Annotated in this window: 60 protein-coding genes (2 of these 60 cut by a window edge); 33 read left to right on the top strand and 27 right to left on the bottom strand. The window is 58.9% G+C overall.

Annotation, left to right across the window (positions count from 1 at the left end; translation table 11 throughout):
* The 7 genes from ACR0L1_RS03280 to ACR0L1_RS03250 all read left to right on the top strand — a co-directional run.
* A protein-coding gene (locus tag ACR0L1_RS03280) for a class I SAM-dependent methyltransferase (RefSeq protein ID WP_170768995.1) crosses the window boundary here: on the top strand, nt 1-226 show its 3' end. The gene continues 509 nt to the left of window position 1, outside the view; only the last 226 of its 735 coding nucleotides appear in the window; its start codon lies beyond the left edge, outside the window; it ends in the stop codon at nt 224-226.
* 311 nt (nt 227-537) lie between these two features.
* Complete coding sequence (locus tag ACR0L1_RS03275; RefSeq protein ID WP_170352320.1) at nt 538-1,098, top strand: F0F1 ATP synthase subunit delta; 561 nt, start codon at nt 538-540, stop codon at nt 1,096-1,098.
* Nucleotides 1,099-2,637: a F0F1 ATP synthase subunit alpha gene (gene atpA / locus ACR0L1_RS03270; RefSeq protein ID WP_170788158.1), complete on the top strand. Its 1,539-nt coding sequence runs from the start codon at nt 1,099-1,101 to the stop codon at nt 2,635-2,637.
* A 12-nt stretch (nt 2,638-2,649) separates the two neighbouring features.
* Nucleotides 2,650-3,528, top strand: a complete 879-nt coding sequence (locus ACR0L1_RS03265) for a F0F1 ATP synthase subunit gamma (RefSeq protein ID WP_170788159.1) — start codon at nt 2,650-2,652, stop codon at nt 3,526-3,528.
* A 20-nt stretch (nt 3,529-3,548) separates the two neighbouring features.
* Entirely contained in the window at nt 3,549-4,973 is a 1,425-nt protein-coding gene (atpD, locus tag ACR0L1_RS03260; RefSeq protein WP_170783779.1) for a F0F1 ATP synthase subunit beta, read from the top strand.
* A 12-nt stretch (nt 4,974-4,985) separates the two neighbouring features.
* Nucleotides 4,986-5,396 carry a F0F1 ATP synthase subunit epsilon gene (locus ACR0L1_RS03255; RefSeq protein WP_170768998.1) on the top strand — a complete coding sequence of 137 codons (411 nt, stop codon included), beginning with the start codon at nt 4,986-4,988 and terminating at the stop codon, nt 5,394-5,396.
* Between the two features lie 117 nt (nt 5,397-5,513).
* Nucleotides 5,514-5,864, top strand: coding sequence for an H-type lectin domain-containing protein (locus ACR0L1_RS03250; RefSeq protein ID WP_170788160.1), 351 nt, complete (start codon nt 5,514-5,516; stop codon nt 5,862-5,864).
* Nucleotides 5,865-5,876: 12 nt separating this feature from the next.
* Here ACR0L1_RS03250 and rpiB read toward each other — a convergent pair whose 3' ends face one another.
* Together rpiB and ACR0L1_RS03240 are read right to left on the bottom strand one after the other, a co-directional pair.
* Nucleotides 5,877-6,317: a ribose 5-phosphate isomerase B gene (gene rpiB / locus ACR0L1_RS03245; protein ID WP_170769000.1), complete on the bottom strand. Its 441-nt coding sequence runs from the start codon at nt 6,315-6,317 to the stop codon at nt 5,877-5,879.
* A gap of 60 nt (nt 6,318-6,377) precedes the next feature.
* A complete protein-coding gene (locus ACR0L1_RS03240; protein ID WP_170753405.1) occupies nt 6,378-7,397 on the bottom strand; it encodes a ribose-phosphate pyrophosphokinase in 1,020 nt (339 codons plus the stop codon).
* Between the two features lie 108 nt (nt 7,398-7,505).
* Here ACR0L1_RS03240 and ACR0L1_RS03235 point away from each other — a divergent pair, with 108 nt between their 5' ends.
* Nucleotides 7,506-8,108 (top strand): DsbA family protein, encoded by a 603-nt coding sequence (locus tag ACR0L1_RS03235; protein ID WP_480503307.1) that lies wholly within the window; start codon nt 7,506-7,508, stop codon nt 8,106-8,108.
* Between the two features lie 8 nt (nt 8,109-8,116).
* Nucleotides 8,117-8,929, top strand: a complete 813-nt coding sequence (locus ACR0L1_RS03230; protein ID WP_331252225.1) for an alpha/beta fold hydrolase — start codon at nt 8,117-8,119, stop codon at nt 8,927-8,929.
* A 40-nt stretch (nt 8,930-8,969) separates the two neighbouring features.
* On the opposite strand, the gene ACR0L1_RS03225 is transcribed toward ACR0L1_RS03230, so the two are convergent.
* The 8 genes from ACR0L1_RS03225 to ACR0L1_RS03190 form a co-directional block, all read right to left on the bottom strand.
* Nucleotides 8,970-10,004 (bottom strand): threonine aldolase family protein, encoded by a 1,035-nt coding sequence (locus ACR0L1_RS03225; protein ID WP_480857101.1) that lies wholly within the window; start codon nt 10,002-10,004, stop codon nt 8,970-8,972.
* The gene (locus tag ACR0L1_RS03220) at nt 10,004-10,477 is read right to left on the bottom strand and encodes a YcgN family cysteine cluster protein (RefSeq protein WP_170783791.1); all 474 of its coding nucleotides are present in this window, start codon (nt 10,475-10,477) and stop codon (nt 10,004-10,006) included. The genes ACR0L1_RS03225 and ACR0L1_RS03220 overlap by 1 nt, the downstream gene beginning before the upstream one ends.
* Complete coding sequence (locus ACR0L1_RS03215; RefSeq protein ID WP_480857099.1) at nt 10,474-11,406, bottom strand: bifunctional riboflavin kinase/FAD synthetase; 933 nt, start codon at nt 11,404-11,406, stop codon at nt 10,474-10,476. Before ACR0L1_RS03215 ends, ACR0L1_RS03220 begins: the two co-directional genes overlap by 4 nt.
* A 47-nt stretch (nt 11,407-11,453) precedes the next feature.
* Nucleotides 11,454-11,897: a MaoC family dehydratase gene (locus ACR0L1_RS03210; RefSeq protein ID WP_170352332.1), complete on the bottom strand. Its 444-nt coding sequence runs from the start codon at nt 11,895-11,897 to the stop codon at nt 11,454-11,456.
* 100 nt (nt 11,898-11,997) lie between these two features.
* Nucleotides 11,998-12,873 carry a TIGR01459 family HAD-type hydrolase gene (locus ACR0L1_RS03205; protein ID WP_480857098.1) on the bottom strand — a complete coding sequence of 292 codons (876 nt, stop codon included), beginning with the start codon at nt 12,871-12,873 and terminating at the stop codon, nt 11,998-12,000.
* 106 nt (nt 12,874-12,979) lie between these two features.
* The gene (locus ACR0L1_RS03200) at nt 12,980-14,056 is read right to left on the bottom strand and encodes a DUF389 domain-containing protein (protein WP_170788167.1); all 1,077 of its coding nucleotides are present in this window, start codon (nt 14,054-14,056) and stop codon (nt 12,980-12,982) included.
* A gap of 130 nt (nt 14,057-14,186) precedes the next feature.
* Complete coding sequence (locus ACR0L1_RS03195; protein WP_170788168.1) at nt 14,187-15,107, bottom strand: manganese-dependent inorganic pyrophosphatase; 921 nt, start codon at nt 15,105-15,107, stop codon at nt 14,187-14,189.
* 99 nt (nt 15,108-15,206) lie between these two features.
* Complete coding sequence (locus ACR0L1_RS03190) at nt 15,207-16,187, bottom strand: TraB/GumN family protein (protein WP_480503302.1); 981 nt, start codon at nt 16,185-16,187, stop codon at nt 15,207-15,209.
* A 139-nt stretch (nt 16,188-16,326) separates the two neighbouring features.
* On the opposite strand from ACR0L1_RS03190, the gene ACR0L1_RS03185 reads away from it, so the two are divergent.
* The 6 genes from ACR0L1_RS03185 to ACR0L1_RS03160 all read left to right on the top strand — a co-directional run bounded on the left by ACR0L1_RS03185 (nt 16,327) and on the right by ACR0L1_RS03160 (nt 22,118).
* On the top strand, nt 16,327-17,001 hold the full coding sequence (locus ACR0L1_RS03185) for a DUF2161 domain-containing phosphodiesterase (protein WP_480857096.1): 675 nt from the start codon (nt 16,327-16,329) through the stop codon (nt 16,999-17,001).
* A 152-nt stretch (nt 17,002-17,153) separates the two neighbouring features.
* Nucleotides 17,154-17,441, top strand: a complete 288-nt coding sequence (gene groES, locus ACR0L1_RS03180) for a co-chaperone GroES (RefSeq protein WP_170352338.1) — start codon at nt 17,154-17,156, stop codon at nt 17,439-17,441.
* 55 nt (nt 17,442-17,496) lie between these two features.
* Nucleotides 17,497-19,137 carry a chaperonin GroEL gene (gene groL / locus ACR0L1_RS03175; RefSeq protein WP_170440794.1) on the top strand — a complete coding sequence of 547 codons (1,641 nt, stop codon included), beginning with the start codon at nt 17,497-17,499 and terminating at the stop codon, nt 19,135-19,137.
* 178 nt (nt 19,138-19,315) lie between these two features.
* Nucleotides 19,316-20,158: a DMT family transporter gene (locus ACR0L1_RS03170; RefSeq protein ID WP_480503299.1), complete on the top strand. Its 843-nt coding sequence runs from the start codon at nt 19,316-19,318 to the stop codon at nt 20,156-20,158.
* Between the two features lie 38 nt (nt 20,159-20,196).
* Nucleotides 20,197-20,970, top strand: a complete 774-nt coding sequence (locus tag ACR0L1_RS03165; RefSeq protein ID WP_480857093.1) for an alpha/beta fold hydrolase — start codon at nt 20,197-20,199, stop codon at nt 20,968-20,970.
* A complete protein-coding gene (locus ACR0L1_RS03160) occupies nt 20,967-22,118 on the top strand; it encodes an alpha-D-ribose 1-methylphosphonate 5-triphosphate diphosphatase (protein WP_170769027.1) in 1,152 nt (383 codons plus the stop codon). The genes ACR0L1_RS03165 and ACR0L1_RS03160 overlap by 4 nt, the downstream gene beginning before the upstream one ends.
* A gap of 62 nt (nt 22,119-22,180) precedes the next feature.
* On the opposite strand, the gene ACR0L1_RS03155 is transcribed toward ACR0L1_RS03160, so the two are convergent.
* From ACR0L1_RS03155 to ACR0L1_RS03140, 4 genes are all read right to left on the bottom strand, one after another.
* Nucleotides 22,181-23,248: a 5-(carboxyamino)imidazole ribonucleotide synthase gene (locus ACR0L1_RS03155; RefSeq protein WP_480857091.1), complete on the bottom strand. Its 1,068-nt coding sequence runs from the start codon at nt 23,246-23,248 to the stop codon at nt 22,181-22,183.
* A 3-nt stretch (nt 23,249-23,251) separates the two neighbouring features.
* On the bottom strand, nt 23,252-24,007 hold the full coding sequence (locus ACR0L1_RS03150; RefSeq protein ID WP_170788173.1) for an NAD(P)-binding domain-containing protein: 756 nt from the start codon (nt 24,005-24,007) through the stop codon (nt 23,252-23,254).
* On the bottom strand, nt 24,004-24,489 hold the full coding sequence (gene purE, locus ACR0L1_RS03145; RefSeq protein ID WP_480857089.1) for a 5-(carboxyamino)imidazole ribonucleotide mutase: 486 nt from the start codon (nt 24,487-24,489) through the stop codon (nt 24,004-24,006). Before purE ends, ACR0L1_RS03150 begins: the two co-directional genes overlap by 4 nt.
* A 66-nt stretch (nt 24,490-24,555) precedes the next feature.
* The gene (locus ACR0L1_RS03140; RefSeq protein WP_170736696.1) at nt 24,556-24,780 is read right to left on the bottom strand and encodes a YdcH family protein; all 225 of its coding nucleotides are present in this window, start codon (nt 24,778-24,780) and stop codon (nt 24,556-24,558) included.
* A gap of 163 nt (nt 24,781-24,943) precedes the next feature.
* Here ACR0L1_RS03140 and ACR0L1_RS03135 point away from each other — a divergent pair, with 163 nt between their 5' ends.
* The 4 genes from ACR0L1_RS03135 (at nt 24,944) to ACR0L1_RS03120 (ending at nt 27,420) form a co-directional block, all read left to right on the top strand.
* A complete protein-coding gene (locus ACR0L1_RS03135; protein WP_170769031.1) occupies nt 24,944-25,357 on the top strand; it encodes an Hsp20 family protein in 414 nt (137 codons plus the stop codon).
* 5 nt (nt 25,358-25,362) lie between these two features.
* Nucleotides 25,363-25,587, top strand: a complete 225-nt coding sequence (locus ACR0L1_RS03130) for a DUF1150 family protein (protein ID WP_170769032.1) — start codon at nt 25,363-25,365, stop codon at nt 25,585-25,587.
* 82 nt (nt 25,588-25,669) lie between these two features.
* A complete protein-coding gene (locus ACR0L1_RS03125) occupies nt 25,670-26,554 on the top strand; it encodes a PhzF family phenazine biosynthesis protein (RefSeq protein WP_480857086.1) in 885 nt (294 codons plus the stop codon).
* Nucleotides 26,554-27,420 (top strand): glycosyltransferase family 10 fucosyltransferase, encoded by an 867-nt coding sequence (locus ACR0L1_RS03120; RefSeq protein WP_480857084.1) that lies wholly within the window; start codon nt 26,554-26,556, stop codon nt 27,418-27,420. Before ACR0L1_RS03125 ends, ACR0L1_RS03120 begins: the two co-directional genes overlap by 1 nt.
* Nucleotides 27,421-27,466: 46 nt before the next feature.
* Here the strand turns inward: ACR0L1_RS03120 and ACR0L1_RS03115 are convergent, their stop codons facing one another.
* The 4 genes from ACR0L1_RS03115 to trxB form a co-directional block, all read right to left on the bottom strand.
* Entirely contained in the window at nt 27,467-29,185 is a 1,719-nt protein-coding gene (locus tag ACR0L1_RS03115; RefSeq protein WP_170788177.1) for a bifunctional sulfate adenylyltransferase/adenylylsulfate kinase, read from the bottom strand.
* A 218-nt stretch (nt 29,186-29,403) separates the two neighbouring features.
* Nucleotides 29,404-31,074, bottom strand: coding sequence for an adenylate/guanylate cyclase domain-containing protein (locus ACR0L1_RS03110; RefSeq protein ID WP_480857083.1), 1,671 nt, complete (start codon nt 31,072-31,074; stop codon nt 29,404-29,406).
* Nucleotides 31,075-31,132: 58 nt separating this feature from the next.
* Nucleotides 31,133-31,582 (bottom strand): RES family NAD+ phosphorylase, encoded by a 450-nt coding sequence (locus ACR0L1_RS03105; protein ID WP_480857081.1) that lies wholly within the window; start codon nt 31,580-31,582, stop codon nt 31,133-31,135.
* Nucleotides 31,583-31,586: 4 nt separating this feature from the next.
* A complete protein-coding gene (gene trxB, locus ACR0L1_RS03100) occupies nt 31,587-32,528 on the bottom strand; it encodes a thioredoxin-disulfide reductase (RefSeq protein WP_170769038.1) in 942 nt (313 codons plus the stop codon).
* 214 nt (nt 32,529-32,742) lie between these two features.
* Between trxB and ACR0L1_RS03095 the strand changes: the two genes are divergently transcribed.
* Nucleotides 32,743-33,243: an Lrp/AsnC family transcriptional regulator gene (locus tag ACR0L1_RS03095; RefSeq protein WP_170783827.1), complete on the top strand. Its 501-nt coding sequence runs from the start codon at nt 32,743-32,745 to the stop codon at nt 33,241-33,243.
* A gap of 116 nt (nt 33,244-33,359) precedes the next feature.
* On the opposite strand, the gene ACR0L1_RS03090 is transcribed toward ACR0L1_RS03095, so the two are convergent.
* From ACR0L1_RS03090 to lgt, 5 genes are all read right to left on the bottom strand, one after another.
* A complete protein-coding gene (locus tag ACR0L1_RS03090; RefSeq protein WP_170783829.1) occupies nt 33,360-34,142 on the bottom strand; it encodes a Hint domain-containing protein in 783 nt (260 codons plus the stop codon).
* 333 nt (nt 34,143-34,475) lie between these two features.
* The gene (locus ACR0L1_RS03085) at nt 34,476-34,604 is read right to left on the bottom strand and encodes a hypothetical protein (RefSeq protein ID WP_269149749.1); all 129 of its coding nucleotides are present in this window, start codon (nt 34,602-34,604) and stop codon (nt 34,476-34,478) included.
* A gap of 263 nt (nt 34,605-34,867) precedes the next feature.
* Entirely contained in the window at nt 34,868-35,632 is a 765-nt protein-coding gene (pgeF, locus tag ACR0L1_RS03080; protein ID WP_480857078.1) for a peptidoglycan editing factor PgeF, read from the bottom strand.
* Nucleotides 35,629-36,696, bottom strand: coding sequence for a class I SAM-dependent methyltransferase (locus tag ACR0L1_RS03075; RefSeq protein ID WP_480857076.1), 1,068 nt, complete (start codon nt 36,694-36,696; stop codon nt 35,629-35,631). The genes pgeF and ACR0L1_RS03075 overlap by 4 nt, the downstream gene beginning before the upstream one ends.
* Entirely contained in the window at nt 36,693-37,580 is an 888-nt protein-coding gene (gene lgt, locus ACR0L1_RS03070) for a prolipoprotein diacylglyceryl transferase (protein ID WP_480857074.1), read from the bottom strand. Before lgt ends, ACR0L1_RS03075 begins: the two co-directional genes overlap by 4 nt.
* Before the next feature lie 97 nt (nt 37,581-37,677).
* On the opposite strand from lgt, the gene ACR0L1_RS03065 reads away from it, so the two are divergent.
* From ACR0L1_RS03065 to ACR0L1_RS03045, 5 genes are all read left to right on the top strand, one after another.
* Nucleotides 37,678-37,926 carry an accessory factor UbiK family protein gene (locus ACR0L1_RS03065; protein ID WP_170352360.1) on the top strand — a complete coding sequence of 83 codons (249 nt, stop codon included), beginning with the start codon at nt 37,678-37,680 and terminating at the stop codon, nt 37,924-37,926.
* Nucleotides 37,927-38,237: 311 nt separating this feature from the next.
* Nucleotides 38,238-38,738, top strand: coding sequence for a type III secretion system chaperone family protein (locus ACR0L1_RS03060; protein WP_170352361.1), 501 nt, complete (start codon nt 38,238-38,240; stop codon nt 38,736-38,738).
* 37 nt (nt 38,739-38,775) lie between these two features.
* The gene (gene proC / locus ACR0L1_RS03055) at nt 38,776-39,591 is read left to right on the top strand and encodes a pyrroline-5-carboxylate reductase (protein ID WP_170788184.1); all 816 of its coding nucleotides are present in this window, start codon (nt 38,776-38,778) and stop codon (nt 39,589-39,591) included.
* Nucleotides 39,584-39,922, top strand: a complete 339-nt coding sequence (locus ACR0L1_RS03050) for a tRNA-binding protein (RefSeq protein WP_170769045.1) — start codon at nt 39,584-39,586, stop codon at nt 39,920-39,922. The genes proC and ACR0L1_RS03050 overlap by 8 nt, the downstream gene beginning before the upstream one ends.
* Nucleotides 39,922-40,872, top strand: a complete 951-nt coding sequence (locus ACR0L1_RS03045; RefSeq protein WP_480503286.1) for a 2-hydroxyacid dehydrogenase — start codon at nt 39,922-39,924, stop codon at nt 40,870-40,872. The genes ACR0L1_RS03050 and ACR0L1_RS03045 overlap by 1 nt, the downstream gene beginning before the upstream one ends.
* Here the strand turns inward: ACR0L1_RS03045 and ACR0L1_RS03040 are convergent.
* Nucleotides 40,869-41,447 (bottom strand): thymidine kinase, encoded by a 579-nt coding sequence (locus ACR0L1_RS03040; protein ID WP_170783844.1) that lies wholly within the window; start codon nt 41,445-41,447, stop codon nt 40,869-40,871. The genes ACR0L1_RS03045 and ACR0L1_RS03040 overlap by 4 nt on opposite strands.
* Before the next feature lie 357 nt (nt 41,448-41,804).
* Here ACR0L1_RS03040 and ACR0L1_RS03035 point away from each other — a divergent pair, with 357 nt between their 5' ends.
* Nucleotides 41,805-42,266 (top strand): hypothetical protein, encoded by a 462-nt coding sequence (locus ACR0L1_RS03035; protein ID WP_170769047.1) that lies wholly within the window; start codon nt 41,805-41,807, stop codon nt 42,264-42,266.
* 71 nt (nt 42,267-42,337) lie between these two features.
* Here the strand turns inward: ACR0L1_RS03035 and ACR0L1_RS03030 are convergent, their stop codons facing one another.
* Together ACR0L1_RS03030 and ACR0L1_RS03025 are read right to left on the bottom strand one after the other, a co-directional pair.
* The gene (locus tag ACR0L1_RS03030) at nt 42,338-42,988 is read right to left on the bottom strand and encodes an immunity protein Imm33 domain-containing protein (protein WP_480857070.1); all 651 of its coding nucleotides are present in this window, start codon (nt 42,986-42,988) and stop codon (nt 42,338-42,340) included.
* A 121-nt stretch (nt 42,989-43,109) separates the two neighbouring features.
* Complete coding sequence (locus ACR0L1_RS03025) at nt 43,110-44,234, bottom strand: beta-ketoacyl-ACP synthase III (RefSeq protein WP_480857068.1); 1,125 nt, start codon at nt 44,232-44,234, stop codon at nt 43,110-43,112.
* A gap of 169 nt (nt 44,235-44,403) precedes the next feature.
* Between ACR0L1_RS03025 and ACR0L1_RS03020 the strand changes: the two genes are divergently transcribed.
* Genes ACR0L1_RS03020 through ACR0L1_RS03010 form a run of 3 tightly spaced genes read left to right on the top strand, consistent with a single transcriptional unit; the run spans nt 44,404 to nt 48,969 of the window.
* Nucleotides 44,404-44,871: a MarR family winged helix-turn-helix transcriptional regulator gene (locus ACR0L1_RS03020; protein ID WP_170783850.1), complete on the top strand. Its 468-nt coding sequence runs from the start codon at nt 44,404-44,406 to the stop codon at nt 44,869-44,871.
* Complete coding sequence (locus tag ACR0L1_RS03015) at nt 44,868-45,905, top strand: efflux RND transporter periplasmic adaptor subunit (RefSeq protein WP_170783852.1); 1,038 nt, start codon at nt 44,868-44,870, stop codon at nt 45,903-45,905. The genes ACR0L1_RS03020 and ACR0L1_RS03015 overlap by 4 nt, the downstream gene beginning before the upstream one ends.
* Nucleotides 45,906-45,918: 13 nt before the next feature.
* A complete protein-coding gene (locus ACR0L1_RS03010) occupies nt 45,919-48,969 on the top strand; it encodes an efflux RND transporter permease subunit (protein ID WP_480857066.1) in 3,051 nt (1,016 codons plus the stop codon).
* A 60-nt stretch (nt 48,970-49,029) separates the two neighbouring features.
* Here the strand turns inward: ACR0L1_RS03010 and carB are convergent, their stop codons facing one another.
* On the bottom strand, nt 49,030-52,374 hold the full coding sequence (gene carB / locus ACR0L1_RS03005) for a carbamoyl-phosphate synthase large subunit (protein ID WP_480503281.1): 3,345 nt from the start codon (nt 52,372-52,374) through the stop codon (nt 49,030-49,032).
* 176 nt (nt 52,375-52,550) lie between these two features.
* Between carB and ACR0L1_RS03000 the strand changes: the two genes are divergently transcribed.
* The 4 genes from ACR0L1_RS03000 to aspS form a co-directional block, all read left to right on the top strand.
* Nucleotides 52,551-53,678, top strand: coding sequence for an aminodeoxychorismate synthase component I (locus ACR0L1_RS03000; protein WP_480857063.1), 1,128 nt, complete (start codon nt 52,551-52,553; stop codon nt 53,676-53,678).
* Nucleotides 53,633-54,280 (top strand): aminotransferase class IV family protein, encoded by a 648-nt coding sequence (locus ACR0L1_RS02995; protein ID WP_170788192.1) that lies wholly within the window; start codon nt 53,633-53,635, stop codon nt 54,278-54,280. Before ACR0L1_RS03000 ends, ACR0L1_RS02995 begins: the two co-directional genes overlap by 46 nt.
* On the top strand, nt 54,277-54,948 hold the full coding sequence (locus ACR0L1_RS02990) for a CPBP family intramembrane glutamic endopeptidase (protein WP_480857061.1): 672 nt from the start codon (nt 54,277-54,279) through the stop codon (nt 54,946-54,948). The genes ACR0L1_RS02995 and ACR0L1_RS02990 overlap by 4 nt, the downstream gene beginning before the upstream one ends.
* Nucleotides 54,949-55,027: 79 nt before the next feature.
* A protein-coding gene (gene aspS / locus ACR0L1_RS02985) for an aspartate--tRNA ligase (RefSeq protein ID WP_480857059.1) crosses the window boundary here: on the top strand, nt 55,028-55,187 show its 5' portion. It continues 1,616 nt past the right edge of the window; the window shows 160 of its 1,776 coding nt (coding positions 1-160); its start codon is at nt 55,028-55,030; its stop codon lies beyond the right edge, outside the window.

Below are 55,187 nucleotides of genomic sequence, written 5' to 3'. Positions count from 1 at the left end.
GGAAAGCCATTGCTCAGCATTGTATTTGCCTCCCTCGTTCCGGCGGTTCTGGCTCAAGTCGGGCAATCTGATTGAAAAGACGGGCCAGCGGATACCCACCGTCATGGCTGGAGGTGTTCTGATGGTCGAAGCAACAAAGCATATTCGACCCCCAAGCGGCAGCGTCACCAAGGATCCTGTCCGTCGTCCGATCAAGGCACTAGACGGTCTGTTGAAGCCCGCCTAACTCTTGCTTGCTTTTACGCCACGTCAAAGCGGGAAAACGCGGCAAAAACGCCTCAGGAATCGCAAAAACCTACACATTCGTAACATTTTTCGCCCCTTGCAGCCGGACAAAAGGGTCGCACCCTGTGTAACTATTTGAAATCAAACACTTTGTGGATAAAGTCACCCCCGTGATAATATGTTGCTAGCTGGGTTCGGCTCTGCTACATCCCCGGTGATTTTGATCCCCGCCCTAAAAGGACGGGGTTTCCTCACGCCCCAAGGTAGCGGCCGCTACCCGAAATCGGGGCCTCAAATATCGGAAGGGTGGACGTGTCCGAACCAGCTTCGATTTCCACAGGCATCGCCGAGCGCTATGCCACCGCGATCTTCGAGATCGCGAAAGAGAATAAAGACCTCGCAGGTCTGGAGACCGGAATTAACGATCTGGCAGCAGCATTGGGCGACAGCGCCGAACTGCGTAACCTGATCGCTTCGCCTCTGGTTTCGCGCGCCGAACAGGAAGGCGCCATTACCGCAATCGCCGACAAAATGGGCCTGAACGCCATCCTGCGCAACACGCTGGGCCTGATGGCACAAAAACGCCGCCTGTTTGTCGTACCGCAGCTGGTGCAGGTTCTGCGCGACATGCTGGCCGAAGAGCGTGGCGAAGTGACTGCCGATGTTGCCTCGGCCAAAGCGCTGACCAAGACACAGATGGAAAAACTGTCCAAGACGCTGTCCGAGCGTGTGGGCAAGACCGTAACAATCAATGCGACCGTTGATGAAAGCCTCATCGGCGGTCTTGTCGTTAAAGTGGGCTCGAAGATGATCGACAGTTCGATCCGTTCGAAGCTGAACTCCCTACAGAATGCAATGAAAGAGGTCGGATAAATGGGAATCCAAGCTGCAGAGATTTCTGCAATCCTGAAGGACCAGATCAAGAATTTTGGTCAGGAAGCCGAAGTGGCCGAGATCGGCCGCGTGCTGAGCGTCGGTGACGGGATTGCCCGTGTATACGGCCTGGACAATGTGCAAGCCGGTGAGATGGTCGAATTCCCCGGTGGCATCATGGGCATGGCCCTGAACCTGGAAAGCGACAACGTCGGTGTCGTTATCTTCGGTTCCGACCGTGACATCAAAGAAGGTGACACAGTCAAGCGCACCAACTCGATCGTGGACGTTCCGATCGGTGACGAGCTGCTGGGCCGCGTTGTTGACGGTCTGGGCAACCCGCTGGACGGCAAAGGCCCGATCAATGCCTCCAAGCGTGGCGTTGCTGACGTCAAAGCCCCCGGCATCATCCCGCGTAAATCGGTGCACGAGCCGATGGCAACTGGCCTGAAATCGGTTGACGCGATGATCCCGATCGGCCGTGGCCAGCGTGAGCTGATCATTGGCGACCGTCAGACCGGTAAAACCGCCGTTGCTCTGGACACCATCCTGAACCAGAAAGTCTACAACGACGCAGCAGGCGACGACGAGTCGAAGAAACTGTACTGCATCTACGTGGCTGTTGGTCAGAAGCGTTCGACCGTTGCACAGCTGGTGAAGAAACTGGAAGAATCCGGCGCGATTGAATACTCGATCGTTGTGGCCGCAACCGCGTCCGACCCGGCGCCGATGCAGTTCCTGGCGCCTTACTCGGCGACTGCGATGGCCGAATACTTCCGCGACAACGGCCGCCACGCGCTGATTATCTATGATGACCTGTCGAAACAGGCTGTGTCCTATCGTCAGATGTCCCTGCTGCTGCGTCGTCCGCCCGGACGTGAAGCCTATCCTGGCGACGTTTTCTACCTCCACTCGCGTCTGCTGGAGCGTTCGGCGAAGCTGAACGAAGACTTTGGTGCAGGCTCGCTGACCGCTCTGCCGGTTATCGAAACGCAAGGTGGTGACGTTTCGGCGTTTATTCCGACCAACGTGATCTCGATCACCGACGGTCAGATCTTTCTGGAAACCGAACTGTTCTATCAGGGTATCCGCCCTGCTGTGAACACCGGTCTGTCGGTTTCGCGCGTGGGCTCCTCGGCTCAGACTGACGCGATGAAATCGGTTGCCGGTCCGGTGAAACTGGAGCTGGCTCAGTACCGCGAAATGGCTGCGTTTGCGCAGTTCGGTTCCGACCTTGATGCCGCAACTCAGCAGCTGCTGAACCGTGGTGCGCGCCTGACCGAGCTGATGAAACAACCGCAGTACTCGCCGCTGACAAACGCGGAAATCGTCTGCGTTATCTTTGCAGGCACCAACGGCTACCTCGACAAGATCGACGTATCTGATGTTGGCCGCTACGAGGCCGGTCTGCTGTCGCACCTGCGCGGCAAGCATGCTGACCTGCTGAAGTGGATCACCGACGAAGATCCGAAGATCAAAGGTGACGCAGCAGACAAACTCAAGGCAGCGATCGACGAATACGCCGCGACCTTCGCTTGATAGGGGGTTCCGATGCCTAGTCTGAAGGACCTTAAAAACAGGATCGAGTCGGTCAAGTCGACCCGCAAGATCACCAAGGCCATGCAGATGGTCGCGGCTGCAAAACTGCGCCGCGCCCAGGAATCTGCTGAAGCCTCACGCCCTTATGCCGAGCGGTTCAATGCCGTGATGGCGGGGCTGGCGGCTTCGGTCGGGGGCAGCGACAGCGCCCCCAAGCTGCTCCGAGGTACGGGCAGCGATGATGTCCATCTGCTGGTTGTGATGACAGCTGAACGCGGCCTGTGTGGCGGCTTCAACTCGAACATAGCCAAGCTGGCCCGCCAAAAGGCGGAAGAGCTGCGCGGCAAAGGCAAGACGGTCAAGGTTCTGACCGTTGGCAAGAAAGGCCGCGACGCGCTCAAGCGCGATTTGGGCGATCTGTTCGTTGGACATGTCGATCTTAGCGAGGTCAAGCGCATTGGCTACACCAACGCGCAAGACATCGCCAAGGACGTACTGTCACGCTTTGATGGGGCTGAGTTCGATGTTGCCACGATCTTCTACTCGAAGTTCGTCAACGTTGTGACCCAGATCCCGACGGCACAGCAAATCATCCCCGCCTCGTTCGAGGACGACGCGGCAGGTGACGACAGCGGTGCCATTTTCGACTATGAGCCCAGCGAAGAGGCTATCCTGGCCGACCTGCTGCCCAAGGGGGTTGCAACCGCGATCTTCTCGGCTCTGCTCGAAAACGGAGCGTCTGAACAGGGGGCACGGATGTCCGCGATGGACAACGCGACGCGCAACGCGGGTGAGATGATCGACAAGCTGACGATCCAGTTCAACCGCTCGCGTCAGGCCGTGATCACCAACGAGCTGATTGAAATTATTTCCGGCGCCGAAGCGCTGTAGAGACATACCGGAGACGAAACATGGCGAATGCAAAAGGCAAAGTCACACAGATCATCGGGGCCGTCGTCGACGTGCAGTTCGATGACGCACTGCCTGAAATTCTGAACGCGCTGGAAACCACCAACAACGGCAAACGCCTGGTGTTGGAAGTTGCTCAGCACCTGGGTGAAAACACCGTCCGTACCATCGCGATGGATGCGACCGAAGGTCTGGTCCGTGGCGAAGTTGTGACCGACACCGGCGCACCGATCTCGGTTCCGGTTGGCAACGCCACCCTTGGCCGCATCCTGAACGTGGTCGGCGAGCCGATCGACGAAAAAGGCGACGTTGTTGCGTCGGAAACCCGCGCAATCCACCAGCCCGCACCTGAGTTCGCGGAACAGTCGACCGAGTCGGAAATCCTTGTGACCGGCATCAAGGTTGTTGACCTGCTGGCTCCTTACGCCAAAGGCGGTAAAATTGGCCTCTTCGGTGGCGCGGGCGTTGGTAAAACCGTTCTGATCATGGAACTGATCAACAACATCGCAAAAGTGCACTCGGGCTTCTCGGTATTCGCGGGTGTTGGTGAACGGACCCGTGAAGGGAACGACCTGTACCACGAAATGATCGAATCCAACGTCATCAAGCCCGACAATCTGTCGGAATCGCAGGTGGCCCTGGTCTACGGTCAGATGAACGAACCTCCGGGTGCGCGTGCGCGTGTTGCTTTGACCGGTCTGACCCTGGCCGAGCAGTTCCGCGACCAGTCCGGTACCGACGTTCTTTTCTTCGTCGACAACATCTTCCGCTTCACGCAAGCGGGCTCCGAGGTTTCGGCTCTGCTGGGTCGTATTCCTTCGGCGGTGGGCTACCAGCCGACGCTGGCCACCGACATGGGCGCCCTGCAGGAACGCATCACCTCGACCAAGTCGGGCTCGATCACCTCGGTGCAGGCCATCTACGTTCCCGCGGACGACTTGACCGACCCCGCGCCGGCAACATCGTTTGCTCACTTGGACGCAACCACCGTTCTTAACCGTGCGATCTCGGAAAAGGGTATCTACCCGGCTGTTGACCCGCTCGACTCGTCCTCGCGTCTTCTGGACCCGGCCATCGTTGGTGAAGAGCACTACGCGGTTGCAACCGACGTTCAGCAGATCCTCCAGCGCTATAAGTCGCTTCAGGACATCATCGCCATCCTCGGTATGGACGAACTGTCGGAAGAAGACAAACTGACCGTTGCCCGTGCCCGTAAGATCGAACGCTTCCTGTCGCAGCCGTTCGACGTGGCCGAGGTTTTCACCGGTTCGCCGGGCGTTCAGGTTCCTCTGGATGTCACCATCTCGTCGTTCAAAGCCGTTGTGGCTGGCGAATATGATCACCTGCCCGAAGCGGCCTTCCTGATGGTTGGTGGCATCGACGAAGTGATCGCCAAAGCGGAAAAGATGGCCGCAGAAGCCGCCTAAGGAGTATCCCTGATGGCAAACACGATGCAATTCGACCTCGTCAGCCCAGAGCGGAGCCTTGCTTCGCTTGAGGCCACCGCGGTCCAGCTACCCGGCGCGGACGGGGACATGACGGCAATGCCCGATCATGCCCCCACCATCACCACGCTACGCCCCGGTCTGCTGAAGGTTGAGGCACCTGCCGGAGCCAGCGAATACCTGGTCACTGGCGGGTTTGCCCAGATCAACGGCGACGGCCTGTCGGTTCTGGCTGAAAAAGCCATACCGGTTGCCGAAGTGACCCGGTCGCATCTGGATGACCTGATCGCTGAAGCCCGCGCCTCGCACGAGGCCGCAAAGGCCGGGGACGATCAGTCCATCGTTGACGATGCAGCCAAACTGCTTGCCGACATGGAAGCGCTTGGGACGCATATGAGCCTGTAACGGCTTGTTGCAAATGGATCATTCGAAACGGCCTCGCAATGCGGGGCCGTTTTTTTGTCGTGATTTGCTTGAAGTCTCAGATTAAGTTTTCAGTGTAAATGGTTATAGACGATAAAGATGAAGACATTTCGCACCCACCCGATTGGTATCGACCAAGGCGAGACTGTACTGTTTTCCGAATTTTCCAATGGCGGGGACATGTGGACAGGCAACGGAACCCGAGAACGGCGCGCGGCTGTTACGTTCAGCCAGCCGTTCAGGACCACGCCAGCGGTTCAGGTTGGCATATCCCTATGGGATGTGGACACAACCACCGCCCTGCGCGCCGAGGTCAAGGCCGAGGATATCTCAGCCGAAGGCTTCAGCGCCGTTTTCCGCACTTGGTCAGACACCCGCATCGCGCGGATCAGGATGTCCTGGACAGCGATCGGAGAGGTGGCGCATGAGGATGACTGGGACATCTCCTAGCCATCCGACGTTTCAGGATTCGATCATGTCCACCCGTGTTGCGTGACGGCCGCCTTCGAAATCGGCTCCAAGGAAAGCATCCACGATATCCAGCGCCTGACCTTCACCTACGACGCGTGCACCGATGGACAGCATGTTGGCGTCGTTATGCTGGCGGATCATCCGGGCTGAGAACGCGTCGGAACACACACCGCAGCGAATGCCGGGGACCTTGTTCGCCGCCATCATGATGCCCTGTCCCGTGCCGCAAAGGATGATACCCAGTGCGCAATCACCCGAGGCAACGGCGTCAGCGGCGGCTTTGCCGTGGATCGGATAATGCGTGCTCTCAGGTGTTTGAGGGCCGATATCCATGACCTCCCATCCTTGGTCCGCGATATGTTTGGCAACCGCTTGGCGCAGCTCGATGGCGGCGTGGTCGCTGGAAAGAACGATGCGTTTGGGGGCTGTCACGGAAAGCTCCTGCCTTAGAGGGGTCACGAAAAAGGGCGGCTGCAAGGCCGCCCGTTCAGATCAGTCCATGTGGTACATGGATTCGTAGATCGGGGTCAGGGTCTTGTCCTCGAACAGCGACGAGACCGAGGTGCCGTTCCAAATGTTCAGGATCGCCTGCGTAAAGATGGGCGCTGTCGGAACAATGCGGATATTTTTGGCTTTGGCGACTTCTTTGGTGGGTTGGATTGTGTCGGTCAGAACCAGTGATTTCATCACCGAGTTTGTCACACGCTCAACCGCCGGGCCGCTCATGACACCGTGGGTGATATAGGAATGCACCTCTTTCGCGCCGTTATCCAGCAGCACTTGAGCCGCCTTGCAAAGGGTTCCGGCAGTATCGCACATGTCGTCCACGATCAGGCAGATCTTGTCTTTGACGTCGCCAATGACGGTCATCTCAGCCACTTCGCCGGCCTTCTCGCGCCGCTTATCCACGATCGACAGCGGCGCTTCGATCCGCTTGGCCAATTCACGCGCGCGGGCCACACCGCCCACATCGGGTGAGACCACCATGATCTCATCCATCTGGTCCTTGAACTGGTTTTTCACATCCAGCGCGAAGATCGGTGAGGCATAAAGGTTGTCCACCGGGATATCAAAGAACCCCTGAATCTGGGCAGCGTGCAGGTCCATCGTCAGAACCCGCTCGATCCCGGCGCCGGTCAGCATGTTGGCAACCAGCTTGGCGGAAATCGGCGTGCGCGCCTTGGTGCGACGGTCCTGACGGGCATAGCCGAAATAAGGGATCACGGCAGTGATCCGCTGCGCGGATGAGCGGCGCAGCGCGTCGGCGATGATCAGCAGTTCCATCAGGTTATCGTTTGCCGGGTTCGAAGTCGGCTGGACGATGAACATATCCTCGCCGCGTACATTCTCGAACACTTCGACGAAAATCTCGCCGTCGTTAAAACGTTCGACCCGCGCGTCAACCAACCCCTGGTCAACGCCGCGATACAGGCTCATGCGGCGTGCAATGGTCTGGGCAAGCGGAAGATTGGCGTTCCCAGCGATCAGCTTGGGTTCGTTGAGTGTCGGCATCGGCTGAGGTCCCCGGGCAGCAAAGGCTAATGTGACAGATTCGTGATGTTGACACCGCTTAGCATGGCCTTACCGTCTCGCAAAGATAACGCAGCGGAGAAAGTGAACATGGCCACCATAGACTACTATTTTGCGACAATTTCGCCCTTCACCTATCTGGCCGGAACCCGGTTGGAAGAGGTGGCCGCGAAACATGGCGCGACAATTAACTACAAACCACTGGATATCATGGCCCTGTTTGGCCGGACCGGAGGCACCCCACCCAAGGACCGGCATATTTCGCGCACCGAATACCGAGCACAGGAATTGCAGCGTCAGGCCAAAAATCTGGGGATGGAATTCAACATTCAACCCGCACATTGGCCGACGAACATGGCGCCATCGTCCTATGCCGTGATCGCGGCGGCCAAGGATGGCTCAGGCGATGTGGGCAAGCTGGTCCATTCCTTCCTGCGCGCCTGCTGGGCCGAGGAAAAGGACATCGCGCAGGATGACGTGATCCGCGATTGCCTGTCGGCAGCCGGGTTCGACCCGAACCTCGCGGATAGCGGGTTGCTGGACGGTGCCGAAACCTATGCCGCCAATCTGGAACAGGCCGTGGACAGCGGTGCCTTTGGCGCGCCGTTCTATATTACCGAGGATGGACAACGGTTCTGGGGTCAGGATCGGCTCGAAGATCTGGACCGCCACCTGTCCGAGATGAAAGGGTGAAGGACGGGGTGGCCTCTTCCTCCATCTATGTCCGCAATCTAGGGAAAGGCGAGCGCAGTGTGCTCGCCTTGCATTGCACGATTGCGCATTCAGGGGCGTGGGCTGGTCTTGCGTCTTGTATCGGCACACAGGCTACATTCGTTGCACCCGATATGCTGTCACATGGCATGAGCCCTGATTGGGACGGGCAGTCAGATTTCTTCGACCTGACTACGGCGCTGTCTGCTGCTCAACTAACCCAGCCGATGGATCTGATCGGGCATTCCTTTGGCGCAATGATTGCCCTACGGCTTGCTGTAGAACACCCAAATCTGGTGCGCAGTGTTGTCTTGATCGAGCCCGTGTTTTTCGCCGTTGCCGCCCAGGACGCACCTGATTTGTTGGCTCAGCATGACATGGCAGCCCAGCCATATGTGGAGGCGTTGAAAGCCGGAGACATGCCGTTGGCAGCCCGTCTGTTCAACCGTATGTGGAGCACAGATGACAGCCCGCGTTGGCCGGACATGCCCGAGAAAACGCGCGCGGCGATGATCCGGGGGATCCGGGTTGTTCCAGATGTGGAGCAGTCTCTGTTCCAGGACACAAAAGGCCTCCTGAAACCAGAAGCGCTGCTCGGGGCCAAAGCACCTGTATTGCTCATGGCGGGCGGCAACTCTCATCCGGTCATGCCTGCGATTGCCCGGGGATTGCAAAGACGCCTGCCCAATGCGTCCAAGGTTACTGTAGAAAGCGCAGGCCACATGCTGCCGATCTCGCACCCCAGAGAAACCGCTGCGCAGATCACATCATTTTGGCAAAGCCTACAGTCTTCTTCTGTTTGAAAATACCTCGGGGGTTTGGGGGCAGAGCCCCCAACCAGCTTCAGATCAAACCCAAAAACCGGTCGATCTCTTCGGACGGCAGTGACCAGTCACACACCAGCCGACAGGCCAGCGGCTCTGCATCATCCGCACCTTCCAATTCGGCCCCCCACAGATGATAGACCGCTCCGGCCTCGTGCAGCTGTTTGTGCTGGGCGCGCGAGAATTCTGCGAAGATCATGTTCGCCTGCGGTTCATGCAAGAATGAGGCCCCCTTGGCCCGCAGCCCATCCGCCAGACGTGCGCAGTTGTCATTGGCCTGCCGCGCCATCCTCAACCACAGATCATCCTGCAGATACGCGGCCATCTGAGCCGACAAATAACGGTGTTTCGAAAACAGATGCGCGCCGCGCTTGCGGCGCAGCTCGAATTCCCAGGCTTTGGCCTCATCGAAAAAGACCACCGCCTCGGCCCCCATCAGCCCGTTCTTTGTGCCGCCAAAGCTGACCGCATCAACCCCCGACTTCCACGTCATCTCGGCGGGGGAACAGTTCAGCGCGACCAGCGCATTGGTGAACCGCGCACCGTCCAGATGCACCGGCAGGCCGTATTCCTTGGCAACACCGCACAGCGCCTGCAACTCTTCCAGCGAATAAACCGAACCTCGCTCGGTCACCTGCGTGATCGAGACTGGCCCGCGTTGCGGCCCATGCACACCGCGAGTTTCTTCGGCCAGAATGGTTCTGCGCAATGCGTCTGCCGTCATCTTGTCACCACCGGGCACCAGCGTCAGCTTGGCGCCGCTGTAGAATTCCGGGGCGTTGCACTCGTCCTCATGAATATGCGCAACGGGGGAACAAAACACGGTGTCCCACGGGTTCGCCAGCGTCGACAGAGCCAAAGAATTCGCTGCCGTCCCGGTCGCAACCAGATAGACAGCTGCCCCCGGCGCTTCAAAGATACCACGGATACGGTCGCGCACCTCGTTCATCAGCGTGTCGGCCCCGTAGGCCATCTGATAGCCCTCATTCGCGGCGCTCAACGCGGCCATCACTTGCGGGTGAACCGGCCCGGAATTGTCAGAAGCGAAATACATCAGTTGGGCTCCTCGATGATATAGTCTTCCCACTCTTCCATGGGGGTTTCGAACTCGGACACCGTGCGCCCCTGAACCGAGACCCCGGCGGCGTGTACGCTGTCGGGCGTACCAGATATCAAAGGGTGCCAGTCGTAAAGGGGTTTGCCCTCCCACAGCAGCCGATAGGCGCAGGTCTGGGGCAGCCAATAGGCGTGTTCATCGATATTATCGGGCGTCATCACGATGCATTCCGGCACGAATTGGTGGCGGATGTCGTATTGGGTGCAACGGCAGGTCTCATCGTCAAGCAGCCGGCAGGCGACGCAGGTCAGGGCAACCTCGCCAGTGTCTTCGTCTTCCAGCTTGTTCAGACAGCACTTACCGCAGCCGTCGCACAGCGCCTCCCACTCGCGCTGGTTCATCTTGGTCAACGGTTTGCGTTCCCAGAAGCGGGCGGACAGGCCGTTGCGGTCAATCGGGTCGGTGGTCATAGCGCCGCCAGTAGCGCACGGGCCTTTTCGCAATCGGCATCCATCTGGGTGATCAGCCCGTCCAACCCGTCAAACGTCATCTCGGGGCGCAGGTAATCGACCAGACCAACCGAGAGCGTCGCGCCATAAAGATCACCCGAGAAATCGAACAGGAACGTCTCGATATTGGGGACTTCGCCGTTAAACATGGGGCGCGTGCCCACCGAGGCCGCGCCGTGATAGCTGCCTTGATGCGGGCCATCCAGCACATCAACCAGCACCGCATAGACGCCGAATTTCGGCGGGTGCAGTCCCTCGATCGACATATTCGCGGTGGGATAGCCCAACTCGCGCCCGCGCTGTTCGCCGCCAATCACCTCGCCCTCGATCCGGTGCCAGTGGCCCAGCATCGCGGCGGCATCCCGGGGGCGACCTTCCGACAGCGCAGTACGGATCGCGGTCGAAGACACGACGTTTTCCGACCGCTCCATCAAGGGGGCGATGGTGGCACCGAAACCCATCTGGGCCCCAAACCGCACCAGATCATCGGCGGTGCCGCTGCGGCCTTTGCCAAAACAGAAGTCGGCCCCGACCACCACATGCGACAGCCCCAGCCCGTCACAGATCACATTGCGTGCGAATTCTTCGGGCGTCAGCCCGGCCAGCGCCGCGTTAAAGGGTAATTCATAGAGCTTCTGAACTCCCAGCTTCTGCAAACGGTGCGCACGGGCATTGCCGCGCATCAGGCGAAAAGGGGGGCTGTCGGGTGCAAAATACTCCCGCGGATGTGGCTCGAACGACATCACACCCAGTGGCGCGTCTGGCGCGGCGTTGCGGGCCAGTTCGATCACAGAGCGGTGGCCGATATGCACGCCGTCAAAATTACCGATGGCGACACTGGCACCACGGTCCTGCGGCTCAACAAACTGGAAATCCCGGATAATGCGCATAGCGCCTGCCTAGCGGGACTGCGAGGCAGGTTCAAGGGTCTGAGACGTCAGTCGAACTTGCGCGATGGCGCCAGCACCATAGCCTCGCCCATCAACACCTTTTTGCCGTCTACCGCACAGTGGCAATCCAGCTTGACCCGGCGCTTGGCAAAGTCGATGTCGATCACCTTTACCTCGGCATAGACCATGTCACCGGGGCGGACCGGGGCCAGGAATTTCAGCGACTGCCCCATATAAACTGTGCCGTGGCCCGGCAGTTGTTCCCCTATCACAGCCGAGATCAGCCCCGCCGTCAGCATCCCGTGGGCAATGCGCCCCTCAAAGATCGTGTCGCGGGCATAATCGTCATCAAGATGCACCGGGTTGCGGTCGGTTGAGACCTGCGCGAACATTTCGATATCTTCGTCCGTCACCACTTTGCGCAGGTGGCGGGTCATGCCCATTTCGATGTCTTCAATACAGATCGTGCCGCGCGGAAGATTGTCCAACATGTCACCCTCACTCGATTTCAATGGGCAACAAAAAAACCAAAGTCACCCAAGTTGGGTAACTTTATTACTTCGCAGCTGCAGAAAATCAAGTCTTTTCTGACTAGCGCAAGCGGCCGATTGTGAAGGTGGGGTTGATGTTTTCCCTTGCGATATAATCAGTTAGGGATTCGTGATGCGGATGGTGCGACGTTTTAGTTTCCGCCGCCGCCAAGCCGCCCGAGATGAACAGAGAATCAATCCCCTCACCCATACCGCCCAGAATGTCGGTATGCGGTCCGTCGCCGATCACCAGAATATCGCCGTCAGGGATATCATGACCCAACTCCTGCAGTCGCCGACGTGCCAGATCATAGATCGGCGGATGCGGCTTGCCGAAGTAAAGGCTCTCGCCCCCCATCTCGGTGTAAAGCTTGGCCAGAGCGCCCGCGCACCATTCCCGAACCTCGCCCCGGTCGACCACGATATCTGGATTGGCGCAGAGAAGTTTCATGCCCTTCTGCTTAGCGTAAAGTAAATCCGCGCGGTTGACGTCAGGGTCGGCCATCGGATCGAATGGTCCACAGCAGACAATCCCTTCGGCCTGATCCAGTGGCACACGCTCGATCTGAATTGGGTGGTGCAAAATCTTCAGCGGCTCGAAAAAGCCAGCATCGCGCGCCCATTCTCCCATGAAGTAAACTTTTTCGCCTACAGCGCCTCGAAACATAGCTGAGCGCGCCGAGTCTCCGCTTGTGGCGATCGTATCATAGGCGTCGTTGGGAACGTTGAATTGTTTCAGTTGCTCGGCCACCCCCGCGCGGGGCTTGGGCGAGTTGGTGACCAGAACAACAATGCCCCCTTTGGCGCGATAACCTTGAAGCGCTGCCACGGCTTCGGGATAGGCGGTTATGCCGTTATGCACACAGCCCCAGAGGTCGACAAACAGCGCTTTGTAGCGATCGGAGATTTCATCAAGTTTGTGAATAATCTGAGTCATTGAGCTGCCCCCGGGGCTCTGGAGTCGAAGTTGTGCCAGCTATGTCAAAGCTTCGGTCTTTTGACCATCCCAGCTGCAACTTTTCTGATTGAATAGCCGTATACGTTCAGTTGTCTTCACTGATTTCCTCGACATCCGGTGCCAGTTGAACGTTTTCAGTACCTAGAATGATCTGGGCGCCGATCCTGTTCTGAAAGCGAACGACAACCAGATAACCCGGCCCCAACTCGTTGCGCAGTACGTCGACCAGGGGTTTCTCGCGCAGGCTTTCCGGCAGGAGGCCTGCGATTGAAGACACCTTGAACGCGGCTTCAATTGGCAGGTCAACGATCAGCCAGATATCGGCTTGCTTGCGTTGAGCGTTGACGTCGACGCGAACAATCTCGACCGAGACTGGATCAGCCCAATCGCGAATTGTCTGTGCCAATTGCGCTTCGGTCCGGGTTTCCAGATAGCGGTTATATGTCGACTTGCCCAATTGAATGACAACGAAGGTCAAGAACGCCAAGGTCACAACGACGCTGGCAGTAAAGTTCAGCTTGCGACGCCCCTTGCTGAAAACCACCGAACGAGCAGCGTACACGATGTAAACCGCGCAAGCCGATAGGATGATCGCCCCAAGGTTTGTTGCGAACAGCAAGCCGGCCTCATAAGCTTCAGCCGCTTCTTCAAAATACATCAATACCCCCGAGGCGGATAACGGGGGCACCAAAGACACGCCGATCGCAGCACCTGGCAGCAGGCTAACTTCCGATCGATTTATCTGCACATACGCTCCGGCGACGCCAGCCGCCAAGGCAACGATCAGATCTTCAGTCCCGGGATCGGTACGCGCCAGAACCTGATCAGGGATTAGAATTCCGCGGGGAACATCGGCGATATAGACAAGAAACCAGGCCAGAAAGACGCAGATAACTGCCGCCCCGCTTACAATCAAGGCAAGCTTGAACGCACGTCCCAGCCACCCCATGACCATCGAGGCAGCTATGCCCAGTATCGGTGTCATCAACGGTGCGACCAACATTGCGGCAATCACCACTGCGCCTGAATCGCGAAGCATCCCCATGGTCGCGATCACAACCGACAGTGTCAAAAGCATCGCAAATCTGCGCCAATACGCCGCTCGGTCATGCCCTTCGAACCGAAGGATGTCCCTGGTGGTGCTGAATTTTCGTTTACTCATTCCTGCGACCAAGACCCAAGCAAGACTATCCGCACCAGACTATCAACGGATACGCTCTATGCAAAATCTTGTGTCTTAACGAAAAAAGGCGCCCCGATACAGGCGCCTTTTGTTTGTGGTGCAACGAAGATCACACTTTGAGGTTGGGGATGATCTGCTTTTTCCGGCTCATGATTCCGGGCAGAACCACGGCGTCACCGTCGACTGACGCACCAAAGCTCTTCTCGGCCACGCCTTTCACAAGGTCATTGGGCACAAGCAGGGTGGCTTCTTCGTTGAGGATGTCGACGACAAACAGCAATACCTGATCAACGCCGTCTTCCTTGGCAACATCCACCATCGACGCTGCCAGGCTGTCTTTGCGGTCCAGAACGACGCCCGGAGCGGTGGTTTCCAGAACTGAAACGCGGAATTTGGTGCCGTCGACTTCGTATTCCTTGCTGTCCATGCGGATTAGTTCGGCGTCCGAGAACGAGGATACGTCCGACTTAGCGGCAAACATGTCAGCCGCATAGGCCGAAACGTCCAGACCCAGTTCAGCCGCCAGTTTTTCAGCCACTGCACGGTCATGGGCGGTGGTGGTGGGCGAGCGGAATTCCAGCGTGTCCGACAGGATGCAGGTCAACGCCGCGCCTTTGACGGCGTCAGGCATTTTGGCAGCGTCGTCGCCCATCAGGTCAACCATGATCGTCGCGGTGCAGGCCAGTGGGCGCACGGTGATGTCGATTGGGCCTTTGGTTTCCAGTCCGCCGACCAGCTTGTGGTGGTCGATGATGGCGCGGATGTCTGCGCTGTTGACGTTGGCGGGCAGTTCGGCGGGGTTGTTGGTGTCAACGATTACAACTGGTACGTCCGCGTCCACGTCGGCGATAATACGCGGCTTGGGCAGGTCCCAGCGCTGCAGCATAAAGGCGGCCTCGGTGTTGGGTTCACCCAGCAGTACGGGTTCAGCCTGTTCACCTTTGACTTCGTTCAGATACCACGACCACAGGATCGGGGAGCCGGTGGAATCGGTGTCGGGGGATTTATGTCCAAATACGAGGGTTGTCATGTCAGCGTCCTGAGGATGGTAAATTTGCGCGCCTTATAGGGTGGTCAGGCGCGCTTGTCACCCGGTCTCGGTTACACTGCGACGATAGGTAAAACCGGCTTAGAACGGCCCGCGCTCCAGAGTGTAGCCAGCCTGTTCCAACAGGTTCAGAAGGCCATGTTCTCCACCAAGGTGTCCAGCGCCGACCGCGATCACGGCAGTCTGGTCCTGAATGTCCAGAATATGCGCCATCCAGTTATTGTTGCGCCCGATCAGAAGCTGTTCTTCGAACCCGTCCCATTCCTCGTCGAAAATCTCTTCCGTCAGGCCCGAGGTCTCAAGCCCCTGCAACCGCGCGAATTGTAGGATTTCGCCGTGTTTCTCTTCGAGATAGGCGTTCAGCATCGTGGCCAGCTGGTCTTCGCTGCTTTCGAAGGCGTCTGCCATTCGGACGAGGGATTGCACCTGCTGCTCCATCGGGAATTCGTTGAACATCGCCATCAATTCCGCCGTTGTCTCAAGCGAGAACTGAGGGATGTCGTATTCGGCCGCCAAATCGGTCAGACGGGCATCCATTCCGTAACTGGCGTTCGGTTCGTGCACCATGCAGGGCGGCACGCCCAAAGTCATGCTGAGAAACCAGGGGCGCATTTTGGCCCCCATCCAGCTTGGGATGCCGCGATCGGCTAGACCTTGTGACAGGGTCTCCCACTGCTCGGCGGGGATCATGTCAATCAGCGTCGGGCCCGAGGTGATCAGAACCGGGCTCAGATCTTTAGCCAAACCTTGCTGAAAGGCGTCCATCTCGGCCTTGGTCACTTCGAAAAAAAACGAATCCGCCTGGCTGAGCGTTGGCTCTAGCCGCTCGACCACCGCGTCCATGCGGGCGTCATTGGTGTGAACGGTGCCAATCAGATGCAGGGTTGCACCGTCCTTGGTGGCGATCCAGTGATTGCCTTCGGGGTAGGGGAAATCAACGAGCGCCTGTTGAATCTGATCCTGCATTTCAGCCGATAATTCCGGGCGCAGGTCGCGCCCCTCGCAGGCCGCATAAGCGCTCAGCGGTAGAAATAGACAAATGAAGACGAACAGAAAACGCATTGGAGCCACCCTTCAAACCTCGGACTTTTTTATATGTGCTGCGACCTTGCATTGCGCAAGGCATGGGATCAAGCGGTGCAAAGCGCCGCCGGTCCGATCTGTGTCTGGCATTCCACAGCAAATCCCCTAGCATGGCCGTATGGAGCGTGAGCAGGATCTTTACCCCCCCATCAAAGCGTTGTTGGAGCGTCAAGGTTACACCGTCAAGGGTGAGGTAGGTGCTGCCGATATAGTCGCCGTGCGCGCTGGGGAAGATCCGGTGATTGTCGAGTTGAAGTTGCGGTTCTCGCTGGCCTTGTTTCATCAGGCGATCGCGCGGCTGAAGGTGACGGATCAGGTTTATATCGGGGTGCTCAAACCCAAAGGTCGCAGCGCTCGGCGGGCTCTGAAGGACAATCTGGCCTTGTGCCGACGTCTGGGGCTGGGTTTGATTACCGTACGCGCTGATGGCGCGGTTGAAGTGCAATGCGATCCGGGACTCTATGCTCCCCGTATGAGCAAGACGCGAAAGGGGCGGCTGCTGCGCGAGTTTGACCGCTTGGAGGGCGACCCCAATGCGGGCGGGGCCACGCGTCATGGGATTGTTACTGCCTATCGACAGGATGCGCTGAAATGTGCGGCGCATTTGGCCGAGTGTGGGGCGACAAAGGGATCTGACGTAGCCAAGGCGACGGGCGTGACCGAGGCGACAAGGCTGATGCGTACCAATCACTACGGGTGGTTCGACAAAGTTGAAAAGGGCGTTTATGCCTTGTCAGACGCAGGGCGGGACGGTCTGAAACACTGGGCCTACAGTTGGGATCACCCCGAATAGGGGCGGAGGTCCAAAAAATCCTTCACAGCTTGTTGACTCGGGGAATTGCACCCCCTAGCTATGCGTCGTTATCACTCGACAAGCATGAGTGCTAACGCCCCGCCATCCGGCGAGGGGAGGATTAACAACTTTGAGCCCAAGGAGCTGCAAAGATGGCATTGAAACCGCTTCATGACCGCGTGCTGGTTCGCCGTACCGAAAGCGAAGAAAAAACCGCAGGCGGCCTGATCATTCCTGACAGCGCAAAAGAAAAGCCCAGCGAAGGCGAAGTCGTCGCAACCGGCGAAGGCGCACGCAAGGACAGCGGCGAGCTGATCGCAATGGCTGTGAAAGCTGGCGACAAGATCCTGTTCGGCAAATGGTCGGGCACCGAGGTTCAGGTCGACGGCGAAGAGCTGCTGATGATGAAAGAAAGCGACATCATGGGGATCATCGAGTAAGCCGCGCGCTTCACTCTGATCTTCATTTACAACTTATTTCTCAAGGAGAAACGACATGGCTGCAAAGGACGTCAAGTTCGACACCGATGCCCGTAACCGCATGCTGGCAGGCGTAAACATCCTGGCCGATGCTGTTAAAGTGACCCTGGGCCCCAAAGGCCGTAACGTGGTTCTGGACAAATCCTTCGGCGCACCGCGCATCACCAAAGACGGTGTTTCGGTTGCCAAGGAAATCGAACTGGAAGACAAGTTCGAAAATATGGGCGCGCAGATGGTGAAAGAAGTCGCCAGCCGCACCAATGACGAAGCCGGTGACGGCACCACCACTGCAACTGTTCTGGCTCAAGCAATCGTTCGCGAAGGTCTGAAGCAGGTTGCTGCTGGCCTGAACCCGATGGACTTGAAGCGCGGCATCGACCTGGCAACTGCCAAGGTTGTCGAAGGCATCAAGTCGGCCTCGCGTGAAGTCAAAGACTCGGCAGAAGTTGCTCAGGTTGGCACCATCTCGGCCAACGGCGAAGCCGAAATCGGCCAGCAGATCGCAGACGCGATGCAGAAAGTTGGCAACGAAGGCGTTATCACCGTCGAAGAAAACAAAGGTCTGGAAACCGAGACCGATGTTGTCGAAGGTATGCAGTTCGACCGCGGCTACCTGTCGCCTTACTTCGTCACCAACGCAGACAAGATGATCGCAGAGCTCGACGACTGCATGATCCTACTGCACGAAAAGAAACTGTCCTCGCTGCAGCCGATGGTTCCGCTGCTGGAGCAGGTTATCCAATCGCAGAAGCCGCTGCTGATCATTGCCGAAGACGTTGAAGGCGAAGCGCTGGCAACTCTGGTTGTCAACAAACTGCGCGGCGGCCTGAAAATTGCTGCTGTCAAAGCACCGGGTTTCGGCGATCGCCGCAAAGCCATGCTGCAGGACATCGCGATCCTGACCGGCGGTCAGGTCATCAGCGAAGATCTGGGCATGAAGCTCGAGTCCGTCACCATGGACATGCTGGGCACCGCCAAGAAGATCGAAATCACCAAAGACGAAACCACCATCGTCGACGGTGCAGGCGAGAAAGCCGAGATCGAAGCACGTGTTGCTCAGATCCGCACTCAGATCGAAGAAACCTCGTCGGACTACGACCGTGAGAAGCTGCAAGAGCGCGTTGCCAAACTGGCAGGCGGTGTTGCTGTTATCCGCGTCGGCGGCATGACCGAAGTTGAAGTGAAAGAGCGTAAGGACCGTGTGGACGATGCTCTGAACGCGACCCGCGCTGCTGTGCAGGAAGGCGTTGTCGTGGGCGGCGGTGTTGCTCTGGTTCAGGCCGGTAAAGCACTGGAAGCTCTGGAAGGTGCAAACGCTGACCAGAACGCAGGAATCAACATCGTTCGTAAGGCAATCGAAGCGCCGCTACGCCAGATCGCTGAAAACGCAGGCGTTGACGGTGCAGTTGTTGCTGGCAAAGTCCGCGAAAGCGGCGACGCAGCGTTCGGCTTCAACGCGCAGACCGAAGAATATGGCGACATGTTCTCGTTCGGCGTGATTGACCCGGCCAAAGTTGTCCGTACTGCACTGGAAGATGCAGCATCGGTTGCTGGCCTGCTGGTCACTACCGAAGCAATGGTTGCCGACAAGCCCCAGAAAGACGCACCCGCTGCTGGCGGCATGCCCGACATGGGCGGCATGGGCGGCATGATGTAAGCTGCTTAAGCTAAGCACTTAGGAACGGGGTCGCCTTCGGGCGGCCCCGTTTCGTTTGGAATGCCCGCTGCGCGGACATGCCTCCGGCGGAGGTATTTTTGAACAGAAGAAGGGCGGACACGGTTTGTCGCCGGGAATGTGAGTGTGCAAATGCGTCCGAACACGCTATGCGGTGGAAATGCGACTGTTTTTGCTGACTGCCCTGACTATGTGTGCCTTTGCGGCGAATTCGATCCTCAACCGTTTGGCCATTGAGAGCGGCGCGAGCGACCCTGCCGGGTTTGCCATCGTGCGTGTGTTGGCCGGGGCAGTGGTGTTGGCTGGGCTTGTTTTTTTGCGGGGCGGGGCGCTGCCTTTGCGCAATGTCCGACGCATTGCAGGGGCGGGGTCTTTGTCGCTGTATATGATTGGGTTTTCGCTGGCCTATCTGACTTTAGATGCCGGGCTGGGCGCTTTGATCCTGTTCGGTGTCGTTCAGATCACCATGTTCGCGGTGACATCCGTCACGGGGTCGGCGCCTAGCGCACGGCAGATCGCAGGAGCTGGTATCGCTTTGGCTGGTCTGGCATGGGTTCTGTGGCCGAGCGGAGAGATTCAGGTGAACCCGGTGGGAGCGGCATTGATGATTGCGGCAGGGGTCGGATGGGCAATCTATTCGCTGGTTGGCCGGTCCGAACCAGATGCGCTGGCCGGAACAGCCGCCAATTTCGTCGTTGCTCTGCCTATCACAGGGCTAGCGTTGTTGCTGGTTGGAGGAGAGTGGAACATGACAGCCACCGGGTATGTACTGGCCGCTTTGTCTGGCGGTGTGACATCTGGGATGGGCTATGCCCTGTGGTATAGGGTTCTGCCGCAGCTGGCCCCGACGACCGCCGCCGTTGTGCAGTTGAGCGTGCCGATCATTGCCATTGTGGGGGGCGTTGCCTTGTTGGGTGAAACCGCCAGCCTACGTCTGATCCTTGGTGCCGCGCTGGTTCTGGGTGGCATTGCGTTGGCTGTTCTGCGCCTGTCGCGGCGCTAGGGGTTTCATCGCGCCCGCTTTGCCCTTATCTGGCCGCTATGAGATATGTGTTGGCCATTATTCTGTTTTTGTTGCCCGCCGCGGCCCATGCGAAATGTGTGGTGTTGCTGCACGGGCTTGCCCGGACCGAGGCGTCCTTTACGGTGATGGAGCAACTCTTTCAGGCGCATGGCTACACTGTTGTGCGGCCCGGATATCCCTCGACCGATCTGCCGATTGCCGAATTGGCGGCTCAGACCCTGCCAGATGCCTTTGCGGCTTGTGGTGACGATACCGTCAACGTGGTGGCGCATTCCATGGGGGGTATCCTGTTGCGTTTCTGGTTGCAGGACAACATACCCGAAAACCTGGGCCGCGTGGTCATGCTTGGCCCGCCCAATCAGGGTAGCCAACTGGTGGATGAGTTAAGCGCCTACGAGGTCTTTGGTATCCTGAACGGCCCTGCCGGGCTGGCGTTGGGCACAGGTCCCGAGGGTATCCCGCGCAAGTTGCCGCCGGTGGACTTCGAACTTGGGGTGATCGCCGGTGAAAATTCGCTGAACCCGCTGTTTTCATCGCTGATCGAGGGCAAAGATGACGGTAAGGTCTCGGTCGAGACGACCAAGGTCGAGGGCATGAAGGACCATATCGTTCTGCCCGTGACCCATACTTTTATGATGAACAATCCTCGCGTGATGGCGCAAGCACTGCATTTCATCGAATTCGGCCAGTTTGACCCTCAGATTACATGGCTGGATGGCGTGCAAGCCATCATAGATGAGATCTGCCTCGGTTGGGATTGCTCAGAACCAGAATCGGAACCCTCGGAATGAGCGATCTGGCCCTGACGTTCACCGGCGCCGAGGTTCTGTTGCCAGGGGACGGTCTGGCCTTAGCTAATTTGTCGCTTGCAAAAGGAGTCATTCAACCCGATCGCGCTGGCCGCGCCGTTGACCTAAACGGATTTCTCGTTTTACCCGGCATTATCGACCTGCACGGGGATGGGTTCGAACGTCACATCGCGCCGCGCCGTGGGGCGATGAAACAGATGGATGAGGGTATTCTGGCGGTCGAGGCCGAACTGGCGGCCAATGGCATTACCACCGCCGTGCTGGCGCAGTTTTACAGTTGGGAGGGCGGCGTGCGCGGTCCCGAATTTGCAGGGCAGGTCTTTGATGCAATTGCGTCCGTCAGAGACAGCGTTGTGACCGATCTGTTGCCCCAGCTACGGTTCGAGACGCATATGCTGGACGACTATGTTGATTTGCCGGAGCGAATTGCGGCGTGGCAGGTGCCCTATGTCGTGTTCAACGACCATCTGCCGCATGATCGCCTTGCCGAAGGGCGCAAACCACCGCGTCTGACCGGGCAGGCGTTGAAGGCTGGGCGTAACCCTGAAATGCATTTCGAAATGCTGCTGTCCATGCACGCGCGGGGATCAGAGGTTCCAATGGCATTGGATAGCTTGTGCACGGTGTTGGAAAAGCAAAACGTGCGCATGGGCAGCCATGACGATGCCACTGCCCAAACCCGCGCAGATTGGCGCGCGCGTGGGGCGAAGATATCGGAATTCCCCGAAACGCTCGAAGCTGCCGAAACCGCTCGCGCCGCAGGGGACCATATCATTCTCGGCTCGCCCAATGTGGTGCGCGGGGGCTCGCATAAAGGCAATGTCAGCGCGTTGGACCTGATCACGATGGGGCTCTGTGATGCGTTGGCCTCTGACTATCATTACCCAAGCCCCCGCCGCGCCGCACTGATGCTGGCTAAGTCAGGTTTGTTGGATTTTGCCGAGGCTTGGGCGCTTGTGTCCTCGGGCCCTGCGCGCGTTCTGGGTCTGAATGACCGAGGTACGCTCGCCCCCGGAAAACGCGCGGATCTGACCATTTTGGACAAACAAACCCACCGCGTTGCCGCGACCATGGCAGAGGGGCGCTTCAGCTATATGGCCGGGGATATCGCGGCCCGGTTCCTTGTTTGATCCGCAAACTTCATCTGGCTAAAAATATCCCCGCCGGAGGCATCGCGCACCAGCGCGATTTCCTAGCGCAAAATGCGGTTGAAATGCCCCATCTTGCGGCCTGCCTTGACCTCGGCCTTACCGTAAAGATGCAAGGCTACATCGCGCTCTCTCGCCAAATCAGGCACCCGATCCATGTCATCGCCGATCAGGTTCTCCATCACCACATCACTATGGCGCTGACCGTCGCCCAAGGGCCACCCGGCGACCGCGCGGATATGCTGTTCGAACTGATCCACAGCACAACCGTTCTGCGTCCAGTGGCCCGAGTTATGCACCCGCGGCGCAATCTCATTCACGATCAATCCGCGCGCGGTCACGAACAGCTCGACCCCCATGACGCCCACATAGTCCAGCGCGTTCAGGATATTGGCTGCCAACAGCACCGCATCGGTGCGCTGCGCCGGAGGCAGTCGGGCCGGGACAGTCGTAGTATGCAAGATACCATCGCGGTGGACATTCTCGCCGGGATCGAAACAGGCGACCTGACCATCCAGCCCGCGTGCGGCGATGATCGAGACTTCGTGGCTAAACTCTACAAACCCTTCAAGGATCGCTGGTGCACCCTCCATATCGGCCAGAGCAGCCTCGGCATCTTCGGGCGCGCGCAACCGGGCTTGCCCCTTGCCATCATAACCAAAGCGGCGGGTTTTCAGGATCGCGGGCGTGCCGATTTCCTCAATCGCGGATTTCAGGCTGCCCAGATCGGTGATATCGGCAAAAGGCGCGGTTTGTAGGCCCAGCCCTTGCAGAAAGTTCTTCTCGGTCAGCCGATCCTGACTGACTCGCAACGCCTCGCGGCCCGGGCGAATGGGGCGGTGTGCCTCCAGCAGGTCCAGAGCCTCGGTCGGGATGTTCTCGAACTCATAGGTGATAATATCGACCGACTCGGCAAAGGCGCGCAGGGCGTCGGCATCGTCATAGGCGGCTGTGGTCACGCGGTCTGCGACCTGACCAGCGGGCGGGTTCGCGCCAGGCTCGAATATATGCGTCACAAAGCCCAGTCGCGCTGCGGCAACGGACAGCATCCGGCCCAGTTGTCCACCGCCAAGGATGCCAATCGTGGCTCCGGGTGCAAGCATGTCCGTCATTCTTCAGGTCTCCAGCCGTTTGCCGATTGCAGTCAGGGCGTCGCGCAGGGCCGCATGGGCCTTGCCCGCTTGCAGGGTTCGCGTCATTTGCAAGCTCAGTGTTCCGTCGGTTGCCAGCGCATCGCGTTCGGCGGCAAGCCGACCAGCCTGACCCTTTTCCATGCTGGCCAGGAAACCAGCCATCAATTGGGTCGTGTAGAATTCCGCACCATCCGCATCGCCGGTCTGTTCGGTTAGCCAATCCACGCCGGTGGTCAGCAGATCTAGAACACCCGGAACCATCGCGCAGATAGCAAAATGAGCATTAAGCGAGGCCTCATTGGCTACCTTCACAACCGGGTTTTCGGGGCCCATCAGACCCGCCAACAGATCATCGTTCCCATAAGCCGCCAAGGGGCAACCGCCCTGTTCCAAAAAGCCCAGAGGGATCGTCTGCACGAAATCCCCCGCAGGGGCGCAGAGCGACCTGAGATCCGCCTCGGACACTGCCGCCATCACCGAAACGATCCGATGGTCGGCCCGAAAGGACAGGGGGGCCAGCACATCCGTTGCAACATGCGGACGCAGACACAGGAACACGATCTCGGACTGGTCGATCACCGATTGCGGATCGCCGACCGTTGCGTTGATGTCGACCTTCAGTGCTGCCGACACGGTGGCGTTACGCTCGGTCACATAAATCTCATGCCCTTTACGGGCCAGCAGCCGGGCAATTGGCGCTGCGATGTGGCCGGTGCCGATGAACCCGACACGGCTCATCCTTGTGGCTCTTCCGGGATCGAGGCCGACAGCGCTGCGCGCCACGCATCCAGCCGCTGCGCCAGAGCGTCATCCTGCAAAGCCAGAATGCCAGCTGCCATCAGGCCTGCATTGGCCCCACCGGCGGCGCCAATCGCCATGGTCGCCACAGGAAACCCCTTGGGCATCTGAACGATGGAATAGAGGGAATCGACACCCGACAAGGCGCGCGTCTGTACCGGCACGCCAATCACTGGCACGCGGGTTTTTGAGGCCATCATACCCGGTAAGTGCGCCGCCCCTCCGGCTCCTGCGATGATCACATGCAGGCCACGCGACACTGCGGTCTTGCCATAGTCCCATAGACGGTCAGGGGTACGGTGGGCGGACACGATACGCTTTTCATAGGCAATGCCCAACTCGCCCAGAATATCGGCGGCCTCTTTCATCGTGGGCCAGTCCGATTGGCTGCCCATGATGATCCCCACTTTCACATCGCTCATCCGCTTTACGCCCCTGCCTGATGAAAGAGCGCGCACTATAGCCAAATCCGTATTCGTGGCAATGCGTCAGGCGATGATGTCAGGGGTCAGACGGTCTTCGATCAGACGAATAATGTCCTTGAGCCGCAGTTTCTGCTTTTTCAAGCGCTTGACGGTCAGTTGATCGGCCGTTCCGGTGGATTGCAGCGCCTCGATCGCTTCGTCCAGATCGCGGTGCTGGCGGCGAAAAACCTCCAGCTCGACCCGCAAAACGTCATCGGTTTTCATCGAAAGATCGGTGGGCGCGTTCATGAGCGACTCAGTGACTATTGTGGTGCTTGTCGCACAAGATAGTGTGTCAGGGTTTATCCTGCCAGACCTTGTGGACATCCAGGTACATTCCCATATTCTATTGTACGCGGTTGCCGGAACGGGGCCGCACAACACGTCGCTTTGGCAATAAAGGACGAAATACGTGTCTAAACTTACCTTGGGCTCATACCCGCATCTTTTGGGGTTCGAGCAACTGGAACGCCTTCTGGAACGGTCTGCAAAGGCCGGAAATGAGGGGTATCCGCCCTACAATATCGAACAAACCTCGGATTATTCCTACCGCATCACGCTGGCCGTAGCCGGATTTGCCGAGCAAGATCTGTCGATCACCATCGAGGATCGCCAACTGGTGATCCGGGGCCGTCAACGCGACGACAGCGAGGGGCGCATCTTCCTGCATCGCGGCATCGCGGCACGTCAGTTCCAGCGAATGTTCGTGCTGGCCGACGGAGTCGAGGTGGGCGAGGCGATCATGGAAAACGGTCTGCTGCATGTGGATCTGACCCGCGCCGTGCCGGAAACCGTGGTGCAAACGATCAACATAAGAAAGGGGTAAGAGCAATGAATACACCGGTACAAATAGACGCTAATGGCGACCGTATCGTCTATGTGAAGAAGGTCGAGATTACCGACCTGCCGCGCGAGGTGCGTGAACAGGCGGGTGATCTGGATACGCTCTATGCGGTACATGATTCCGATGGCCAACGCCTGGCTCTGGTCGCCGACCGCAAGCTGGCGTTCAACCTCGCGCGCGAGCATGACTTTTCGCCGGTGGCCGTGCACTGACACGGCCCCTGAGGCGTTTTCCCCGTGACATCCGCCGCTCGCCGGGCCAGATATGCCGTGCAATGGCATGGGATGCGCGGGAATGAGCTGGTTCGATTTTGACTGGGTGGATGCTTTTACCGACCGGGCGTTTGGCGGCAATGGATGTGCTGTGGTGCATAACGCAGCCCATCTGTCGGACGCAACCTGCATGGCCTATGTGCAAGAGACGTCTTTGGTCGAATGCACCTTTACCGGCCCCTCTGACGTGGCCGACATTCGGGTTCGGTATTTCCTGGCCAGCCGTGAAATTCCCTTTGCCGGACATCCCACCATTGCCACCGTCGCGGCCATGCGGTCGCGTGGTCTGTTTCAGGGCGATGCCCTGACGCTTGAGACCGGTGCCGGGATCGTCGATATCCGCCTGAATGGTGATGAGATCGAGATGACGCAGATCGCGCCCCAATTCGGCGCGCAGGTCCCAGTTGAACTGGTGGCAGAAACGATCGGCCTGCCGACCGATGTCATCATTTCCCCGCCGCAATTCGTGTCTACCGGTCTGCCGTTCTGCATCACGGTTCTGCGCGATCACGCGGCGTTGCGCGCCGCAAAACTGGTGGAAGGTCCATTGCGAGAGGTTGCGGCCAAAGCAGGCTTTTCCGGATCGGACATGGCCGAGCCATTTCTTGTGACGCTGCAAGGCGCGACCGGGGCGGGTGACACGTTCTCGCGCCTGCTGCTGGCCCCACCCAGCCCACCCGAGGATCCGTTCACAGGTTCTGCCACCGGTGCGATGGCGGCTTATCTGTGGAAATACCGGCTGATGGACAAGGACAGCTTCATCGCCGAACAGGGCCATGACATGGGCCGTCCGGGTCAGGCCACCGTCACGCGCGTTGGCCCACCAGAGGCAATGACCGGTATCAAGGTCGCCGGACGCGGCCATGTGCTGATGCGTGGGCAGGTCGACCTGCCCGAGGGGGTCTGATGTCCGAGCCCGCGATTGCCATTCTGCCCTATGGGCACCGGTTGGGGCCGAAACTGGCCGCGGTTCCCCTCAGCGATCTGATCTGGCCCGAGGGTTGCCCGGATCGCCTGATCGGTAAAACCGTCAGAGATCTTGAATCTACCGATCACCTGATCATGTATCCCAATTCCACCGTGCATCTGCGGTTGCGCCGGGGTACCCGCGCGCAGATTTCGCTGATGATGGGGGAACCCTCGGCCATCCACGCAAAACACGACCGGATGCTGCGCTGGACATGGCGGCGGTTCTTTCGCGTGCTGACCTTCCATGACGTCCTGCTGCAAGGCATCCCGAACGCGGTTTTTCTGCCCTATGGCGTCACCATGGTGCCGGAGTGGCAGGCGTTGTCCGTCGAAAAGACCAAATCCTGTTCGCTGATCGCCTCGGCCAAGCGCGATCTGGAAGGTCACCAGCTGCGCCATGCGGTGATCGACTGGGTGCGCGAAACGGGCGCGGATGTCGATATCATGGGCCGTGGTTATATGCCGTTTGAGCAGAAATCCGACGGGTTGGCACCTTATCGCTATTCCGTGGTGATCGAGAATGTGCGGGAGCGGAATTATTTCTCGGAAAAACTGACCGATGCAATCCTCTGCGCCACCGTTCCGATCTATTGGGGCTGCCCGAATATCGAGGATTTCTTCGACACATCGGGCATGATCCTGTGCGAATCCGAGGCCGATATTCACCGTGCCATTCAAGTCGCCTCGCCCGAGGACTACGCTGCGCGCCTGCCACATCTTCAGGCGATCCAGCCCAAAGCGGCCGAGGTCGGAGACTTCGAATCCCGCGCCGTTGCGGCCATCCGTGCCGCGCTTCGAGCATGAAAAAAGGCCCCCGCGGTGCGAGGGCCTGTGACTGTTTGGATGCAGCTTAGGACGCGGCGATCAGGCCCATGCTCTCCAGTTTTAGCAGCACCTGATGGGCGCAGTTGTCGACATCGACATTCTCGGTCTCGACGCTCAGTTCAGGGTTCTGCGGCACATCATAAGGGTCCGAGATACCGGTGAATTCCTTGATCTTGCCTTCGCGCGCGAGCTTGTACAGGCCCTTGCGGTCGCGGCGCTCGCATTCCTCGATACTGGTGGCGACGTGGACTTCGCAGAAGGCACCGAATTGCTCGACCTCTTCGCGCACGGCGCGGCGGGTGGTGGCATAGGGCGCAATGGGCGCACAGATGGCGATGCCACCGTTCTTGGTGATCTCGGACGCAACGTACCCGATACGACGGATGTTCAGGTCGCGGTGTTCCTTCGAGAAGCCCAGTTCCGACGACAGGTTTTTACGCACGATGTCACCGTCCAGAAGGGTCACAGGACGGCCGCCCATCTCCATCAGCTTGACCATAAGCGCGTTGGCGATGGTGGATTTGCCCGAGCCCGAGAAGCCGGTGAAGAACACGGTAAAACCTTGCTGGCTGCGCGGCGGTTTGGTTTTGCGCAGCTCGGCCACAACCTCGGGGAAGCTGAACCATTCGGGGATTTCCAAACCTTCCGCCAGACGGCGGCGCAGCTCGGTACCCGAGATGTTCAGGATGGTGACGTCATCCTTGTCCAGAATCTCGTCATTCGGTTCGTATTGGGCGCGTTCCTGCACATAGACCATGTGTTTGAAATCAACCATCTCAACGCCGATTTCATCCTGATGCTGGCGGAACAGGTCTTGCGCGTCATAGGGGCCATAGAAATCTTCTCCGGCCGAGTTCTTGCCGGGGCCCGCATGGTCGCGACCCACGATGAAGTGGGTACAGCCGTGGTTGGCACGGATCAGGCCATGCCAGACGGCTTCGCGCGGGCCAGCCATACGCATTGCGAGGTTCAGCAGCGACATTGAGGTGGTCGAGGCTGGATACTTGTCCAGAACCGCCTCATAGCAGCGCACGCGGGTAAAGTGGTCGACGTCGCCGGGCTTGGTCATGCCGACAACCGGGTGGATCAGCAGGTTGGCCTGCGCTTCCTTGGCGGCGCGGAAGGTCAGTTCTTGGTGGGCGCGGTGCAGCGGGTTGCGGGTTTGGAATGCAACGATGCGACGCCAGCCCAGCTTGCGGAAGAACGCCCGCAACTCGTTCGGAGTGTCACGCCGGGCGCGGAAATCATAGTGGACAGGCTGCTGGATGCCGGTGACAGGGCCGCCCAGATAGACCTTGCCCGCCACATTGTGCAGATAGTTCACCGCAGGGTGCGCATCGTCATCCGCGCCGAACACCTTTCCGGCCTCGCGCGCTTTGTCCGGGGTCCAGCGGTCGGTCACAGTCATGGTGCCCAGAATGACACCTTCCTGGTCGCGCAGGGCGATGTCCTGACCCAGTTCGATGCTTTCGGCAAAGTCTTCGCTGACATCCAGAGTGATCGGCATCGGCCACAGCGTGCCATCTGCCAGACGCATATTCTCGACCACATTGTCGTAATCGGCCTCGGACAGGAAACCTTTGAGCGGGTTGAACCCGCCGTTCATCAGCAGTTCCAGGTCGCAGATCTGGCGCGGGCTCAGATCCCAGCTGGTCAGGTCGGCAGCTTCTACTTTCAGTTTCTGCGCCGACTCGTAGGAAACATAAAGTTCAGGGATCGGAGCCAGATTGCTCAACATCGTCATGGGAATACTCTTGTCGAAGTTCGGTTTTTTTTACCGGTGGTTCAGTGTCTTTGCGGGGCGTTTGCCCCGACTGTGGGGCGAAGTCCATATACATTCAGGTAATTAAGGACGATATGCGCAGTTTTTACTGCGTTTGGAAGGATTTTTTGACCGGTAGAAGTTTTGAGGACGAAATTCCCGACGATTTACGGTTCGCAGGTGAATTCAGTACGTATGTTCTATTCTGCGGCGGTGGCTGCAAGATCGGTAGCGCTGGTCACAGGCAAGGCGGGAATCGGTCGCGTGACCCCGCGCAAATCAAACGACTTCAAGCCGCTTTGATCTCCGCCGAATCCGGCGGCCTGAAGCAATTCGGACGACACCAGCAGCTCGACCCCAAGGTCCTTGGTTTGCCCTTCTAGCCTGCTGGCAACGTTAACAGCATCGCCGATGATCGTGCGCGTTGCGGTGCCTGCTGCGCCAATTTCACCCAAAACCAGATCTCCCAGATGCAGACCCATTCCGATGCGGATACGTGGGCTGCCTTCCGCTTCTAGCCGCTGATTGAATTGAACGAGGGCGCGACTGACATTTATGGCTGCCTGCAACCCTGCGCGGGCCGAACTTTCTGTATCGGGTGTTTCAAACACCGCCAGCAGACCATCCCCCATGTATTTATCGACCACCCCGCGCTCGGCGGTGATGGCGGGCACGATGGCGTCAAAGAACCGGTTCAGCAGGAATACGATGTCATAGGGCAACTGACCCGTCGTCCGAGAGGTAAAACCACGCATGTCCAGAAAAAGAACGGCCAGTTTGCGCTCTTGTCCCTGGCTGGAATGTGCGCGTTGCCGACCGCCGTTGGGGCGGAACATGCGAAACGCGGTCAACGGTTCTGTTGGTCGAATCTGACAGGCCAGGCGCGCTTTTCTTGGAGCACCCACGGCTGCAAGGCTGCGCGCCTCGACCTCGCTAGGCGAGGGGAGGGCGTCTGCCCCATCCTCGACAATCACCCGACAGGTTGTGCAGCGTCCTTTACCCCCGCACAATGCAGTGTGCGGGATGCCATTGGCTTGCGAAATCTCCAGCAATGTCATGCCTTTTTCGGCGACGACTTCGGGGCCTTCCACGTATTTCACCCGGACCGAGTGCCTGCGCCGCAGCAATTTGCGCACTGCGAAAACAGTTAATGAGGCCCCCAGCGCGATCCAGAAAGCCGTGACAGCATTGCTCTTGATGCTGAACAGTGCCTGAAAATCCTGTTGAGACGGCCAGTTATAGTGGTCGATATACTGGTCACGCAGAAACGGATCGGCGAAATCCAACCAGAGGCGCCGTCCCTCGGTCAGCAATCCGGCCAGCGCGAACGACGGGACAAACACCGCCAACCCGATCAGGTAGGGCGCAGTTTTTGACCACCAATCGGTCAGGCGCAGCCACATGTGAAGGCCAATGCAGCTGTGAATCCAGACAATCAGCAGCAATGCGCTTTGCAGCCAGATCGCGCTGCTGTTCCACATCAGGATGATGATATAGCCCATCTCGTCATTGACGTCATAGACCTCGTGCGCGTAGCGCGTATAGACGATATGGGTGATCAGCTGCAGCGGGATCAGCAGGCCCAGAACCACCTGCAGCGCCGTGCTGACCGGCATTCTGAGCGTCCTGCGCTGGCTGATCGAATACAGCGCCAAGCCTGTGTGCACAAACAACGCCAAATACAGAAACGCACTGCCGATGTCATGGCGCGTCACCGCGTGGCGGCCATCCTGCATCCCGTGCAGGTAATCGGTATGAAACAACCCCAACCCGATGTTGATGAAGTGAAAAAAGGCGAAGGCAAACAGGACCAGGCCGCTGCCGATCCTCAGCCGGGTTGCCCACCCGCCTTGCCATAGAACGCTACTCAATCAAATCACCTGCACGCGCTTTGTCTGAAGCCGAGACTGGTACGGGGGAGGCGACGGGTCAAGAATAAGGCGGAACCCAAGCGGTCGCAGGCGCATCGACATGGATCACGTCAGCCGAAATTTTGAACAGCACGAGATGGCTGAGGTCTGGCCGGGACCGAGAGCTGTAGATCAGCCCGTCCGCCTTTTGCGCGCGGGCCGCTTCCGAGAACTGCCAGGTGGGCGAGGGACGGTCCATCTCCTGCCACAAGACCGAGGCTGTGCGTTGTCCGCGCAGGTCGACAAGGCGTGCTTTGGTGATCCGGGCCTGTTGCAAAACGCGCGGGGGATCATCCTTGCCGACATAGCGCCGGATCGCGACCGCAGCCCCATCGGCGCTGAGTGACGCGTAAAGCGCTGCCTGCCCTGCAAAATGAAAACGCCCCTCGGGCGCCTTTGCAGGGGCCAGAGGGGCGTCGCATTGGGACAAAAACAGAATTCTCCAGACCGGGCCGGAGAATTCCAACACCGTGTTACTCCTGCTCTGCCAGGAAGCGTTCGGCGTCCAGCGCGGCCATACAGCCCATACCGGCGCTGGTGACAGCCTGACGATAGATGTGGTCGGTCAGGTCCCCGGCGGCGAAAACACCGGGGATCGAGGTTTCGGTCGAGCCCGGCTTGGTTACGACATAGCCGCCCATATGGGTTTCCAGCGTGTCCTTGACCAGCTCATTGGCTGGGGCATGACCGATGGCGACAAAGACACCCTTACACGGGATCTCGGTGATCTCGCCGGTTTTGACGTTCTTGACACGTACACCTTCGACGCCCAGCGGGGCATCAGTGCCGACGACCTCGTCCAGTTCATGAAACCAAAGCGGTTCGATCTTTTCGTTTTTGAACAGACGGTCCTGCAGGATTTTCTCGGCTCGCAACTCGTCGCGGCGGTGGATCAGAGTGACCTTGCTGGCGAAGTTGGTCAGAAACAGCGCCTCTTCCACGGCGGTGTTGCCGCCGCCGATGACCACGATCTCTTGCCCGCGATAGAAGAACCCGTCGCAGGTGGCGCAGGCCGAGACGCCAAAGCCCTTGAACTTGTCCTCGGACGGCAGGCCCAGCCATTTGGCGCGCGCGCCGGTCGCCAGAATAACGGCGTCGGCCGTATAGGTCGTGCCGCTGTCGCCCGTGGCGGTGAAGGGGCGTTTGCTGACATCCAGATCGCTGATGATGTCGCCGATGATCTCACACCCCATAGCTGCAGCATGTTCCTGCATCTTGATCATCAGATCGGGGCCCTGCACCTCGGTAAAGCCGGGGTAGTTTTCGACTTCGGTCGTGGTGGTCAGCTGACCGCCGGGCTCGATGCCCTGAACCAGAATCGGGTTCAGCATCGCGCGGCTGGCATAGACGCCCGCCGTGTATCCGGCAGGTCCCGACCCGATGATCAGAACCTTGGTGTGTTTCGTTTCGGCCATGGTACCCCCAACTCGATATGCCTGACTTGGGCGCTTGGCCCCTTGGCGATTGGATATAGCGACCCAGTGGCGGCGCTTAAAGCCCCTTCCTGATGGGTATCGGCCTTGCGGCTATGGAATGGCAATGAAACAAAGAATGTTGCGCAGAGGCGAAATATTATTGCGCATCAAGTGGGTGCTGATATAACAACTGAAAAAAATTCAGGAGCATTTTATGGTCACGACCCGGCTGGATGAGATTGACCGCAAGATTTTGGCGGAATTGCAGGCAGACGGTCGCATGACCAATGTCGAATTGGCGAAACGTGTCGGGATATCAGCCCCTCCTTGCCTGCGTCGGGTTCGCACGCTTGAGGAATCGGGTTTTATTCGCGGGTACCATGCCGAGGTAAACGCGCGCGAATTGGGGTTCGAGGTTCAGGTCTTTGCCAGCGTCGGTCTGGAAAGTCAGGCCGAAACGGAACTGACCGCCTTTGAGGAACGCTGCCGCGAATGGCCCTTGGTCCGGGAGTGTCACATGCTGAACGGTGAGGTGGATTTCATCCTGAAATGCGTCGCCCCCGACCTCAGCAGTTTTCAACAGTTCCTGACCGGAGAGCTGCTGACGACGCCGAACGTGGCCAGTGTTAAAACATCACTGGTCATTCGTGGCGCTAAGGACGAGCCCGGCGTGCCTTTTGACGTGCTGGAAGAACGAATGAACCGGACGGCGTAAAGCGCGTCCGTTTATGTGCGGCACAACACCTTGGTAAGATGGCCGTCACGTACAAAAACAATACCCAACCTAATAGAATCTGCATAAAGCCCCCACTTTGCAGTATCTGGTAATTTTCAAGCTGTGATCGCGTCGACCTCGCCATCGCCAGCGCGCGGCATCAGCAGCGGTCCGAAATCGTTCAGCGAGTCGGCATGCGCGAACAGGTTCAGAAAGATCGACCGCAAGGAGTGGCTGATCATGCGCACCGCGTTCACGCCGGGATGATAGGTTTCAAACTGCAACCCATCGACTTTGATAACCGCGTGACGTTTCAGGCAGATGTGAAACAGTTCAACTGGCGTCGGCGGCAATGTCTCGATCACGTTCATTCCGTCCTGGAATTCGTGAACCGGGGTCAGGATCGTCTCATTCCCGTGTAGATGCCGAAGATGCGCCGGAGTGCCCACGATCCGGGCTGATGGCCCCGCGATCACGCCTGAAAGAGGTTTTTGCATGCCGAATGTGTCGGCCATGATGCGGGTCAGCGGACGGGTGCGGCCACGCGAATCTTCGCGCCCCGGTACCAGCGTGACCGAGCCTTTCCACAACACGATTTGTGAGGTGCCATCCTGTGTCAAAACAGTGTCTCCGGGCAGTAGGTCTTCGATGGCGACCGGCCCGGTTTCAGTGTCGACCAGAGATCCGCGGGTAAAGGCGCAAAAGGCATCCTCGAACATCGGCAGGGCTGGTGCGATATGGCGGGTTTGCGCAATGTCACCATTGGGCAGAAGCGCACTGACCTCATAGCGCCGCAGCTGCGCCTTGGGTTTGTTCGGTGCACGTGACGCGTCGCGCAGCATCGCTGACGTATCAACCGCATTTCTGGCCGCCCGCGAGAGCGAATGTGGAATAGGCATTGTTATTCCGTCCCTTCTAAAGTCCGCTCAGACAGGTTGACCCCTCCGTCCATGCCCGTCTGATCAGTTTTCTTCTTTGTTTTGAATGAAAGGGCGACCTTGGGGCGATCGTCGCACTGACGTCGCATCGCAGCAGTATCGCGTATCCCTTTGGTCAACATCTTGACCCCCCAGACAAACTCACAACAACGCGGGCGGAAATTGCCTGCGCACACATGCCCCTCACCCGCGCCGCGTAAAATACCTGCGGCAGGGTACGCGTCAGGCCGGAGCACCCCTCTGACGCCGGTCTTGGCCCAGGGAACCGGCAGCTTGGTACCCTGAACATCGCGATCAACGCCGTGCCGCCAAGCGGCGGGCAACCCTGATCGAGTGGCTGGAAACGCCCTTCCACGGCATGTCCAGACCTTTCTCTCTGCTCGCCGCGATGACGGCGCTTAGAAAGCGAGATTTTCCCTTCATTCCTGTAGTCCTGCTCTTGTCGAGGTCGTGGCCTCAATTCCCTTTGGACCTAATCTGACGCCATATTGCGGCAGCGATAAGGCTGATCCGGGATCAATTCAGGACAAAATGAAGGATGGCAGCTCCTCTTTCTTTATGCTGTCCTGCACTGCTGGAGCATCGGCAGATAAGCACCTGAGACCGGACAATAAAACTTGGTTTCTTCCGACTCAGGTAGACACAAAGAATGTGGCGAAAAGGTGGCGATATCGCCACAATTCGGTCTAGGTTAATAATTTGATTGCAGAAATCAGGCGGCCATAATCTGCTTCTTTGGCGTGGGTGGCCCGGCGGTAGGAATAAAACCGGTCCGGGTCCGAATAGGTGCAATGGCGCGTCCATTCCGCTTGGCCGATTCCCGCCTGTCGCAGACGGTGCAGGCCAAAAGCGGGCAGGTCGAATTGCAGTCGGTCGCCTTCTCCATTGGCAAAGAAACGCAGGTTATCGGGTGATTCGGCGACAAAACTGTCCAGAAAATCCGGACCGACCTCATAGGCCCGCTGCGAGATCGTCGGCCCGATGACAGCGACTGTATTCGCGCGGTCCGCGCCAAGCGCCTCCATCGCGTCCAGTGTTGCCTCAAGCACACCGTCCAAGGCCCCGCGCCACCCGGCATGGGCGGCACCGATCACATTGGCTTGAGCATCCGCAAACAGAACCGGCTGACAGTCTGCGGTCAGAATCGAAAGCGCCAGACCCGGTGTCGCCGTCACAATCGCATCCGCTTTTGGCCGGTCGCCGGTTTGCGGGCCATCAACGGTCACCACGGTCGGCGAATGCACCTGATGCACGCCGACCAGCGCGTCGGGGTCGACCTCCATCGCGTCGGCCACGCGGCCCCGGTTGATCGACACGACCTCGGTTTGATCCGAGGACCCGTAGCCGCAATTAAGTCCGGTAAAAATCCCCGAGGAGGCACCACCCCGGCGGCTGAAGAAACCGTGGCGCACGCCTGACAATATGTCCGAGGTCAGTATTTCCAGTGTCATGGTTCCAATCCCGGTGGAGGTGCCGCGTAGGAGGGGTAGAGACCCAGTAATTTGAACAGGTTTCCCATTTCATCGGGATGCGTCAACCTGCGATGTGCAGCCACCAGCATTTCAAGCTTCGCCCCGCCGAGCGGTTTGGCCAAAGCTTGTGCACGGGCGGTAATGCCCAGCCGTTCCAGAAACACGCCCTGAGGGGTCAGACGGGAATGGGCGCAACCCGCGGCACGCGCTGCCAATGCGAGTGGTTCGAAATCTACATGGGCGGTCAGATCGGCCTGACCGGGTGTATCTAGCGGATCCACACGCTCATGCCCGCGCAGGGCCTGAAACGTGTTGCCCAGTGAATGCCAGTCGCCATAATCCACGATCAGACCGGCACCGCCGTGGCTTGCGATTCGACCCGCGATGACGGTCAGGATGGGGATTGCCGCCGCGCAAAGCTCAACCAGATCGCCATCTTTCGTGTCTTGCAATCGGTCCGTCAGCGCAACCTGATCCGCCTGGGTCCCCAACCCGAAGGTCAGCGATTCGCCCTCGGCCCCGATCAGGCGCTCGCGCCACGCAGGGCCATCGCGCAGGAACTGGCGGATGGGCAGGGCGTCAAAGAACTCGTTGGCGACCAGAAACAAGGGCGCGTCGGGCAGGTCGGCAACCGTTGTGACCCAGCGCGGTGCAAATTCGTTTAACGTTTCTGCCTGAATGTCGCGCAGGGTCGGTGAGGCTTCGAACAGCACGATCTCAGCCGCGTCATGGAAGCCACGGACCCCGCGTGTGGCCCGGAGGATGTCCACCATCAGTGTTCCGCGCCCCGGCCCAAGCTCGACCAGAACGAAGTGATCGGGGTGGCCCTGATCCATCCAGCTTTGCGCCAGACTTAGGCCGATTAACTCACCGAACATCTGACTGATCTCGGGCGCGGTCACGAAATCGCCCTGCGCGCCGAAAGGATCGCGGGTGGTATAATAGCCATAGGTCGGGTGCAGCAGGCATTCGGTCATGTAGTCGGCCACGGTCATCGGACCGTCCTGCGCGATGCGCTCCAGCAGATGGTCGGTTAGGCTCATCGCGCGTGTCGCGCCCGCAGGGCGAACCACAGGCCAAGCGCAATCATGGGCAGCGACAAGAGCTGCCCCATGGTCAGGCCATACCCGCCAATATGCCACGCAAGACCCAGAGGGTTCCCGACCGAGATAAACTGTGCGTCCGGCTGCCGAAAGAACTCAACGATAAAGCGAGACGCGCCATACCCGGCCAGAAACACGCCCATAACCAGTCCGGGTTTGCGCAGCGCGCCCTTGCGGTAGACCAGCCACAGCAGCATGGCCCCCAGCAGCAACCCCTCCAGCGCGGCCTCGTAAAGCTGCGAGGGGTGGCGTGCGCACATTCCCACCAGCACGCCAGGGCAGTCTTGCGCGGCAGGGCCGGGGAAGATTATCGCCCATGGCACCTCGCTGGGGCGGCCCCAAAGCTCGGCGTTGATGAAGTTGGCCAATCGTCCCAGCAGCAGCCCGGGCGGAACAGTGTGGGCAATGAGATCAGCCAGCGGCAGAACCGTTATCTGGTGACGGCGGGCATAGATGTAAGAGGCGACAATCACGCCCAGCAGACCGCCGTGAAAGGCCATGCCGCCTTGCCAGACTTTCAAAATGTCCTCCGGGTTCGCAAGGTAATAGGCGGGCTGGTAAAATAGCACGAACCCAAGTCGACCACCCAGAATCACCCCAAGGATGATCCAGGTGATCAGATCCTCAAGCTGCTGGGGTTTCATTGGCGGCGTGTTATCTGCCCAAAGTGCGGGGCGTTTCAGCGCCGCTGCCCCCAGCCTCCACGCGATCAGGATGCCCGCGATATAGGCCAGCGCGTACCAACGCAGCGCGAACTCCATCCCGAAGAGTGAGATCGAGAACAGTTCGGGCGACAGATCGGGGAAATTCAGAACAGCCTGCATGTGCGTCTCATTGCCCGTGCTTTGCAGGGCAAGTCAACCTTGAGCCTGACGCAAAGTTTACCCATATAGAGAACAACCGCGATTTCGGAGAAAAACTATGCAGACCCGCAACAAGATCCTCGACGATGTATCCCAACTGATGACCAACGCCATGGGCGTGGCGCAAGGTGCACGGGAAGAGGCCGAGAACGCGATGAAGTCGATGATCGATCGCTGGCTGGCCGACCGCGATTTTGTCACCCGCGAAGAATTCGATGCCGTCCGCGCCATGGCGCAAAAGGCGCGCGAGGAAAACGCAGCCCTGGAACAGCGTATCGCCGCGCTTGAGGCAAAGCTGGACAAGTAACGTCCGCTGCAAATTCATCGAAAACAGGAAAAGCACCGCGCAATCCTTAGTCGGGTTGTGCGGTGTTGTGCATCATGCCGCCTTGCGGAATTTAATCAAGACAAAGCTGTACCCGGCGCCAATATTTTGATCGCCGTGGCCATTCGTCCACAACTTATTGCTGTTATCCCCAAGAAATAGGGTTGCCAGACGGGTGCGCGCGGCGCACCATATTTAGTACAGGCACATGGGGGAAGCCCGGCTTGTAGAGCAGGCAACTAGCGCTGGGGCGCTGCCAGCCCCAAATTGCTAGAGATAAGTGAGGTGGCATTATGGCCCTATCCGAGCAGTTTCTCGAAGAAGACCTTCATCCGATTGATATTGTTGAACACCTGGCCGAACATCACGACTGGGATTTTGATCGTATCGGCGACGATCAGATCGCCATGGCTGTCGAAGGACAGTGGCGCACCTATTCCATCACTCTGGCCTGGTCGAACTATGACGAAACCCTGCGCATGGTGTGCTCGTTCGAAATGGACCCGCCATCCGAGCGGGAAAGCGAGCTGTATGAGCTTCTGAACAAGATGAATGATCAGTGCTGGGCCGGGGCGTTTACCTATTGGGCCAACCAGAAGCTGATGGTCTATCGCTATGGTCTGGTTCTGGCGGGTGGTCAGACGGCCAGCCCTGAACAGATTGACACGATGATCACCGCAGCGGTTCTGAGTGCCGAGCGGTATTACCCGGCGATCCAACTGGTCACATGGGGCAATCGTGATCCCGAAGATGCGATGCAAGTCGCCATTGCAGAGGCTTACGGCCGCGCGTAAAGCTTTGCCCCAAGCCAGATAATGGGGAGGGGCAATCATGGATATGTCGCGTGTCGCGGATCAGGGGCTGGTGCTTCTGGGATGCGGTAAGATGGGATCGGCCATGCTGGCGGGCTGGCTGGAACACGGCCTTCCTGCCTCTTCGGTCTGGGTCGTTGATCCGTACCCCTCGGACTGGCTGAAAGCACAAGGCGTCAATATAAACACAGCATTGCCCGAAGCGCCCGCCGTGGTGCTTGTGGCCGTCAAACCGCAGATGATGGGCGAAGCATTGCCCGCGATCAAAGCGCTAGGCGGGGGCGGAAGCCTGTTCGTCTCGGTCGCTGCGGGGACGTCGATTTCCACATTCGAATCCGTGTTGGGCGCGGGCACGCCGATCGTTCGGGCGATGCCAAATACGCCTGCGGCCATTCGGCAGGGCATCACGGCTTTGATCGGCAACGCACAGGCCTCCGAGGCCGATGTGACCCTGGCCGAAAACCTGCTGTCCGCGATTGGTGAAACTGTCCGGTTGGCGGAAGAGACGCAGATGGACGCAGTGACTGGTCTCAGCGGATCGGGCCCGGCCTATGTGTTCCACCTGATCGAAACGCTGGCCGCCGCGGGGCAGGCGCAGGGCTTGCCGCATGAACTGGCAATGAAGCTGGCCAAATCTACTGTTGCAGGGGCAGGCGCGCTAGCGATGGCCGCCGACGAAGACCCCGCGCAGCTGCGGGTCAACGTGACCTCGCCCAATGGCACCACGCAGGCCGCGCTAGAGGTGCTTATGCACGAAGAACAGGGTTTCCCCGATCTGCTGCACCGTGCCGTCAAAGCCGCCACCGACCGATCCAAGGAGCTGTCCCGTGAGTGAGATTACCTTCGACGATTTTCTCAAGGTCGATATCCGCGTAGGTGAAGTGATCCGCGCCGAGCCGTATCCCGAGGCCCGCAAACCCGCGATCAAGATGTGGATCGACTTCGGCGATGAGATCGGCGAGCGCAAGACCTCGGCCCAGATCACCGCGCATTACGACCCGGCCACTCTGGTCGGCAAGCAGGTGATGGCTGTGGTGAATTTCCCGCCGCGCCAGATCGGCAAGTTCATGTCCGAAGTCCTGGTGCTGGGCCTGCCCGACGAAAACGGTGAGATCGTTCTGATCGGACCGGATGGCAACGTTCCCATCGGCGGAAGGATGCACTGATGAAGGTATTTATTGCCCGGCCGATGACGCCAGCGGTCGAAGCGCGCGCAAGGGCTGAATTCGACGTTGAATTCCGGCCCGAGACTGCGCCGATGTCTGAGGAAGAAATGATCAACGCGCTAAACACGTTCGACATTGTCGTTCCGACGCTGGGGGATCAGTTCTCGGCGGATATCTTTGCGCAAGTGCCTGACCCGCGTTGCAAGCTGCTGGCCAATTTCGGCGTTGGGTATAACCATATCGACGTAAGCGCCGCGCAAGCTGCCGGAATCACCGTCACCAACACCCCCGGCGCAGTCACTGATGCGACCGCCGATATCGCCATGGCGCTGTTGTTGTCCACGGCCCGTCGCGCGGGCGAGGGTGAGCGCCTGGTTCGCGCCGGTGCTTGGGAAGGCTGGCATCCGACCCAGATGTTGGGCCACCACGTCACCGGCAAACGGGTTGGTATCGTGGGCATGGGTCGCATCGGTCAGGCCATCGCGCGGCGTTGCCACTATGGGTTCTCGATGCAGGTGGCCTATCAATCGCGAAGCGCGAAGGATCTGGATTTTGCGGCAGAGTTCATTCCCGATCTGTCTGCTTTGGCGGCTTCGGTCGATTTCCTTGTGCTGGCGGTTCCCGGTGGCGCCGAAACCCGGCATCTGATCAATGCGCAGGTGCTGGAGGCGATGAACCCCAACGCCCTGCTGGTCAACATCGCGCGCGGAGAGGTCGTGGATGAAGCTGCCCTGATCGCAGCCCTTCAGGCGGGGCAGATCGCCGGGGCTGGGCTGGATGTCTATGAATTCGAGCCCAAGGTCCCACAAGCCCTGATCGACATGGACAACGTGACCCTGTTCCCGCATCTGGGTACCGCGACCGAGGAAGTGCGCACGGATATGGGCAATATGGCGCTGGATAATGTCGCCGCCTTTGTCACGGGGCGCGCGCTGCCGAACCCGGTTTAGTCGCCCATCGCCTCGCGCCAATGCTTGCGGCAGAGCGAGACATAGGTCTCGTTCCCGCCGATCTGAACCTGTGCGCCTTCGGTAATGGTGTTGCCGTTCTCGTCCTGCCGAATGACCATCGTAGCCTTGCGGCCGCATTCGCAGATCGTGCGCACCTCGCGCATTTCATCGGCCAGCGCCAGCAGCGCCGCAGAGCCCGGAAACAGACGCCCCTGAAAGTCCACGCGCAACCCGTAGGCCAGAACCGGTATTTTCAGATCATCCACGGCACGCGCCAGTTGCCAGACCTGATCCTCGGTAAGAAACTGCGCCTCATCAATGAACACGCAGGCCACCTTGCCCTGTTTCAGGCGCGCGTTGATCATGGCAAAAACATCGTCCTGCGCCCCGAATGTTTCGGCATCCGCCGCAATCCCGATGCGCGAGGCGATCTTGCCCACCCCTGCACGTCCATCCAGCCGGGCCGTCATCAGATAGGTATCCATGCCGCGCTCACGGTAGTTGTGCGAGGCTTGCAGTAACACGGTCGATTTGCCCGCGTTCATGGTCGAATAATTGAAGTATAGCTTTGCCATACGCCCGGGTCTAAAACGCCTGAACGGCGCGGGCAAGGGACCAATATAAACCAAGAAAGCGTCGTCGCCGTTGTCGTTGCAAGGGTCGAGCGCAAGCTCATTGGGGATGGATACCCCCGCTTCAACAACAGCGACGCCGTCGGCCGTCATACGGCCTAACCATTGCAGGACCAGAAAAACGCCCCGCGGATACTCATAACCGGCTGGAAACGCCGCCACTCACTCACAAAATCCCTTCAATTCTGAGGGATAGTCAATTTATGCCATTTCAATTATGACTCGAGTATGGGAAATTTCCGCACCGTTTCCCCCACACTGGCAGATGTGGTGGTGAAGCCAGGCAGCAAAGGTTGAAACATGGCAGATATCGGGGCCTACCTGAAAAAGCATACCGAGGCATTGGTCAAAGACGTGGGCATCGAATCCGCCTGCGAGATTACCGGGAAATCCAAGGCGACCCTGGGCCGGTATTATTCCGACAATGCCGAGCACGCCGACCGGTTCATGCCGGTGGACGCGGTTGCCCGGCTTGAGGCCGTGTCCAACTTTCCGCATGTGACCTCGGCTTTGGCGGACCTAAAGAACATCACGCTGTCCTATGACGGTCGCAACTCGGACGCGCCCCGAACCGGAGGGGTGAATGCAGACGTTATCGCGCTAAGCCAGCGCTTTGCCATGCTGATGACCGAATACCAGGCCGCCATCGAAGACGGCATCATCACAGTGAACGAAGCCAAGCGTTTGTTGAAAGAGACCAGCCAGTTGCAGCAGGTTTTGATCGAGATGAAGCTGCATCTGGAAGAGGAAAGCGTGAGCTGAGCGCTTCTCATATCTTCGAGCAAAAAAAACTTGAGCGGCGCGTTCTACGAACGGCTATGCCTGCACTTGAGCTATTCCTCTTCCTGACAGCGTTCGTAGCTATCGCCCTGCGTTCTCAAAAAACGGCTTCCAACGGGTTCTGACAGGAGATGAACAAAACTGTCGTCACGGTTTAACACCGCACCAATAGCGACATAGCTGCATGGCGTGTCATCGTATTCTTCTTGCGACAGTTGTTCTACATCCGCGCGGATGCGCCAGCCGGTATCGGGATACTTGTCTTCTTCGTCATGTTCGGAATCTTCACGATAAACATATCCCACGCGGGCGCGCCGTTCCAAAACTGCATCATCAACAAAACAGCGGCCAAACCACTTGTTGAAGTCGTTTGAAAAACGCATTTGCAATTCCGGGTCATCCCAATCTATTCCAACTATGTGGTGGATTTTGAACTCGACCGGATCGCCGAGTGTCAATGCGGGTATGTCTTCTGGGGTGTTGTCGAGCCTACCTAGCAAATTTGAGCCGTCGCGGCGTTTTACGATAACCCACATTCTCTCCGCATCGTATTGTTCGGATTCAGGAACAGCGCTGAAAATCAGCTTTACGATTGTTCCAATACCGACTTCAGCAAGCTCTTCTTCGCTTGGTAAATGGAACGTGTATGGGTTTTCTTTTTGCGTTGGGCGCGGGTCGTGAAGGCGAAAACTAGGGCTTGTCACAAATGCAACCTTGATCTGCTTTACAGTTCATCTTCTTGTTTGTTTTCAACGCTAAAGTGGTCAAGCTGCGGGTTGGAGGCAAGAATACCCTGCTGTGAAAGTCGCCTGTTACAGATGATGTTTAACCGCACCGCTTCACGATCACCGAACCCACGGAATACCCCGCCCCGAAGGAGCAGATCAGACCGATTTCTCCATCTGCGAAATCGTCCGAGTATTTGGAGAACGCGATGATCGATCCGGCTGAAGACGTGTTGGCATAGTCTTGCAGGATGTTGGGTTGTTCGCCCGGTTCTGGCTCGCGGCCCAAAACCTTTTTGCCGATGAAATCGTTCATCGTCTTGTTGGCCTGGTGCAACCACAGGCGTTTCAGGTCCGAACTGCTCAGCCCTTCGGAGTCCATATGGTCGGCGATGTGCTTGCTGACCATCGGTAGCACTTCCTTGAAGACTTTTCGGCCGTTCTGCATGAACTGCATGTCACGCCGATCGACCACGCCATCAGGGCGCGAGCGGCGCAAGTAACCATTATTGTTGCGGATATTGTTGGAAAATTCGGTGGCGCAGCGGGTGGAGAGGATTTCGAAATAGGGGCCGGTTGCGTCCTCGACGCGTTCGATCAGGGCGGCGGTGGCGACGTCTCCGAAAATGAAATGGCAATCGCGGTCGCGCCACTCCAGATGACCAGAGCAGATCTCGGGGTTCACCACCAGCGCGGATTTCACCGATCCCGATCGGATCATATCCGCCGCCGCCTGAATGCCAAACGTGGCCGAGGAACAGGCGACATTCATATCAAAGCCAAAGCCCTTGATCCCCAGCGCCTGCTGAATTTCGATCGCAATCGCCGGATAGGCACGTTCGTGGTTTGAGGCGGCGCAGATTACCAGATCCACGTCCTCGGGTGCGCGCCCGGCTTGCGCCAGTGCCTTTTTGCAAGCATCCACGGCCATCTCGGTCATGATGCCGGGTTCATCATCACTGCGCTGACGCAGCAACGGGTGCATCACGTCGGGGTCAAGTACGCCGGTCTTGTCCATCACATAGCGGTTGTGGATGCCCGAGGCCTTGACGATGAATTCTTCCGAGGAATGTTGCAGCGGTTCCATGTCACCTGCGGCAATCGCGTCGGCATGCTCGGCATTGACCTTGTCGGCATAGGCGTTGAAGGCGGTGACGAGTTCTGCGTTGGTGATGATGTTCTCTGGCGTGAATACACCGGTGCCGGTGATTGCTGGCGTGTGCATATGTGAACCTGCGTTTTTCGGATTTGCTCAAAATGCCGCCAATACCCGGTCAGTTCAAGAGAGATTGACCCAAGGGAATGCCAAAGTTGGGGCCCAAATGCGCTTCAATTCTTGAATAGTTCATTTTTTGAAGTATATGCGGTCGCGAGGTCTTTAAGGGATTCGGTCCATGACATTCGATGACAGTGCGCTGGTAAAACGGCTCAGTCCTGAAATGCAGGCCATGATGGGCGTGTATGCCTTGTACTGGAAGCTTGAAGAAAGCTTTGACTCGTTGGAAATCGAGCTGACCCATCAGGAATGCCACATGTTGATCAAGCTAGACCAGCCCAAGCGCATGGGGGTTCTGGCGTCGGATATGTTGACAGTGCCCTCCACGATCACCTCTACGGCGGACGCGTTGGAAGCATCGGGGTATCTATCCCGACAACGCGACCCTGAAGATCGCCGCGCCTGGTTGTTGGTGCTGACCGACAAGGGGCTTGAAATGCGTCAGGCCCTGGTGGCCGAAGCGGGTGCTTTGTTTCACCGCGCGTCGGGGTTGGATGCTGATGAGACGGCAGAATTTGCGCGTCTGGCCCGGAAAATCCGGGAAAACATATTGAAAACGGGAATACCCGAGGGGTTGAAGAAATGAAATTGATCTCTGTTTTGGGCATTGCCCTTGCCCTGCTGGCCACCTCTGCCACGGCGCAAGAGACGGCCAAACCAGTCAAGCTGATGGTTGTGCAGGAAACTACACCGGGGTTTTCGCGTCAGTTCTTTGGTCGTGTGGCTGCGCGCCAAACGGTCGATCTGGCGTTTCAGGTAGCTGGGCAGATCATGGACATGCCCGTGACCGAGGGGTTCGTGATCCCCAAGGACGAGTTGATTGCCGAGCTAGACCGTGAGCCGTTCCAGCGCCGCTATGACCGGGCTGTGTTGCAAAAAGAACAAGCCGATCGAACGCTGGCACGCTTGTCCCGTTTGCGCGGTACGGCGGCCAGTCAGGTTGCTGTGGATGACGCCGAAACAGCGGCACAACTAGCCGATATCGCTGTGCGCGATGCCCTTTATGATCTGGAACAGGCGACGCTGACCGCGCCCTTTGACGCGCTGGTCTCAAGCCGCGCGGTGGAATCCTTTACAACCGTATCGGCCGGAACCCCCATCGTTCGTATCCACGACATGTCCGAGCTGCGGATCGAAGTGGATGTGCCCGAAATTCTGTTTCAACGCTCGGGCCAGCAGGATGACATCACCATCACCGCCAAATTCCCTGTCAGCGATGAGGTGTTCCCGCTGCAAATCCGCGAGTTTGATGCTGAATCTTCGAGCGTTGGTCAAACCTTCCGCATTCAGTTCGGCCTGACCCCGCCGGAAGGGCTGCAGATTCTGCCGGGGTCTTCAGTGACGGTGAACGTGCAGGTACAGGATCAACGCACAGGCATCGTGGTCCCGGCGACCGCGATTGTGGCGGATGCCGAAGGAACGCTTGGCATTTTCGTCTTCACGCCGACAGGGGCCGATGAAGGCACGATCACGCGAGTACCGGTGACGATCGAACCCACGGAAAGTGGGGATGTGCGCGTTCTGAGCGGGCTTAACAATGGCGATGAGGTCGTGGTCGCAGGCGGTGGAGCATTGACCGACGGGCAGACGGTGCGCCGTTTTGCCGGTTTTGCGAATTAAAGAGGGCAGGGTCATGAACATCGCGCGCGCATCCATTGATCGGCCGATCTATACGTGGCTGATCATTCTGATCGCTCTGTTTGGCGGCATCTGGGGGTTCCTGTCGCTGGGTCGGCTGGAAGACCCGGCCTTTACGATCAAGAACGCGGTCATCGCCACGCAATATCCCGGTGCCACTGCCGAACAAGTGGCGCTTGAGGTCTCGGAACCTCTGGAATCGGCGATCCAGCAGATGGGAGAGGTCAAAACCATTACTTCGGTCAACCAACCGGGGTTCTCGCTGATCGAAGTTGAGGTGAAGTCTACCTATGACGGAACCGAATTGCCCGAAATCTGGACCAAGCTGCGCGCTAAGGTCCGCGATGCGGCTCGCGCGTTGCCGTCAGGTGTCAGCCAGCCGCTGGTGAATGACGGGTTTGGTGACGTGTTCGGGCTGTTCTATGCGGTCACCGCGGATGGATTCTCGGATGCTGAAAAGCACGAGTTGTCGACCTTTCTGAGGCGCGAATTGCTGACCGTCGAGGGCGTAGCGGATGTCGAGGTGATGGGCCTGCCGGAAGAAGCTATTTTCGTGGAGCCCGACCTAGCCATCTCGGTCAATCAGAATGTGCCGTTGCAGGCGATCAACGATGCCATCGTTAATGCGGATTCGGTGAATGCATCGGGTTCGCTGCGGTCAGACAATGACCGTACCACGGTCCTGACTGCCGAAGGGTCCGATACGGTTTCGGCCATCGCGGGGCTGTCGGTTGGCTCGCAAGGGCAGGTGATCAACCTGTTTGATATGTCCAATGTCTATCGCGGGCGCCAAACCGACCCCGAGGTCATCATCCGCTTTAACGGCGCCGAGGCGTTCACGCTGGGCATCGCGGGCCTGTCGACCGAGAACATTGTCGAGGTCGGCAAGCGCGCCGATGCGAAATTTGCCGAACTGGACGGGCAGATTCCCTATGGTGTCGAAATCCTGCCGATCTATCAGCAACATGTTGTGGTCGAGCAGGCCTCGAACGATTTTCTGGTGAACCTGGCTTTGTCGGTGGCGATTGTAGTGACGGTTCTGGCCATCTTCATGGGCTGGCGCGCCGCGATTGTGGTGGGCTCGACCCTGCTGCTGACCGTGGTGGGAACGCTGCTGTTCATGGCCATATTCTCGATCGAGATGGAGCGGATTTCGCTAGGCGCGTTGATCATCGCCATGGGGATGCTGGTCGACAATGCCATCGTCGTGGCCGAGGGGATGCAGATCGCCATGCTGCGCGGCAAAAACGCGCGCGATGCGGCGGATGAGGCTGCGTCCAAAACACAAATCCCGCTGTTGGGCGCGACGATCATCGGTATCATGGCGTTTGCTGGTATCGGTCTCAGCCCGGACGCATCGGGTGAGTTCCTGTTCTCGCTGTTTGCGGTCATCGCGATCTCATTGCTGCTGAGTTGGATTCTGGCACTGACGGTGACGCCCATGCTGGGGCACTATTTCTTCAAACAGGGTAAAGAAGGCGCGGTGGATGCTTATGGCGGACTGATGTTCCGTATCTACGGGACCGTCCTGCGCTGGGCTTTGCGGTTCCGCTGGCTGGTGATCGCCGCCTTGGTGGGGGTGACGGTGGCCTGTTTCGCCGGGTTCGGTCTGGTCAAGCAGCAATTCTTTCCGGATTCGAACACGCCACTGTTCCTTGTGCATTATAAATTGCCGCAAGGTACTCCAATTTCCCGCACCGCTGATGATATAGCCGTGTTTGAGGAATGGCTGACCAACAGGGATGAAGTCGTGTCGGTCGCAACTTTTGTCGGACAGGGCGCGACCCGGTTTTTGCTGACCTATTCGGCCGAAAAGCCGAACCCCAGCTATGGTCACCTGATCATCCGAACCGAAACCCTTGAAGACATCCCGCAACTGCGCGCGGATCTGGAAGAATTCGGCTCGGCCCAGTTCCCTGAGGGTGAGTTTCGCACCCGCCGTTTGATCTTTGGTCCGGGTGGCGGCGATCCGATCCAGGCGCGGTTCTCGGGCAGCGATCCGGTAGTTTTACGGCAACTGGCAGAGGAGGCGGTCCTGCGGATGCGCGCCGCGTCCGATAATGCCCTGCACGTGCATCACAACTGGCGTGAAAAAGAGCTGGCGGTTCAACCGATCTACGCGACTGAGCGCGCCCAAACTGCAGGTGTCAGCCGCGAAGACATCGCAGCCACGTTGCAGTTTTCAACCGATGGCATCACCGGCGGGGTGTTTCGTGAACGCGATCGCCTGATCCCAATCATCCTGCGCCGCGCTGCGAATGGCGATTACTCGATCGTGGATCAGGTGGTGTATTCCGATCAGTCCGAACGCTTTGTTCCGATCGAGCAGATGGTGGACGGGTTCGAATACAAGGCCCTGAACACGCTGGTACATCGGCGGGATCGGGTCCTGACCATCACTGTTGGTGCAGATATCCCGGCAGGGTTCACGGCGGCTCAGGTCCATTCCGAAGTCCGGGCGGCCATCGAAGACATGGATTTGCCCGCCGGATACCGGATGGAATGGGGTGGTGAATTTGAAAATGCCGGTGAGGCCAATGAAAGCCTTGGACGGCAACTGCCCTTAAGCCTGCTGATCATGGTCTTGATCTCGGTGCTGATCTTCAACGCGATCCGGCAGCCAATCATCATCTGGCTGCTGGTGCCGATGTCGGTAAATGGGGTAGTCATCGGGTTGCTGGGCACCGGGTTACCATTTACCTTTACGGCGCTGCTTGGGCTGCTGAGCTTGTCGGGGATGCTGATCAAAAACGGCATCGTTCTGGTGGAAGAGATCGACCTGGTTCGCGCAACCGGTAAGGGACTGCACGAGTCGATCGTCGAAGCCTCGGTCTCGCGTTTGCGCCCGGTGATGCTGGCGGCGATTACGACCATTCTGGGGATGGCACCGCTGTTGACGGATGCGTTCTTCAAATCGATGGCGGTGACGATCATGGGGGGGTTGGCCTTTGCCACGATCCTGACCATGGTGGCCGCGCCCGTGTTCTACATGGTGTTCTTCCTGCCGGAATACCGGCGCAAATCAGCGCCGCAACCTGTTGTTTAAATGAAAAACCCCCGGTCAGAGACCGGGGGTTTTGCTTTTTTCTGTAACCGGGCGGTGGGGTTAACCCTGCAGGGATTTGACCTCGACATCGCCCTCGGCCTGCGCCTTGATCGCCAAAGCTGCGGCATGGCTAGCGGCCGCAGTGGTGAAATAGGGGATCTTGTCATACAGCGCGATGGAGCGGATGGACTTGCTGTCTTCGACCGCCTGCGCGCCTTCGGTGGTGTTCATTAGCAGCTGCACCTGACCGTCCTTGAGCATATCGGCCACGTCGGGTCGGCCTTCATAGACCTTGTTTACCACGTCGCAGTCGACGCCTTGCTCTGCCAGCCAGGCTTGCGTGCCGCGCGTTGCAACCAGTGAGAAACCCTGTTCGGTCAGCACCTGCGCCGCCTCAAGCATTGCGGGTGTCTTGTCGGCATCCTTGATCGAGATAAATGCGCGGCCCTCGGACGGCAGCACCATACCAGCGCCCATCTGCGCCTTGAGGAAGGCGCGCGGGAAGTCGCGGTCCCAGCCCATGACCTCGCCGGTCGAGCGCATTTCGGGGCCCAGAATGGTATCAACGCCGGGGAAGCGGGCGAAGGGCAGCACGGCCTCTTTCACCGAGAACCACGGCATGTCCGGGTCGGCCAACGTCATCTGGTCGGCAATCTTGGTGTCCTGACCTTCCTTGTACGCGGGGCGCATCGGGAAGGTTGAGAGCTTCTCACCAGCCATGATACGCGCTGCGATGGACGCAATCGCGCTGTCGGTCGCCTTGGCGACGAAGGGCACGGTGCGTGAGGCGCGCGGGTTCACTTCGATCAGGTAGATCTCATCGTCTTTGATCGCGAACTGAACATTCATCAGACCGACCACGTTCAGAGCCTTAGCCAATTTGAACGCCTGATCCTTGATCTGATCGAGGATCTCCTTGGACAGCGAGTAGGGCGGCAGAGAACAGGCCGAGTCGCCCGAATGCACGCCGGCCTCTTCGATATGCTGCATGATACCTGCCACATGCACATCGGTGCCATCGCACAGCGCGTCCACGTCCAACTCAACCGCGCCCGCCAGATAGCTGTCCAGAAGAACGGGGCTGTCGCCCGAGACGACGACGGCCTCGTTGATATAGCGCCGCAGCTGATCCATATCGCGCACGATTTCCATGGCGCGCCCGCCCAGAACGTATGAGGGGCGGATGACCAGCGGGAAGCCGATCTCGTCTGCAATCTCAAGCGCCTGTTCGTCGGTCGAGGCGATGCCGTTCTTGGGCTGTTTCAGGCCTAGTTCGTTGACCAGCGCCTGGAAGCGTTCGCGGTCTTCGGCAAGGTCGATGGCGTCGGGCGTGGTGCCGAGGATCGGAATGCCTTCGGCCTCAAGCGCGTTGGCTAGTTTCAGCGGGGTCTGACCGCCGAACTGAACGATCACACCGTGCAGCGTGCCGTTTTCCTGCTCTTTCGTCAGGATCTCCATGACGTGTTCGAAGGTCAGCGGCTCAAAGTACAGGCGGTCCGAGGTGTCATAGTCGGTGCTGACGGTCTCGGGGTTGCAGTTGACCATAATGGTCTCATAGCCCTGTTCGGTCAGCGCGAAACAAGCGTGGCAGCAGCAATAGTCGAACTCGATCCCCTGACCGATCCGGTTGGGGCCACCGCCGAGGATGACAACCTTTTTACGGTCGCTCGGGCGCGCCTCACACTCGACCTCACCCATCATCGGGGCTTCGTAGGTCGAGTACATGTAGGGTGTCTGCGCTTCGAACTCGGCGGCGCAGGTGTCGATACGCTTAAACACGGCGGTGACGCCTAAGTTGAGACGGGCACGGCGGACATTGCTCTCATCTCGGCCGGTCAGGCTGCCCAGACGGGCATCGGTGAAGCCCAGCATTTTCAGCTTGCGAATACCGTCCTCGGTGACGGGCAGGCCATCTTTGCGCACCTGACGCTCGGCTTCGATGATCTCGCGGATGCGGGCCAGGAACCACGGGTCGAACTTGGTGACGCCGAAAATCTCGTCGTCGGTCAGACCATGGCGCATGGCCTGCGCGATGGTGCGCAGGCGATCCGGTGTCTGCTGGCTGATGGCCTTGATCACAGCGGCCTTGTCGTCGGCTTCATCCCATAGAGCAACGTTCAGACCGGGGATTTCTATCTCATCAAAGCCGGTCAGGCCCGATTCCATCGAGGCCAGCGCCTTTTGCATCGATTCGTGGATCGTGCGGCCGATGGACATGGCCTCACCCACCGACTTCATCGCGGTGGTCAGGTAGGGTTCCGAGCCGGGGAATTTCTCGAAGGCGAATTTCGGGATTTTAGTGACCACATAGTCGATGGTCGGCTCGAAAGACGCAGGCGTGACCTTGGTGATGTCGTTGTCCAGCTCGTCCAGCGTATAACCCACGGCCAGTTTCGCGGCGATTTTCGCAATCGGGAAACCGGTCGCCTTGGACGCCAGCGCAGACGAGCGCGACACGCGCGGGTTCATCTCGATCACGACCATGCGGCCATCGACGGGGTTGATCGCCCATTGCACGTTCGATCCGCCGGTCTCGACCCCGATCTCGCGCAGCACGGCAATCGAGTGGTTGCGCATGATCTGGTATTCTTTGTCGGTCAGCGTCAGGGCCGGGGCCACGGTGATCGAGTCGCCCGTGTGCACACCCATGGGATCGACGTTTTCGATGGAACAGACGATGATGGCATTGTCGGCGGTGTCGCGCACCACCTCCATCTCATATTCTTTCCAGCCCAGCAGGCTTTCGTCGATCAGGATCTGACCCACGGGGGACGCATCCATGCCTGTGCGGCAGATATGAATGTAATCCTCGCGGTTATAGGCCACGCCGCCGCCGGTGCCGCCCAATGTAAAGGCGGGGCGGATGATGGCGGGCAGACCGACGGTCTCCAGTGTCTCAAGCGCCAGCGCTACGCCCGCGTCCAGATCTTTTTTGCCGTCCGCGTCCTTGGGGGCGGTTACAATCTCGGCTTTGGGGTTTTCGATGCCCAGCCTGTCCATCGCCTCGCGGAACAGTGCGCGGTCTTCGGCCATCTCGATGGCGTCACGCTTGGCACCGATCATCTCGACGCCGAACTTATCCAACACGCCCATCTCTTCCAGCGCCAGCGAAGTGTTCAGCCCGGTCTGCCCGCCCATGGTGGGCAGCAGCGCGTCGGGGCGCTCTTTCTCAATGATCTTAGCAACAACTTCGGGGGTGATCGGCTCGATATAGGTGGCGTCGGCCAGACCTGGGTCGGTCATGATCGTGGCGGGGTTCGAGTTCACCAGAATGACCCGGTAGCCTTCTTCGCGCAGCGCTTTACATGCCTGAGCGCCGGAATAGTCGAACTCGCATGCCTGACCGATGACAATGGGCCCCGCCCCGATGATCATGATCGACTTGATGTCGGTTCTTCTCGGCATGGCCACGTTCCTTCAATTGTTCGCGAGTCAGGGCACCCCCAAGCGCCCAAATTGTCCTGCGTTATAGGGACAGCGCGAAAAGGTTCAAGGGGTATCGGAAACAGGGGTGAAATTGCCGCTTTCCCCTCTTTCCCTCAGCCCCGTATTCTCTATACCGCGCAGCACGGCAAATGAGGATGCAGGTGCGTATTCGTTTTGATCAGGGCCCGGCCGGGCAGGGGACCACTTTTGACCGGCCCACGCAGGTGATCCGCGCCGACCGCGCGGAAGATGTGCCTCACGCGTTGGAGGCGCTGGATTCCGCGCGCGCGGATGGTGCGTGGTTGGCCGGTTATGCCAGCTATGAGCTTGGTTATGCGCTGGAGCCGAGGTTGTCCGCGCGGATGCCCGAGGGCCGCCGCCTGCCATTGCTGTGCTTTGGCGTCTTTGACACGCCAGCCCAAAGCGACCTGCCTGCGCCTGCGGGTGGAGTGACCGGTTTCGCGCCTCGCTGGGACGAGGCGCGCTATACCCAAGCCTTCGCGCGCGTGCATGAGGCCATCGGCGCGGGCGATATCTATCAGGCCAACCTGACCTTTCCGATTGACCTGATGGTCGAAGGCACCAGCGCCGCTTTGTATGCCGCGTTGGCGGCAGGTCAGCCCGTGGGCCACGGCGCGCTTGTGCAGCAGGACGGTTTGCCTGACTTGCTCAGCCGCTCGCCCGAGCTGTTTTTCCGTACCGATGCCGACCGTTTGATCGAAACGCGCCCGATGAAAGGCACCCAACCGCGCAGCGAGGATTTGGCCGAAGACGCCCGCCGCCGCGATTTCCTGTCGAGTGACGCAAAGAACCGGGCCGAGAACCTGATGATCGTCGACCTGCTGCGCAACGATATCAGCCGTGTGGCGCTGCCCGGTTCGGTCAACGTGCCCGAACTGTTCAAGGTCGAAACTTATGCGACCGTGCATCAGATGATCTCGCTGGTGCAGGCGCAGCTGCATCTGGGGGCCGAGCTTTCGGACGTTCTGATGGCGCTTTTCCCCTGCGGCTCGATCACAGGTGCGCCCAAAATCCGCGCGATGGAGATTCTATCCGACCTCGAACCTTGGCCGCGCGACATCTATTGCGGCGCGATTGGCTGGGCCGCGCCGGATGGGCGGTCGGAGTTTAACGTGGCCATCCGCACGCTGATGGTCGAGGGCGGCAAAGCCACCCTGAATGTGGGCGGCGGCGTGGTCTGGGACAGCACCGCCCCATCCGAATATGAGGAGGCGCTATGGAAAGCCCGCTTCGCCCGCCAGATGACCCTGACTTTCGCCTGATCGAAACGCTGGCCTTCCGGCCGGGGCAGGGGTTTGTGCGCCGTGATCGCCATCTGGCGCGCATGGCGCGATCGGCTGAGGCGTTGGGAGTGCCGTTTGATCGGGCCCGCGCCGTGGCCGCTTTGGAAGATGTCGCGGGTCCATCCCCTCTGCGTTGCCGGCTGACGCTAGATATGGCAGGCGCTGTGGAGGTGACGACCGGTGCGTTGCTCGAGAACCCGCCGTTCTGGCGTGTGGCAATTGCGGATCAGCGTTTGCGGGCCTCGGATGTGTGGTTGCAGCACAAGACCACACAACGCGCGCTGTATGATGACGCCCGCGCATCGCTGCCACCGGGAATTGACGAACTGCTGTTCCTGAATGAACGCGACGAACTGTGCGAGGGCACGATCAGCAATCTGTTTCTGCACATGCCTGATGGACGCGGCCTGACGCCCGCGCTGTCCTGCGGCGTGCTGCCCGGCATACTGCGCGAAGAGGCGCTGAAAAATAAACAGGTTACTGACGCCGTGTTATCCTTGACCGACCTGAAGGATGCGACAGAAATATATGTCGGAAATTCCTTACGCGGCCTGATCCGGGCGGAGTTGGTAGAACTGTGAGCAAACAAATCGAGTGGGCCGAGAGCGCGCCTCAAACGCTGCGGCTGCGTGTCGAGTTCGGACTGTTCTTCATCGCTGTCCCGGTGCTGATCGCGGTATTCTTTCCGCCCAGTTGGATGTTCCCGTCGCTGTTCAGTTTCACCGCACTTGGCATCTTACTGCTGCACTATACACCGGGCTTTGAATGGGCCGAACTGCGATACAACCATGGCAACTGGTCCTGGACCGAAGTTACCCTGTTCGCCGTTGTGATGACTCTGTTCTGCGCGGCGGTCGTGATAATCGCCCGCCCCGAGGCCGCCTTTTTTCTGCTGCGCGAACGGCCCGAGATCCTGCTGATGATCTGGGTCTTCTACCCCTGCATCTCGGCCCTACCGCAAGAGCTTCTGTTTCGGTCGCTGTTCTTCCGCCGCTATCATGCAATCCTGCCGGGCGAGCGCGCGGCCTATCTGCTGAACGCCGCGCTGTTTTCGTTGGCGCATCTGATGTACTGGAGCTGGATCGTCGCTGTCATGACATTTGCGGGTGGGCTACTGTTCACTTGGGCCTATCGCAAACGCGGCTCATTTTTCTATGCGGTGCTGTTGCATGCGATTGCGGGCAATATCATCTTTGCGGTCGGTCTGGGCATCTATTTCTACTCGGGCAACGTGCAAAGGCCGTTTTGAGCGGGATACCTGCCTTGACTTTCGCGGCCCGACGGGGTGTATCGGCGCGACGAATTCTGCGCCCGAAGGGATATGATCCATGCACGCCTATCGCAGCCACACCTGCGCCGCTCTGACCGCCGCCAATGTCGGTGAAACCGTCCGCCTGTCTGGCTGGGTGCATCGGGTCCGCGACCACGGTGGCGTGCTGTTCATCGACCTGCGCGATCACTTTGGTGTGACGCAAGTTCTGTGCGACG

It is taken from the genome of Ruegeria sp. J8 (genome assembly GCF_056531925.1).
This window is presented reverse-complemented; position numbering and strand designations above follow the sequence as displayed.

Excerpts from the sequence above, each read along its gene's own strand:
- ACR0L1_RS03160 (WP_170769027.1), top strand. The coding sequence starts at position 20,967 with ATGAGCGATCTGGCCCTGACGTTCACCGGCGCCGAGGTTCTGTTGCCA.
- ACR0L1_RS03085 (WP_269149749.1), bottom strand. The coding sequence starts at position 34,604 with ATGAAGGGAAAATCTCGCTTTCTAAGCGCCGTCATCGCGGCGAGCAGA.
- proC (WP_170788184.1), top strand. The coding sequence starts at position 38,776 with ATGGATATGTCGCGTGTCGCGGATCAGGGGCTGGTGCTTCTGGGATGC.
- ACR0L1_RS03170 (WP_480503299.1), top strand. The coding sequence starts at position 19,316 with ATGCGACTGTTTTTGCTGACTGCCCTGACTATGTGTGCCTTTGCGGCG.
- ACR0L1_RS03185 (WP_480857096.1), top strand. The coding sequence starts at position 16,327 with ATGGAGCGTGAGCAGGATCTTTACCCCCCCATCAAAGCGTTGTTGGAG.
- ACR0L1_RS03235 (WP_480503307.1), top strand. The coding sequence starts at position 7,506 with ATGGCCACCATAGACTACTATTTTGCGACAATTTCGCCCTTCACCTAT.
- ACR0L1_RS03120 (WP_480857084.1), top strand. The coding sequence starts at position 26,554 with ATGTCCGAGCCCGCGATTGCCATTCTGCCCTATGGGCACCGGTTGGGG.
- ACR0L1_RS03020 (WP_170783850.1), top strand. The coding sequence starts at position 44,404 with ATGACATTCGATGACAGTGCGCTGGTAAAACGGCTCAGTCCTGAAATG.
- ACR0L1_RS03115 (WP_170788177.1), bottom strand. The coding sequence starts at position 29,185 with ATGACGATGTTGAGCAATCTGGCTCCGATCCCTGAACTTTATGTTTCC.
- ACR0L1_RS03190 (WP_480503302.1), bottom strand. The coding sequence starts at position 16,187 with ATGCGTTTTCTGTTCGTCTTCATTTGTCTATTTCTACCGCTGAGCGCT.
- ACR0L1_RS03220 (WP_170783791.1), bottom strand. The coding sequence starts at position 10,477 with ATGACCACCGACCCGATTGACCGCAACGGCCTGTCCGCCCGCTTCTGG.
- ACR0L1_RS03225 (WP_480857101.1), bottom strand. The coding sequence starts at position 10,004 with ATGTATTTCGCTTCTGACAATTCCGGGCCGGTTCACCCGCAAGTGATG.
- ACR0L1_RS03025 (WP_480857068.1), bottom strand. The coding sequence starts at position 44,234 with ATGCACACGCCAGCAATCACCGGCACCGGTGTATTCACGCCAGAGAAC.
- ACR0L1_RS03265 (WP_170788159.1), top strand. The coding sequence starts at position 2,650 with ATGCCTAGTCTGAAGGACCTTAAAAACAGGATCGAGTCGGTCAAGTCG.
- atpD (WP_170783779.1), top strand. The coding sequence starts at position 3,549 with ATGGCGAATGCAAAAGGCAAAGTCACACAGATCATCGGGGCCGTCGTC.
- groES (WP_170352338.1), top strand. The coding sequence starts at position 17,154 with ATGGCATTGAAACCGCTTCATGACCGCGTGCTGGTTCGCCGTACCGAA.
- ACR0L1_RS03075 (WP_480857076.1), bottom strand. The coding sequence starts at position 36,696 with ATGAGCCTAACCGACCATCTGCTGGAGCGCATCGCGCAGGACGGTCCG.
- ACR0L1_RS03000 (WP_480857063.1), top strand. The coding sequence starts at position 52,551 with ATGCAGGTGCGTATTCGTTTTGATCAGGGCCCGGCCGGGCAGGGGACC.
- ACR0L1_RS03140 (WP_170736696.1), bottom strand. The coding sequence starts at position 24,780 with ATGAACGCGCCCACCGATCTTTCGATGAAAACCGATGACGTTTTGCGG.
- ACR0L1_RS03205 (WP_480857098.1), bottom strand. The coding sequence starts at position 12,873 with ATGACTCAGATTATTCACAAACTTGATGAAATCTCCGATCGCTACAAA.
- ACR0L1_RS03155 (WP_480857091.1), bottom strand. The coding sequence starts at position 23,248 with ATGACGGACATGCTTGCACCCGGAGCCACGATTGGCATCCTTGGCGGT.
- ACR0L1_RS03255 (WP_170768998.1), top strand. The coding sequence starts at position 4,986 with ATGGCAAACACGATGCAATTCGACCTCGTCAGCCCAGAGCGGAGCCTT.
- ACR0L1_RS03095 (WP_170783827.1), top strand. The coding sequence starts at position 32,743 with ATGGTCACGACCCGGCTGGATGAGATTGACCGCAAGATTTTGGCGGAA.
- ACR0L1_RS03165 (WP_480857093.1), top strand. The coding sequence starts at position 20,197 with ATGAGATATGTGTTGGCCATTATTCTGTTTTTGTTGCCCGCCGCGGCC.
- ACR0L1_RS03215 (WP_480857099.1), bottom strand. The coding sequence starts at position 11,406 with ATGCGCATTATCCGGGATTTCCAGTTTGTTGAGCCGCAGGACCGTGGT.
- pgeF (WP_480857078.1), bottom strand. The coding sequence starts at position 35,632 with ATGACACTGGAAATACTGACCTCGGACATATTGTCAGGCGTGCGCCAC.
- ACR0L1_RS03150 (WP_170788173.1), bottom strand. The coding sequence starts at position 24,007 with ATGAGCCGTGTCGGGTTCATCGGCACCGGCCACATCGCAGCGCCAATT.
- ACR0L1_RS03010 (WP_480857066.1), top strand. The coding sequence starts at position 45,919 with ATGAACATCGCGCGCGCATCCATTGATCGGCCGATCTATACGTGGCTG.
- ACR0L1_RS03210 (WP_170352332.1), bottom strand. The coding sequence starts at position 11,897 with ATGTTGGACAATCTTCCGCGCGGCACGATCTGTATTGAAGACATCGAA.
- ACR0L1_RS03060 (WP_170352361.1), top strand. The coding sequence starts at position 38,238 with ATGGCCCTATCCGAGCAGTTTCTCGAAGAAGACCTTCATCCGATTGAT.
- ACR0L1_RS03125 (WP_480857086.1), top strand. The coding sequence starts at position 25,670 with ATGAGCTGGTTCGATTTTGACTGGGTGGATGCTTTTACCGACCGGGCG.
- ACR0L1_RS03045 (WP_480503286.1), top strand. The coding sequence starts at position 39,922 with ATGAAGGTATTTATTGCCCGGCCGATGACGCCAGCGGTCGAAGCGCGC.
- atpA (WP_170788158.1), top strand. The coding sequence starts at position 1,099 with ATGGGAATCCAAGCTGCAGAGATTTCTGCAATCCTGAAGGACCAGATC.
- ACR0L1_RS03240 (WP_170753405.1), bottom strand. The coding sequence starts at position 7,397 with ATGCCGACACTCAACGAACCCAAGCTGATCGCTGGGAACGCCAATCTT.
- carB (WP_480503281.1), bottom strand. The coding sequence starts at position 52,374 with ATGCCGAGAAGAACCGACATCAAGTCGATCATGATCATCGGGGCGGGG.
- trxB (WP_170769038.1), bottom strand. The coding sequence starts at position 32,528 with ATGGCCGAAACGAAACACACCAAGGTTCTGATCATCGGGTCGGGACCT.
- ACR0L1_RS03250 (WP_170788160.1), top strand. The coding sequence starts at position 5,514 with ATGAAGACATTTCGCACCCACCCGATTGGTATCGACCAAGGCGAGACT.
- ACR0L1_RS03035 (WP_170769047.1), top strand. The coding sequence starts at position 41,805 with ATGGCAGATATCGGGGCCTACCTGAAAAAGCATACCGAGGCATTGGTC.
- ACR0L1_RS03130 (WP_170769032.1), top strand. The coding sequence starts at position 25,363 with ATGAATACACCGGTACAAATAGACGCTAATGGCGACCGTATCGTCTAT.
- ACR0L1_RS03195 (WP_170788168.1), bottom strand. The coding sequence starts at position 15,107 with ATGACAACCCTCGTATTTGGACATAAATCCCCCGACACCGATTCCACC.
- lgt (WP_480857074.1), bottom strand. The coding sequence starts at position 37,580 with ATGCAGGCTGTTCTGAATTTCCCCGATCTGTCGCCCGAACTGTTCTCG.
- ACR0L1_RS03040 (WP_170783844.1), bottom strand. The coding sequence starts at position 41,447 with ATGGCAAAGCTATACTTCAATTATTCGACCATGAACGCGGGCAAATCG.
- ACR0L1_RS03200 (WP_170788167.1), bottom strand. The coding sequence starts at position 14,056 with ATGAGTAAACGAAAATTCAGCACCACCAGGGACATCCTTCGGTTCGAA.
- ACR0L1_RS03015 (WP_170783852.1), top strand. The coding sequence starts at position 44,868 with ATGAAATTGATCTCTGTTTTGGGCATTGCCCTTGCCCTGCTGGCCACC.
- ACR0L1_RS03065 (WP_170352360.1), top strand. The coding sequence starts at position 37,678 with ATGCAGACCCGCAACAAGATCCTCGACGATGTATCCCAACTGATGACC.
- ACR0L1_RS03090 (WP_170783829.1), bottom strand. The coding sequence starts at position 34,142 with ATGCCTATTCCACATTCGCTCTCGCGGGCGGCCAGAAATGCGGTTGAT.
- groL (WP_170440794.1), top strand. The coding sequence starts at position 17,497 with ATGGCTGCAAAGGACGTCAAGTTCGACACCGATGCCCGTAACCGCATG.
- ACR0L1_RS02995 (WP_170788192.1), top strand. The coding sequence starts at position 53,633 with ATGGAAAGCCCGCTTCGCCCGCCAGATGACCCTGACTTTCGCCTGATC.
- purE (WP_480857089.1), bottom strand. The coding sequence starts at position 24,489 with ATGAGCGATGTGAAAGTGGGGATCATCATGGGCAGCCAATCGGACTGG.